Origin of the sequence: Robertmurraya siralis (assembly GCF_005502275.1) — a bacterium.
Lineage (GTDB): Bacteria > Bacillota > Bacilli > Bacillales > Cytobacillaceae > Robertmurraya > Robertmurraya siralis.
The window spans coordinates 1-44,425 of sequence record NZ_SWLZ01000032.1; the positions used below are offsets into that span (position 1 = coordinate 1).

General features: G+C 37.8%; 39 protein-coding genes, 3 pseudogenes and 2 riboswitches. Of the genes and pseudogenes, 17 read left to right on the forward strand and 25 right to left on the reverse strand.

The genetic code is table 11. The features are described from left to right. Positions 1–323: 323 nt before the first annotated feature. The 15 genes from FCJ93_RS22650 to FCJ93_RS22720 all read right to left on the reverse strand — a co-directional run bounded on the left by FCJ93_RS22650 (position 324) and on the right by FCJ93_RS22720 (position 16,290). A complete protein-coding gene (locus tag FCJ93_RS22650) occupies positions 324–1,721 on the reverse strand; it encodes an N-acetylmuramoyl-L-alanine amidase (RefSeq protein ID WP_137744761.1) in 1,398 nt (465 codons plus the stop codon). Between the two features lie 428 nt (positions 1,722–2,149). Next, the gene (locus tag FCJ93_RS22655) at positions 2,150–2,494 is read right to left on the reverse strand and encodes a DUF3969 family protein (RefSeq protein ID WP_095311414.1); all 345 of its coding nucleotides are present in this window, start codon (positions 2,492–2,494) and stop codon (positions 2,150–2,152) included. Between the two features lie 338 nt (positions 2,495–2,832). After that, a complete protein-coding gene (gene sufB / locus FCJ93_RS22660; protein ID WP_095311416.1) occupies positions 2,833–4,230 on the reverse strand; it encodes a Fe-S cluster assembly protein SufB in 1,398 nt (465 codons plus the stop codon). 60 nt (positions 4,231–4,290) lie between these two features. Next, positions 4,291–4,728 carry a Fe-S cluster assembly sulfur transfer protein SufU gene (gene sufU / locus FCJ93_RS22665; RefSeq protein ID WP_137744771.1) on the reverse strand — a complete coding sequence of 146 codons (438 nt, stop codon included), beginning with the start codon at positions 4,726–4,728 and terminating at the stop codon, positions 4,291–4,293. Then, positions 4,715–5,944 (reverse strand): cysteine desulfurase, encoded by a 1,230-nt coding sequence (locus tag FCJ93_RS22670; RefSeq protein WP_137744762.1) that lies wholly within the window; start codon positions 5,942–5,944, stop codon positions 4,715–4,717. The genes sufU and FCJ93_RS22670 overlap by 14 nt, the downstream gene beginning before the upstream one ends. Then, positions 5,944–7,254 carry a Fe-S cluster assembly protein SufD gene (gene sufD, locus FCJ93_RS22675; RefSeq protein WP_137744763.1) on the reverse strand — a complete coding sequence of 437 codons (1,311 nt, stop codon included), beginning with the start codon at positions 7,252–7,254 and terminating at the stop codon, positions 5,944–5,946. Before sufD ends, FCJ93_RS22670 begins: the two co-directional genes overlap by 1 nt. Before the next feature lie 17 nt (positions 7,255–7,271). Further along, complete coding sequence (gene sufC / locus FCJ93_RS22680; RefSeq protein WP_095311422.1) at positions 7,272–8,057, reverse strand: Fe-S cluster assembly ATPase SufC; 786 nt, start codon at positions 8,055–8,057, stop codon at positions 7,272–7,274. 776 nt (positions 8,058–8,833) lie between these two features. Continuing rightward, positions 8,834–9,019, reverse strand: coding sequence for a hypothetical protein (locus FCJ93_RS22685; protein ID WP_095311427.1), 186 nt, complete (start codon positions 9,017–9,019; stop codon positions 8,834–8,836). A gap of 572 nt (positions 9,020–9,591) precedes the next feature. Continuing rightward, positions 9,592–10,458, reverse strand: a complete 867-nt coding sequence (locus FCJ93_RS22690) for a MetQ/NlpA family ABC transporter substrate-binding protein (RefSeq protein ID WP_095311430.1) — start codon at positions 10,456–10,458, stop codon at positions 9,592–9,594. Between the two features lie 12 nt (positions 10,459–10,470). Next, positions 10,471–11,139: a methionine ABC transporter permease gene (locus FCJ93_RS22695; protein WP_137744764.1), complete on the reverse strand. Its 669-nt coding sequence runs from the start codon at positions 11,137–11,139 to the stop codon at positions 10,471–10,473. Continuing rightward, positions 11,129–12,157 carry a methionine ABC transporter ATP-binding protein gene (locus tag FCJ93_RS22700; protein WP_137744765.1) on the reverse strand — a complete coding sequence of 343 codons (1,029 nt, stop codon included), beginning with the start codon at positions 12,155–12,157 and terminating at the stop codon, positions 11,129–11,131. The genes FCJ93_RS22695 and FCJ93_RS22700 overlap by 11 nt, the downstream gene beginning before the upstream one ends. 212 nt (positions 12,158–12,369) lie before the next feature. After that, a riboswitch (SAM riboswitch) is annotated at positions 12,370–12,473 on the reverse strand. A gap of 130 nt (positions 12,474–12,603) precedes the next feature. After that, positions 12,604–12,960, reverse strand: a complete 357-nt coding sequence (locus tag FCJ93_RS22705) for an SCP2 sterol-binding domain-containing protein (RefSeq protein ID WP_170211389.1) — start codon at positions 12,958–12,960, stop codon at positions 12,604–12,606. 181 nt (positions 12,961–13,141) lie between these two features. After that, on the reverse strand, positions 13,142–14,410 hold the full coding sequence (locus tag FCJ93_RS22710; RefSeq protein WP_137744766.1) for an MFS transporter: 1,269 nt from the start codon (positions 14,408–14,410) through the stop codon (positions 13,142–13,144). A 143-nt stretch (positions 14,411–14,553) separates the two neighbouring features. Next, positions 14,554–14,862, reverse strand: coding sequence for a thioredoxin family protein (locus FCJ93_RS22715; protein WP_095311440.1), 309 nt, complete (start codon positions 14,860–14,862; stop codon positions 14,554–14,556). A 189-nt stretch (positions 14,863–15,051) separates the two neighbouring features. Next, positions 15,052–16,290, reverse strand: a complete 1,239-nt coding sequence (locus FCJ93_RS22720; protein ID WP_095311443.1) for a dicarboxylate/amino acid:cation symporter — start codon at positions 16,288–16,290, stop codon at positions 15,052–15,054. Between the two features lie 195 nt (positions 16,291–16,485). Then, positions 16,486–16,634, reverse strand: a riboswitch (cyclic di-AMP (ydaO/yuaA leader). Between the two features lie 387 nt (positions 16,635–17,021). On the opposite strand from FCJ93_RS22720, the gene FCJ93_RS22725 reads away from it, so the two are divergent. Genes FCJ93_RS22725 through phoU form a run of 5 tightly spaced genes read left to right on the forward strand, consistent with a single transcriptional unit; the run spans position 17,022 to position 21,145 of the window. Beyond that, positions 17,022–17,855: a phosphate ABC transporter substrate-binding protein gene (locus FCJ93_RS22725; protein WP_235879574.1), complete on the forward strand. Its 834-nt coding sequence runs from the start codon at positions 17,022–17,024 to the stop codon at positions 17,853–17,855. Between the two features lie 41 nt (positions 17,856–17,896). Continuing rightward, a complete protein-coding gene (gene pstC / locus FCJ93_RS22730) occupies positions 17,897–18,811 on the forward strand; it encodes a phosphate ABC transporter permease subunit PstC (protein ID WP_095311447.1) in 915 nt (304 codons plus the stop codon). Position 18,812: 1 nt separating this feature from the next. Further along, positions 18,813–19,637, forward strand: coding sequence for a phosphate ABC transporter permease PstA (pstA, locus tag FCJ93_RS22735; protein WP_095311450.1), 825 nt, complete (start codon positions 18,813–18,815; stop codon positions 19,635–19,637). Between the two features lie 57 nt (positions 19,638–19,694). Further along, positions 19,695–20,474 (forward strand): phosphate ABC transporter ATP-binding protein PstB, encoded by a 780-nt coding sequence (gene pstB / locus FCJ93_RS22740; RefSeq protein ID WP_095311501.1) that lies wholly within the window; start codon positions 19,695–19,697, stop codon positions 20,472–20,474. A 14-nt stretch (positions 20,475–20,488) separates the two neighbouring features. Beyond that, entirely contained in the window at positions 20,489–21,145 is a 657-nt protein-coding gene (gene phoU / locus FCJ93_RS22745) for a phosphate signaling complex protein PhoU (protein WP_095311452.1), read from the forward strand. A 275-nt stretch (positions 21,146–21,420) separates the two neighbouring features. On the opposite strand, the gene FCJ93_RS22750 is transcribed toward phoU, so the two are convergent. The 3 genes from FCJ93_RS22750 to FCJ93_RS22760 all read right to left on the reverse strand — a co-directional run bounded on the left by FCJ93_RS22750 (position 21,421) and on the right by FCJ93_RS22760 (position 23,184). Continuing rightward, positions 21,421–21,774 (reverse strand): toprim domain-containing protein, encoded by a 354-nt coding sequence (locus tag FCJ93_RS22750; protein WP_095311454.1) that lies wholly within the window; start codon positions 21,772–21,774, stop codon positions 21,421–21,423. 174 nt (positions 21,775–21,948) lie between these two features. Beyond that, positions 21,949–22,332 carry a glycine cleavage system protein GcvH gene (gene gcvH, locus FCJ93_RS22755; RefSeq protein ID WP_137744767.1) on the reverse strand — a complete coding sequence of 128 codons (384 nt, stop codon included), beginning with the start codon at positions 22,330–22,332 and terminating at the stop codon, positions 21,949–21,951. A gap of 498 nt (positions 22,333–22,830) precedes the next feature. Next, positions 22,831–23,184 carry an arsenate reductase family protein gene (locus FCJ93_RS22760; RefSeq protein WP_095311459.1) on the reverse strand — a complete coding sequence of 118 codons (354 nt, stop codon included), beginning with the start codon at positions 23,182–23,184 and terminating at the stop codon, positions 22,831–22,833. 340 nt (positions 23,185–23,524) lie between these two features. Here FCJ93_RS22760 and FCJ93_RS26005 point away from each other — a divergent pair. From FCJ93_RS26005 to FCJ93_RS22775, 3 pseudogenes are all read left to right on the forward strand, one after another. Continuing rightward, positions 23,525–23,686, forward strand: a pseudogene (locus FCJ93_RS26005) (transposase); the annotation flags it as partial. 146 nt (positions 23,687–23,832) lie between these two features. After that, positions 23,833–24,246: pseudogene (locus tag FCJ93_RS22770) on the forward strand (IS21 family transposase); the annotation flags it as partial. A gap of 37 nt (positions 24,247–24,283) precedes the next feature. After that, positions 24,284–24,430: pseudogene (locus FCJ93_RS22775) on the forward strand (ATP-binding protein); the annotation flags it as partial. Between the two features lie 565 nt (positions 24,431–24,995). Here FCJ93_RS22775 and FCJ93_RS22780 read toward each other — a convergent pair. The 3 genes from FCJ93_RS22780 to FCJ93_RS22790 all read right to left on the reverse strand — a co-directional run bounded on the left by FCJ93_RS22780 (position 24,996) and on the right by FCJ93_RS22790 (position 30,676). Further along, positions 24,996–26,780, reverse strand: coding sequence for an acyl-CoA dehydrogenase family protein (locus tag FCJ93_RS22780; protein WP_095311462.1), 1,785 nt, complete (start codon positions 26,778–26,780; stop codon positions 24,996–24,998). A 61-nt stretch (positions 26,781–26,841) separates the two neighbouring features. Continuing rightward, on the reverse strand, positions 26,842–28,017 hold the full coding sequence (locus FCJ93_RS22785; RefSeq protein ID WP_095311465.1) for an acetyl-CoA C-acetyltransferase: 1,176 nt from the start codon (positions 28,015–28,017) through the stop codon (positions 26,842–26,844). A 277-nt stretch (positions 28,018–28,294) separates the two neighbouring features. Then, complete coding sequence (locus FCJ93_RS22790) at positions 28,295–30,676, reverse strand: 3-hydroxyacyl-CoA dehydrogenase/enoyl-CoA hydratase family protein (RefSeq protein ID WP_095311504.1); 2,382 nt, start codon at positions 30,674–30,676, stop codon at positions 28,295–28,297. A 331-nt stretch (positions 30,677–31,007) separates the two neighbouring features. Here FCJ93_RS22790 and FCJ93_RS22795 point away from each other — a divergent pair, with 331 nt between their 5' ends. From FCJ93_RS22795 to FCJ93_RS22810, 4 genes are all read left to right on the forward strand, one after another. Then, positions 31,008–31,139 carry a YuzL family protein gene (locus FCJ93_RS22795; protein WP_095311467.1) on the forward strand — a complete coding sequence of 44 codons (132 nt, stop codon included), beginning with the start codon at positions 31,008–31,010 and terminating at the stop codon, positions 31,137–31,139. 744 nt (positions 31,140–31,883) lie between these two features. After that, the gene (locus tag FCJ93_RS22800; protein WP_095311473.1) at positions 31,884–33,365 is read left to right on the forward strand and encodes a spore germination protein; all 1,482 of its coding nucleotides are present in this window, start codon (positions 31,884–31,886) and stop codon (positions 33,363–33,365) included. A gap of 11 nt (positions 33,366–33,376) precedes the next feature. Continuing rightward, positions 33,377–34,465 carry a GerAB/ArcD/ProY family transporter gene (locus tag FCJ93_RS22805; RefSeq protein WP_095311475.1) on the forward strand — a complete coding sequence of 363 codons (1,089 nt, stop codon included), beginning with the start codon at positions 33,377–33,379 and terminating at the stop codon, positions 34,463–34,465. Continuing rightward, a complete protein-coding gene (locus tag FCJ93_RS22810) occupies positions 34,462–35,550 on the forward strand; it encodes a Ger(x)C family spore germination protein (RefSeq protein WP_095311477.1) in 1,089 nt (362 codons plus the stop codon). The genes FCJ93_RS22805 and FCJ93_RS22810 overlap by 4 nt, the downstream gene beginning before the upstream one ends. Before the next feature lie 63 nt (positions 35,551–35,613). Here the strand turns inward: FCJ93_RS22810 and rodA are convergent, their stop codons facing one another. Both rodA and FCJ93_RS22820 read right to left on the reverse strand, forming a co-directional pair. Further along, entirely contained in the window at positions 35,614–36,780 is a 1,167-nt protein-coding gene (gene rodA, locus FCJ93_RS22815; protein WP_095311479.1) for a rod shape-determining protein RodA, read from the reverse strand. Positions 36,781–37,287: 507 nt separating this feature from the next. Further along, positions 37,288–38,061 (reverse strand): DUF4931 domain-containing protein, encoded by a 774-nt coding sequence (locus tag FCJ93_RS22820; RefSeq protein ID WP_137744769.1) that lies wholly within the window; start codon positions 38,059–38,061, stop codon positions 37,288–37,290. Positions 38,062–38,500: 439 nt separating this feature from the next. On the opposite strand from FCJ93_RS22820, the gene FCJ93_RS22825 reads away from it, so the two are divergent. From FCJ93_RS22825 to FCJ93_RS22840, 4 genes are all read left to right on the forward strand, one after another. After that, complete coding sequence (locus tag FCJ93_RS22825) at positions 38,501–39,415, forward strand: substrate-binding domain-containing protein (protein ID WP_235879575.1); 915 nt, start codon at positions 38,501–38,503, stop codon at positions 39,413–39,415. Then, on the forward strand, positions 39,415–40,305 hold the full coding sequence (locus FCJ93_RS22830) for a substrate-binding domain-containing protein (RefSeq protein ID WP_095311483.1): 891 nt from the start codon (positions 39,415–39,417) through the stop codon (positions 40,303–40,305). Before FCJ93_RS22825 ends, FCJ93_RS22830 begins: the two co-directional genes overlap by 1 nt. Before the next feature lie 281 nt (positions 40,306–40,586). After that, positions 40,587–41,285, forward strand: coding sequence for an ABC transporter permease (locus tag FCJ93_RS22835; protein WP_095311485.1), 699 nt, complete (start codon positions 40,587–40,589; stop codon positions 41,283–41,285). Continuing rightward, a complete protein-coding gene (locus tag FCJ93_RS22840) occupies positions 41,282–42,016 on the forward strand; it encodes an ATP-binding cassette domain-containing protein (protein ID WP_137744770.1) in 735 nt (244 codons plus the stop codon). The genes FCJ93_RS22835 and FCJ93_RS22840 overlap by 4 nt, the downstream gene beginning before the upstream one ends. A 308-nt stretch (positions 42,017–42,324) precedes the next feature. Here the strand turns inward: FCJ93_RS22840 and FCJ93_RS22845 are convergent, their stop codons facing one another. After that, positions 42,325–42,879, reverse strand: a complete 555-nt coding sequence (locus FCJ93_RS22845; protein ID WP_095311488.1) for a spore coat protein — start codon at positions 42,877–42,879, stop codon at positions 42,325–42,327. A gap of 20 nt (positions 42,880–42,899) precedes the next feature. Then, entirely contained in the window at positions 42,900–43,178 is a 279-nt protein-coding gene (locus tag FCJ93_RS22850) for a hypothetical protein (protein WP_095311490.1), read from the reverse strand. Between the two features lie 498 nt (positions 43,179–43,676). On the opposite strand from FCJ93_RS22850, the gene FCJ93_RS25155 reads away from it, so the two are divergent. Next, a complete protein-coding gene (locus FCJ93_RS25155) occupies positions 43,677–43,850 on the forward strand; it encodes a hypothetical protein (protein ID WP_170211390.1) in 174 nt (57 codons plus the stop codon). Positions 43,851–44,425: the final 575 nt, after the last annotated feature.

A 44,425-nucleotide genomic window follows, 5' to 3' on the forward strand; every position in this document is an offset into this window, starting at 1 on the left:
ATCCTAGTTTGCCCCTTAGATATTCCATTACAATTTTTAATTTAAATTCTTCACTATACTTCGCCATACAAAAACACCCCAGAGGTTAGATTTTTAACTCTAACTTCTGGGGTGCAGTACCGTTGCACTTAGCTTTTTTATCACTGGCCCATGAAGTTTATTAAGCCTCGACTACTTAGGACAGGCGTAGATACACTATCAAAAGCCTTATACGCAACTACAAAGTCTATAATTTCCTAAAAAAATCAAAAAGGCATGGTCCGGTACATTACCGAGCCATGCCTAACCTCAAGTTGATTTTTCCTGTTCCTGTTTTCATTCAATCATTTTATACTATAATAAGAAGTTACATTAAAACCTTTTTCTTTATAGAAATCCAAAATCCCGTAGAAAATCGCCTCTGCTGCTTTTTGCCGCCATTCTGGTGATTTTAATTTTTCAACATCTTTTTCATTATCAATAAAACCCATTTCTACTAAAACAGCAGGCATATTATTTTCACGAATAACATGGAAATTTCCTTTCTTAACGTCTCTGTTTCTCAAATTCCATGCAGCCAGCAATCGGTTTTGAATCTTAGTTGCCAATAGCTTACTATCAGCTACGTAAGGATTAGTAGCAGCCGAATAATAATAGGTTTCAGTGCCATTGGCAGCACCATTAAACTTATTTGCGTGTATACTCACAAAGATATTCCCTTTTGCCGCCTTTGCAATTTCTACACGTTTGGCTAATGTAGGATATACATCGGTTTCCCGCGTCATCGTGAGTTTGAAAGGAGTCTTATCTAATAAGGCTTTTACCTTCAAACTTGTGTCTAAAACTACATCTTTTTCTTTAAGCCCAAAACCTGAAGCACCTGGGTCATGTCCGCCGTGTCCAGGATCAATCACGATCATTTGTGAGGCTACTGATTGACCATTATTCTCTCCTGGCTTAGGTGTATCCGTACCACTTAAATAACTGCTATTAACGAAACCTTCTAACTTGGAAGAACGAATATACATCCATTCTCCTACAATATAAGAACCTTGCACCTTTGTTCCTTTTGGAATACTACCAACAGCTCCATAAGCGGTTGATGGACCTGTTCGCACATTCAAAGAACTAGCTGTTACTTCCGTTTCTATATTAAAGCTTACTTGTGGCGATATCCTCAGTTTATAGTTGATTGACCGAGCTAAGAAAACGGCAAAATCAGCACGTTTTATGTTATATGTATAACCAAAATCAGTCTGTGTAATTCCTTGTGCTATTCCTCTCTTCATTAATGCTTCAGCAGCACTGGCAGTATTCGTTGCATTGTAATGAAAAGCTCTACTTATAAGTAACGCCATTTCTCCTCTTGTAACTGGATTGTTCGGTTTAAAGCTGCCATCTACGTATCCAGAAATAATTTTTGCGTCAACTGCAGATTGAATATATCCCGATGCAAAGGACTGACTGCCAACGTCATGAAAACGTGTATTTCTTTTTGTACCATCTAGTCCAACGGCTCTTCCAATCATGGTTGCTGCTTCTGCTCTTGTAACCGTTTTATCCGGTAAAAAATGGCCGTTACCGTTACCTGAGACAATTCCTCCTTCCGCCAAATAATTGATTGATACCAGAGCACGGTGTGTTGAACCTACATCCTTAAAAGGCTGCGCTGCCTGGATATTACTAACCGTCAATGGCCAAATAACAAAAACTAGCAAAATAACGAAAACTGTTTTTCTCAAGCTCTACCCTTCCTTCTTGACATTCTACCATGTGTTAATCATTTTGAGTCATTCATTTGGATAATTGGAAACATGCAAAAAATGTCTATATTTTTGATTCAATTCTCATATCGACAAATAAGTGAAAAATTTTAACTGCTTTAATTATTGATGTCGATTGCGGAGGTTTTTGTGGGAGTTTTGGATATGATTGCGAGGATTTGATGATTCATTGCGAGAATTTTGAGGACTATTGCAAGTGTGTAAACTAAATTTCCTCTATATTTTATTCTATGAAACATTTAACAATGGGCGATGGTCATGAATCAACTATTTAGTTCACGACCACCTGAAGAAACGTGTGAAAAAATATCTAGAATAACTACACACGTTACTTGACAAGCCCAAAGACTTTTTTACTGGCTTCCTCAAAAGTAAGAGAAACCGTATTATTTAGTATTGCAAATTATCTTATTCTCAATTTTGTATACGCTTTGTTTTGCTAATATTTTAATACTTTTATCTTTAATTTCTTTTAAACTTTCAGATAACTTATCAGGTATCAAACTTTGCACATCTTCCAATTCAGTACCCAAATGAATAATGTCTATTATTTCTTTTGAGATTCCCTTAGAATCAACTAAATCTATTGTGTAAGGACTAAATAATAATTTTTCAGCTTCATCAATAGTTACTAGTTCACTTTCTAAACCGTCTACTACACCTATAATATACAAAATCAATAGTTTTTCCAATTCATGTTTATTTGTCGCATTAATTAGTAATTGATACATAATTTACCATTTGGCACTCCATCCACTTTTTACTTTAACATCATAGACTAAACCTAATTTACTTTGAAAATAATGGATTGAAACCTTTTTGCCATTTTTATCATAACCATATGAATATATTTACAAATCAATACTCAGTTATTTACTTAATTGGCTGTAATCACCAATTCATAAGTTGCTCAATTATGCACAACAATAGTAAGTCATTATCTAAGAAAATAGCTAAGGACTTCTGCACTGTAGATGCTATTCAGTAAAAGTTAAAGAAATTAAGTACTGAGATTCAATACAGCGCAAACAAAAAGAAAAACCCTTGATAAACAAGGGTTAATCGTTCATTATCCGATAGAACCTTCCATCTCAAATTTGATTAAACGGTTCATTTCAACAGCATATTCCATTGGAAGTTCTTTCGTAAATGGTTCAATGAAGCCCATTACGATCATTTCAGTTGCTTCTTCCTCAGAAATACCACGACTCATGAGGTAGAATAACTGCTCTTCAGAAACCTTTGATACCTTCGCTTCATGCTCTAATGAAATGTTATCATTTAAGATTTCGTTGTACGGAATGGTATCTGAAGTAGATTTGTTGTCAAGGATTAACGTATCACACTCAATATTAGAGCGTGCACCGTCAGCCTTACGTCCAAAATGGACAATTCCGCGATACGTTACTTTACCGCCTTGTTTTGAAATGGATTTTGATACGATCGTTGAAGATGTATTTGGTGCTAAGTGCATCATTTTAGCACCAGCATCTTGGTGCTGACCTTTACCTGCAATCGCGATAGATAAAGTCATTCCACGAGCACCTTCACCTTTCAAAATAACAGCCGGATATTTCATTGTGAGTTTAGAACCAATGTTTCCATCAATCCATTCCATCGTTGCGTTTTCTTCACATACGGCACGCTTTGTAACCAAGTTGTAAACGTTGTTTGCCCAGTTTTGGATTGTTGTGTAACGGCAATAAGCGTCTTTTTTAATGATGATTTCAACAACAGCACTATGGAGTGAGTTGGTTGTATAAACAGGAGCCGTACACCCTTCTACATAATGAACATGTGCCCCTTCATCAACGATAATCAATGTACGCTCAAATTGTCCCATATTTTCAGAGTTAATACGGAAATAAGCTTGTAACGGAGTTTCCACTTTTACTCCCTTTGGTACATAAATGAATGAACCACCAGACCAAACCGCCGAATTTAATGCAGCAAATTTATTGTCTGTTGGTGGGATTACTTTCGCCCAATGCTCACGGAAAATATCTTCATTTTCTTTTAAAGCAGAGTCAGTATCTTTGAAGACAATTCCTAGCGCTTCAAGATCTTCTTGCATATTGTGGTAAACAACCTCTGACTCATACTGTGCTGAAACCCCAGCCAAATACTTTTGCTCTGCTTCAGGAATACCAAGCTTATCAAACGTTTGCTTAATTTCTTCAGGTACCTCATCCCAAGAGCGTTCTGTTTTTTCCGATGGTTTTACGTAGTACGTAATCTCATCAAAGTTTAAAGAATTTAAATCTCCACCCCATTGAGGCATTGGCATGCTGTAAAAGTGGTCTAGAGATTTTAAACGGAAATCGAGCATCCATTGAGGCTCTTCCTTCATTTTTGAAATTTCTTCAACAATCTCACGTGTAAGACCACGTTTTGATCGGAAGATGGAGACATCTTTGTCGGCAAAGCCGTATTTATAATCACCGATCTCAGGCGCTTTTTTAGCCATCGAAAGTCTTCCTCCTTTTATAAAGTGGAAAGGACCAAATTGCGCCCTTTCACACTTCCTTTATTGTTCATCTTCCTTGAGTCCTTTTTCCATCGCCTTCCAAGCCAATGTTGCACACTTGATTCGCGCTGGAAATTTAGCCACTCCTTGAAGTGCTTCGATATCGCCTAAATCGATATCTTCATCATATTCATTCCCTAACATCATATCCGAAAAAATCTTTGAGAGCTTTAAGGCATCCTCAATCGATTTCCCTCTTATAGCCTGTGTCATCATCGAAGCAGATGACATCGAAATCGAACAGCCCTCTCCTTCAAACTTTGCATCAATCACTTTGTCATCATTAACCTTTAAAGTTAATTGGATGCGATCGCCACATGTAGGGTTATTCATGTTAATTGTTAAGCTATCATCCTCTAAGACACCTTTATTACGAGGATTTTTATAATGATCCATAATGACTTGTCGGTAGAGTTGATCAAGATTAGAAGACATCAGAAAAATACTCCTTTGTTTTGATAAGCCCCGCAACAAGCTTATCAATATCTTCTTCTGTGTTATACAGATAGAAGCTGGCACGGGCAGTTGCTGATGCTTTAAGCCATTTCATCAGTGGTTGCGCACAATGATGGCCTGCGCGAACAGCAATCCCTTCCGCATCTAAAACGGTAGCTACATCGTGCGGATGCACATCTGCAATATTAAAGGTTACAAGACCTGCACGCTTATTCGGGTCTAACGGTCCGTAAATTGTCATTCCTTCTACTGCAGACATTTTTTCTAAAGCATAGGCTGCCAAGCGATGCTCGTGGGCTTGAATATTCTCCAATCCAATCTCTGTTAGAAAATCAATCGCAGCGCCTAAGCCAATCGCTCCAGCAATAATCGGTGTTCCTCCTTCAAACTTCCAAGGAAGCTCCTTCCAGGTAGAGTCATACAGGTCAACGAAATCGATCATTTCCCCACCGAATTCGATTGGCTCCATATTTTCTAATAAATGCTTCTTCCCATAAAGTACCCCAATTCCAGTCGGACCACACATTTTATGAGCTGAGAAACCTAAGAAATCGCAATCTAAATCTTGAACATCTATTTTCATATGTGGTGCTGCTTGAGCACCATCGACTACCATAACTGCTCCATGTTCATGGGCAATTTTCGCAATCTCCTTAATCGGATTCATAACTCCCAAAACATTCGATACCATTGTGACAGAAACAATTTTCGTCTTGGAATTAACAATTTCTGATACATCCGCAAGTAAAATCGTTCCATCCTCTTGTAATGGCAAATATTTCAACGTAGCTCCTGTTGCTTTTGCAAGCTGTTGCCAAGGAATGATATTACTATGATGCTCCATGTACGTGATGACAATCTCATCCCCCGGCTGTACATTCGCTTTACCAAAGCTTGCTGCCACTGTATTTAACGCTGTTGTCGTTCCCCTAGTAAAAATAACTTCTTGAGTAGATTTAGCATTAATAAATTTTCTGACCTTTTCCCTTGCACCTTCATACCCATCTGTTGCTCTCGTTCCTAATGTATGCACACCACGATGAACATTCGAATTATATTCGCAATAATAGGTTTCAAGTGCCTCCATGACCTGAACAGGTTTTTGGGAAGTAGCTGCACTGTCTAAGTAAACAAGGGGGTTCCCATTGACTTCCTGGTTGAGAATCGGAAAATATGAACGAACATCCGCGACATTCATTACTTTACTTTCCTTTCAATCACGGCACGAAGTTGATTTTTAACCCCTTCGATTGGTAATTCATTTACAACTGGTGCTAAAAATCCATGAATGATTAATCTTTCAGCTTCCATCTTAGAGATTCCACGGCTCATTAAGTAATAAAGCTGAAGAGGATCAACACGGCCAACTGATGCAGCATGTCCTGCTGTTACATCATCTTCGTCAATAAGTAGAATTGGGTTCGCATCCCCACGAGCCCCTTCACTTAACATGAGAACACGTGATTCTTGCTCTGCATTCGACTTTGTAGCACCATGCTCAATTTTACCGATTCCGTTAAAAATAGAGCTTGCTTTATCCTTCATAACGCCGTGCTTTAAAATATATCCTTCAGAATGTTTTCCAAAGTGAACAACTTTAGTTGTAAAGTTTTGAACCTGTTCCCCACGTCCAACAACAACCGTTTTTGTATCACCAAAGGAACCATCACCAATAAGATTTGTAACATTCTCAGAAATCGTGTTACCGTCATTCATTAAGCCAAGCGCCCACTCGATTCGAGCATCTCTTCCTGCAACACCACGACGATTTACGTACGTGGTTGTTCCTTTTGCTAATGTATCAACTGCTCCATACTGTACTTTAGCATTTGTTCCAGCAATCACTTCAGTCACAATATTGAAGATTCCTTCTGCTGAATCTACTGTTGAAATATAATTTTCAACATAAGTAATTGAGCTATTATCTTCTGCAACTACTAATACGTGGTTGAACATATTCGCTTCTTTTTCATCATGAATGAACACAGATTGAATGGGTGAAGTAAGTTCAACATTTTTCGGAACATATAAAAATGCTCCACCATTTAAGAACGCTGCATGAAGCGCGGTTAATTTATGTTCATCAACCTTGACTCCATCGTTCATGAAATACTGCTGTAAAAGGTCTCCATGCTCTCTAGCAGCAGTAAAGATATCAACAAAAATTACGCCTTTTTCTTGCAGTTCCTTCGATACAGAAAGAATGGAAGGACGATTATTTCGTTGAATGTATAAATTCTGATCTCCTGACTCAATGTCAACTAGTACTCGCACATCTTCTGGAAGATCATTTAATGAAGCGAAATCATCACTTTTCACAATATGTTTTTCAAATTGTGTAAAGTTCCATTTATCAATTTTTGTTTTATCAGGTCTAGGGAGAGGAAGTGCATCCACTTTCTCAAGTGCCTCTAGACGAAGAGTCGTTAACCAAGCTGGTTCTCCCATTTCCCGAGAGAAAGAGCTAACATACTCTTTATCAAATGGTAATTTTATTTCAGTAGTCATTGCGATCCTCCTAACACTTATGCTTCTTGCCCAACAGTTTCGTCTTCAATGCCAAGTTCTTTTTTGATCCAGTCATATCCCTCTGCTTCTAAACGCTGTGCAAGCTCAGGACCACCAGATTTAACAACGCGACCTTGCATCATTACATGGACATGGTCAGGAGTAATGTAGTTCAATAGACGTTGATAGTGAGTGATAATTAAGCAGCCAAAATCAGGGTTGCGCATTTCGTTGATTCCTTTTGAAACAACTTTTAATGCATCGATATCAAGACCTGAGTCAATTTCGTCAAGAATCGCGATTTTTGGCTCAATCATCATTAATTGGAGAATTTCATTGCGCTTTTTCTCCCCGCCAGAGAAGCCTTCGTTTAAATAACGCTGAGCCATATCTGGGTCCATTTCAAGGAATTCCATTTGTGAATCCATTTTGCGAATAAATTTCATTAACGAAATTTCATCGCCTTCTTCACGGCGAGCGTTAATAGCTGAACGCAAGAAGTCTGCATTTGTAACACCACTAATTTCACTTGGGTATTGCATTGCGAGGAAAAGACCAGCTTTAGCACGCTCATCTACTTCCATTTCTAATACATCTTCCCCATCTAATGTGATGCTGCCTTGAGTTACTTCATACTTTGGATGACCCATAATCGCAGATGATAAAGTAGATTTACCAGTCCCGTTTGGTCCCATGATTGCGTGGATTTCTCCACCCTTCACTTCAAGGTTTACTCCTTTTAATATCTCTTTACCCTCAATTGAAACATGAAGGTCTTTAATTGTTAAAGTAGATCCTGCCATAATAATACCTCCGTAATATAAAAAAAGATTTTATCCTCGCTGGCCAAGGCCAATCGTTGATTCTCATTTTATTCTCATTACAATCTTATAACAAATGAAAAGTGTTAGCAACTCTTTAGCAGTGTTAAAACATAGCAAAATATATCATAAAAATTTTTATCTAGTTCCCACATAGACACAGCACAGTCTCCATAATAAGGATTTATGTTTAACGGTTGTTATAAAATTTGTTCAATATATTTTTTTCCGTAACCTTCCCATGTATGTATTGATGTTCTAAGTGAGAATGAACATCATTTTTAATTAGGTTAGAAAGGGAATATTTGTTTTAATTTGTGCAAACGATTTAGGCATATTTGCGACACCTTTATTGAGGCTGCTGTCTGGCAATTCGGACTAATTTGTATTGTATAATGGCCGCGAATAGTATGTGGGACAGAGCTGTCTTCTTTTTGATGTTCTTTGTCCTCATGAACCCTCTATGAGGACACACTTGGCCCTTTTTTCTGTTCTTTGTCTGCATGAACTCCTAATCAGGAATATCCTCCTCTCATGCACAGCGTTTATCTTCATGGCAGGACTTTTGAATCATCCGGAAACCATTTCGCCGGGATGCTTAACCTTATTTTGCTTCCAATAAGCTCAAGATAAGCTGCTTGTCCATATGACAGTTCGGCAAAACCAATGCATATGACAAAAACCAGTGTAGCTAAAACACTGGTTTTTTGTTTTTCTTCCTTATTATATACTTGCTTCAAATCGTGCTGAGCTATAAATTACCTTAATTGATTTCTAGTTAAATCTGCTACAAGACGCTGACTTTGAATGTATTCCTGTTCACGCCGTCTTTCAACCCGCATTCTCACTTCATGCTTTCGGCAATAGGTAGCATAGCAAACATTGTGGGCTCCGTGCATCGCTTTTTCCATTTCACTCGTATAATTCATCTGAAGTACCATCATTTTGGTTTCGCCCCCTTTTTCAGGGAGATACGAAAATAACTAATAATATCCTTCCTTTCGTGTTTTGTCACATAAGGCAAGCGATTTACTACGTGTTTAATGTTAGCACCACTCAGGTTATAACTCAAAATGGAAATTCAAGCATATTTCCCTTTGAATAGCAATATTCAGGAATAAGCGTCGAAACTTGTTAACTTTTCTTACAATTCAACCAGTATCCTTTAAAATAAACGATATCTTCACACCATTCTAATTGTAGACTTTACTCACCACATCAATGATAAAAACAACATAGTTTTGCAGGCTTGCTTGCTCGACATAGGATGATGATCGCTCAATCCCCAAAAATCAACAGCTGGAGATTTTCGGAACATCGAAAACAGTTTGTTCCTAGGATTCATACTCACTTCCGCACAAACAATTAAGTTGCAAAAATCCAATTACCAATATTTTTTAGATTTTACTGCATACGCTAAGCGTAGATGCACCCATTAAATAGTTATCCACAATAAATAAACTTAGTAGACGACATTGAAAAACCAGCTCCAAAAATGGAACTGGTTTTCTCATGATTATTCAGACACTGGAACAACTGCACCTTCATATTGTTCTAAAATAAAGTTTTGGATCTCTTCTGAACGAAGTACTTCAACAAGCTTTTTAATCGCTTCTTTATTTTCATCTCCACTACGAACAGCAATAACATTCACATATGGTGAATCACTTTCTTCAATTGCAATAGAATCTTCAAGTGGATTTAATCCAGCATCGATTGCATAGTTGGAATTTATAAGAACAGCGTCACCTTCATCGTTATTATAAATTTGTGGCAAAAGAGATGCTTCATATTCTGTATCAAATTGTAAGTTCTTCGGATTATCGACAATATCATCAATGGTTGCTGCTGTTTTTTCAATACCTTCTTTAAGAGTAATCAAGCCTTCTTTTTCAAGAAGTGATAAAATACGACCATGATCTGGGACAGAACTACTAATAATAATATGTGCTTCATCAGGTAAAGCATCTAAGCTATCATATTTCTTTGAATACACACCGATAGGTTCGATATGAATTCCACCTGCATTAACGAAATCATAGCCATGCTCTTCAATTTGCGCATTCAAATACGGAATATGTTGGAAGTAATTCGCATCTAAGTCCCCACCCGCTAATGCTTGGTTGGGAAGAACATAATCTTGGAACGTTTCGATTTGAAGTTCAATTCCTTCTTCCGCTAAAATTGGCTTCGCTTTTTCTAAAATTTCAGCATGTGGAACATTTGATGCTCCTACAACAAGGGTAGTCGTTTCTTCAGTTTCAGTTTCAGCTCCTTCTCCATCTGCATTGCCGCCATCTTCAGCATCATTATTCGTGCTTCCGCATGCAGCTAAAAATAAAATTAGTGCAAAAGATGCAAAAATAGTTAACCATTTTTTCATAGTAAACACTCCTTATCGTTTATCTAATTTATTTGTTATGACATCTCCAATAAATTGGATGACAAATACAATGATTAAAATAATAATCGTTGCCATTAACGTAACATCACTTCTTGAACGTTGGAATCCTTCCAAGTAAGCAAGGTTTCCGAGTCCACCAGCTCCGATAACTCCAGCCATTGCTGTATAGCCGACTAGAGCAATCGCAGTCACCGTAATACCGGAAACGAGCGCTGGCATTGATTCAGGCAGCAATACCTTCCAAATAATCGTGCTTGTTTTAGCCCCCATCGATCGAGCCGCTTCAATAACCCCTTTATCAATTTCCCTTAAGCCAATTTCAACCATTCTTGCGTAAAAGGGAGCAGCTCCAACAATTAATGCTGGCAAGGCAGCATTTTCCCCAATCATTGTACCAAGCAAGAATTTCGTAATGGGGATAAGGAGAACAATCAGAATAATAAAAGGAATCGATCTAAATACATTAACAAAAGCACTAATAATTTTATTCACAAATGCATTTTCCCAAATATTTCCCTTAGCTGTTAAAAAGAGTAATAAACCTAGTATAATGCCGATAATAAAGGTTGCAACTACCGAAATCCCTGTCATATAAAGCGTTTCTACTGTTGCTTCCCACATTTTATCCCATTTCACATTTGGAAAGAGCTCATTTATCATGTTTTATCACCTCTACTCCAACCTGCTGGGACGTAATAAAATCAATTGCTTTTGAAGTTTCTGAAGCCTCTCCGTCAATATGGATAAACAATGTACCATATGAGCCGTTTTGCGTTTGAGAAATCTTGCCTTGCAAAATATTAACGGTCACTTCGAAATTACGAATAAGATTTGTAATTAATGGCTGTTCTGCAGACTCACCAACAAACCCTAATTGGATCACCGTACCTTGAGGGTAACGTTCAAGTAAATGCTCAATCGTTTCTTTCGTTTCTTCTGGCTCTGTCACCTGCGAAACAAACCGCTTCGTAATTTTCTGCTGCGGGTTTTTGAATACTTCTAACACCTTCCCGGTCTCAACCACTTTCCCATCTTCCATAACAGCAACCCGATGACAAATCTTGCGAATCACATGCATTTCATGAGTAATGAGAACAATCGTTAAACCTAGACGTTTATTAATATCGACCAAGAGCTCTAAAATGGAATCTGTTGTTTGTGGATCGAGTGCAGAAGTCGCTTCGTCACAAAGCAGCACTTTAGGATTGTTCGCCAATGCACGTGCAATTCCCACCCTTTGCTTTTGACCACCACTTAGCTGTGAGGGATAAGCATCCTCTCGACCTTCAAGACCAACAAGCTTAATCAATTCATCCACTCTTTTAAGTCTGATATTCTTTGGAATACCGGCAATTTCCAATGGGAAAGCAATATTCTCGCGAACTGTTCTAGACCAAAGTAAATTAAAATGCTGGAAAATCATGCTGATTTCTTGGCGAGCCTTGCGCAGTTCTTGACCTTTAATTTGCGACACTTGTTTATCAGCAACAGTGACAGAGCCCGCCGTTGGAATTTCCAAACCGTTAAGCATTCTTATCAGTGTACTTTTTCCCGCACCGCTATAACCAATTACGCCAAAAATTTCACCTGCATTTATTTCCATGCTGACATCATCGACAGCTACAACTTTTCCTTTGAGAGAAGAGTACACTTTTTTCACATTTTGTATGGAAATCAAATATTATTCACCTACTTTTAAATCCTATTATTCTTATGAGATAACCAAGTTTTATAAACACTGGCAACTATGCCATTCATAGCTTTAGCTCACAAGCGTTTTTCATTCATAAGAACATGCTGTTCCAACATAGAAATAATTTTCGTCTCCAAACTACATAAAAATGCCTTCCTGCAGACAAGCAGAAAGGCATGCGTTATAAAATGTCCTTTCTCTCATCTATCAAAGCAATGCTTTGTGTGAATTGGCACCATTTCAATCACTTGACGGTTGCCGGGCTTCATCGGGCACATCCCTCCACCTCTCTTGATAAGAGCACACTATTAAATTCCATGTTGAATATGGGTGTTATCATAACATGTAATAACGAACATGTCAATGAAAATATTAAACACTCGAATGGATTCCCCAATCCTCTAAGAAGTGTTAACAGTTAAGTCAATTGATTATTTGAAAGCCTTTGGTCTCTTTTCGATATAGTTTGGAATTGCTAGACGAAATAAAGATTCTAATAATAAAGCGGTTCTCAAACTCCCCTGCCAATCTACTTCTTGGGCTGCAATTGCTTTTCTCAATTTCAAATTTCCCGTTATAATTGCTTCCATAACTTGTTTTTTACCCATTATAAAAACGTTAGCGGCATTCCTTTCGTCCTCATAAATCCGCAGCACTCCATCTTCAATTTGTAAAATCGCTTGTTCTTCATCAGCAATCAATTGAACAGATATTGTTTTATGTAATAAAGGGGTTAAGTGACTTCTTTCATTTACTTCATCAACCAATATACGAAGCAATTCCAGCAATGGTAGCCCTCCTATATGAAAATAATTTCATTTCTTTTACTTGAACTATTTCGATTCAAGAAGAAAAACCCCTTTAAAATTGATTCGACAAATACCAGCATACACCTCACATCAATCAATTTAAGTGACTGTACTGAAAATACAACGTTTTTATGTAAAAATTTCCCGAGAAATATGTTGGTTATTGTGATTGAGCCGATTTTGCTGTCGAAGCACCAGCTGGACGATTTATGCTTTTAAAGACAGTAAGGAAATAAATAGAGCCAATTAAATAAAGAGACGCTGTGATCGTAAAGACTATTGCATACCCCCAATACGCTCCATACATGATCACAATTCCAGTTGAGACGGGTCCCATCACGGCCCACCCAAGATTGAAAACCATTTGATTTATCGAATTCGCTAAGCCTTTTACAGAATCATTAACCTTCGACATCATCAGCGACGTTTGAATCGGATTTCCCGCATTCATCAACGCCTGCCGAAACAGAAAACCAATTGCTGCTAATGTTAAATTTTCAGTGTATGCTGTAAGTAAAAGAAAAGGTAAAGATGATAATTGAAGAATAACAACTGCTTTTACCTCTCCAAACTTTTTAACCATCAGTGGTCCTATGATCATCGCGACTGCTGTAGCAGCTTGGCCTAATGAAATAATTATCCCGATGATTGAGTTTGAAGCCATAAATCTATCTGCAAAATACAAGTTCAAATAAGGGATAACAAGCCCTGCTCCAATTCCTATAATTAATTGTGCTATCGCGAATAGGAGGATGATTTTGAACCCTTCTCGTTGCTGCTGTATTTTCTCCTTTAATGGCAGCTTTTTCTCTTTTTTGACCACTCGATTCTCTTGAAATTTCAATATTGGGATAAATGAAGAGAAATAAAATAGACCTGCAATAATTAACGTTACTCTTATACTCATAAGCGGTGAAAGAAACAGTGAAAAGACATCAGTAAAGATTCCACCAAACAGGTTTCCAATCACACTCGCACCTGTCATAACGGCTGAATAAATACTGAAAAGATGGACTCGTTGAAAGGACTTTGAATTTTCAGCAAGCCAAGGTATGGATGAAACCTGAATAAAAGCCATCGTTAACCCTGTAATGAACGCTAATATAAGTAAAAGTGTTTGAGCTTCAAAAACACCCCTTAAAACAAAAACAATTCCTGTTAAAATACTGCCCATTAGCATCACTTTTTTTCGACCAAAACGATCACTTATCATTCCTGCCGGCACAAGAATCAATGCAGTTGCTAACGATGTCAGGGAAATAACTTGACCATTTACCTGTTCAGCATAACCAAGCTCCCTAATATAAAAATTGTAAATAACCATGAAGATTCCAAACCCAATTTGAGCAAAAACATTCGCTAAAATAGAAAGTTTAATATTTTGATTGTAGCTTTTAATTTGTGAAGACCATTCCTGAAAAAAAGGCATGTGATGGTTCTCCTTTGTTTATTTCGCATTCCTAAATATCATAATCCCAGAACAATTAAAAGTAAACAAAAAATTGCAAAATTAAAAAACAGTGTGTCAAAAGGGAGCCAACTTTTCGTCACACTGTTTTTAAGCCACTGACTTTAAACCGTTTCTTTAATTATTTCATATAAATAAGGGACTGAATGAAAAGCATAAACCTTCTTCATAATGTGCGACCCATTAAAGAGCAATAAGCATGGTACACTTTCAATTTCCCACTCTAAAGCGAAATTTGGAATATAATTCAAATCACATTTTCCCCAAGTTTCATTTGGAAATAGTTTCTCCACGATTTCAAGCATTTTTCCTGCCACCTGACAGGTACCACATAGAGGTGTATATAAATAAAGGAAAAAAACGTCCTCTTGTTCCATTAAATTGAGTATATCTTGTGCGCTCAAGTCTTTCATATTTCGCTTGCTCCCTCACATGTTTAGTTGCCCTAATAAAATATAATCATTCCTATTTATATAATAACACGAGAAGAGACTCTTCTCGAAAGTTGTAATAGAAGAGCCTCAAAGGAAACTTAATCTCCACACCTTATCCTAAAGTAGGATCATGATTGTGTAAGAAGATTGAGTTTGTTTATTTAATTTCTACACATTAGGGTCTAAATGCTTCTTTTCTGTTTCTGCAATATATACTGCGCACGCTGCATCGCCTGTTATATTGACAGCTGTACGTGTCATATCTAACAAGCGATCAATGCCGATAATAAGGGCAATACCTTCTGCAGGTAATCCAACAGAGCTTAGGACCATAGCAAGCATGATGAGACCGACACCAGGCACACCTGCAGTTCCAACACTTGCTAGAACTGCTGTCAAAATAACTGTAATAATTTGCACAACGGTTAGTTCTACCCCATATACCTGTGCAATAAATATGGTGGCAACCCCTTGCATGATGGCTGTTCCATCCATATTGATTGTCGCTCCTAACGGTTGAACAAAGCTGCTAATTGATTCAGGAACTTTTAGGTTTTTTTGAGCAGTTTCCATTGAAACAGGCAATGTAGCATTACTGCTTGATGTACTGAAGCCTACCGTCATTGCGGGGAAAAAGCCTGTAAAAAATTGAACAGGGTTGCGTTTTGCTAAAAATAGCACGGTTCCCCCGTAAGTTAAAATGGAATGAAGCAAGAGCGCACCTAGTACAACGACAAAATATAACCCCATTGCTTTAAATGCCGCAAAGCCCTGGCTCCCAATCGCTGATGCAATCAACCCGAAAGTACCGTACGGAGCTGTTTTCATAACAAGATTAACAAGATACATCATGATCTCATTTCCTTGTTCCATTAGATTTAAAACGCCTCTCGTTTTATCCCCTAGAACAGTGAGCGCAAATCCTATGAATACTGAAAAGACGATAATTTGAAGCATATCTCCTTCAGCCATTGCCAATACAGGATTCGTAGGGATCATATTTAATAGAGTATCGATAAATGGTGGTGCCTCAGCATCTACAAACTGTTGACCTTCACTTTCTGTAATAGAAAGATCAAAACCTCCGCCAGCCCCAGGTTGAACAACAAGCGCTAGCATGATCCCAATTGTTAACGCAATCGCAGTCGTTAAAAGAAAGTAACTTATTGTTTTTAAGCCTATTCTTCCAAGTTTTTTTGGATCTCCTAACCCTGCTACTCCCAGGACAATTGAGAAAAAAACAATTGGTACAACAAGCATTTTAATCAAATTAATGAAGATCGTTCCTAACGGTCCAAATAAATAAGTATCGGTATACTGGAATATTTCCTGACCCAAAAAATTTACTACTAATCCAACAATAGCTCCTAAACCCAAGCCAATTAAAATTTTTTTAGTTTGAGACATAAATGACCTCCTTGAAGTAAGTTTTCTTGAACCAATCTCATTTTCCGCTTCTACGAATATATAAGTGCTATTCGTTTCATATAAAATTGATTCGAGTGTTAAAAGAAAAATTGATGCTGAAGGATATTAATGGAAGTTTTGCATTTGGAGAAAATAAAAATCACGAAAGGGGATGATTCGTGATCAAGAGCTCATCAATTCTCTCTCCTAATGCTTACGGGGTTAGCTGTCGGATTCGGATGAAGAGTAATACCCTACCTTAACTAAAAAGGATTCACCCCAAGTGCAATCTGCACAAATTGGTTCCCCCGCTTTCCTTTATGGAAACTCAGCCAAAACTAGTGTGTTCTTATTACGTACTCGTCTTTTCTAACAAGAACACTTAATTATTTTAATATAGCAAATTCAGTTTTGTAAATATATTTATATCAGGGTAATAATATCCAACTTGAATTTTAATAGAGTATACATAATCATTTGCAAGTAGGATAAGCTTAAAAACTTCACGGTGATTTTTAGTAAATCTTTATCGAAATACTTTCAATAAAAAAATTATTAAGTAAAATACATCTGTTCCTCTTTTATTTTTTGTTTTTTTAAAATTTTCACTCAATAACATTTACAAAACCTTTACAAATCATTAATGTTCAATTTACAAAGTATCGATATTCTTTACATTGGGGCAAAATAAAGGCAACTGAAAACAGATAACATTTTTTGGGGGTATAAGATTGGGATACAAAATAAAAATGGCAATGTTGATGCTCTGCTTAACCTTACTATTATCTGCATGCGGGGTAAAAAAAGAAGAAAAAAAGGGTGCCTCTGCGCACCATTCACATACATTAGCGATTTCAGGTTCTACCTCGGTCGGTCCGTTAGCTGAGAAATTAGCTGAAAAATATGAGGAAATAGATAATATTAAGATAGAAATAAATCAAATTGGTTCATCGGCTGGTATTACAAATGCCATAAATGATGTCTCAGAGATTGGTATGTCATCTCGTGAATTGAAGGAAGAGGAGAAAGCACGTTTACAAGAAACCATTATCGCTTATGATGGGATAGTTGTAGTCACCCATCCAAGTAACAAAGTGAAGGATTTGACAATGGAACAAATAAAAGACATTTTTACCGGGAAAATTACCAATTGGAAGGATCTTGGTGGAGATGACTTGGAGATTGTCGTCGTCTCCCGTGAGGATGGATCAGGCTCCCGTGATGCTTTTCAAGAAATTGTTGGCTATTCTTCAGGAGAATTAATCAGAAATGCTATAGTGGCAAGCGGAAATGGGAATATTAAAACGACGGTTGCTACCAATAAGCACGCTGTTGGATTTATCTCATTCGAGTATATAGATGAATCTGTATCTACAGTGAATGTCAATGGAGTGGAGGCAACTGCAGAAAATGTCCTTGCTCAAAAATATAGCTTAGCTCGTCCATTCCTATTTGTCCATAAAGAAGAAAGCCTTACAGAAGAAGGTCAGAGATTTATTGATTATATATTAAGTCCAGAAGGACAAGCGATTGCTGCGGAAACAGGAGCGATCCCCATAAAATAACAAATGTTCAATTTGTATAAGCAATATTGGAGGTCAAAGGGATGACAAGCCTACCGTTAAAAAAAGAAACAGAAAAGATCGGAAAGTCCAACAAAAGAAAATATAGATTAGAGAAATTCTCAGGAAATTTATTCTTGTTTTGTGCACTTCTTTCCGTCATCAGTTTATTACTGATTATTTGCTTTGTATTTTATAAAGGTGCCCATCCATTTCTAGCAGAAGGTTATCGTTTTTTGGATTTTCTATTAGGAAGTGACTGGGTTCCAAGCGAAGATAAATTCGGCATTCTCCCCATGATTATAGCTTCTTTATATGCAACCATAGGTGCTTTGATCATTGGTGTACCTATCGGGTTACTTACAGCCATCTTTTTAGCTGAAATTGCACCAAAAAGTATTGCCAAAATTATCTCACCGGCCGTACAGCTTTTAGCTGGAATCCCTTCTGTTTTATATGGTGTTTTTGGACTTGCAATCATTGTTCCTTTTTTACAAAATCATTTAGGGTTAATTAAAGGCCAAAGCTTAGTTGCCGTAATCCTTGTGTTAGCGATTATGATGCTACCTACAGTTGTTACAGTTGCAGAAACATCTATACGAGCGGTACCCAAGACTTACAGAGAAGGCTCTTTAGCTTTAGGTGCTTCCCCTATTGGGACCATCTTTAAAGTTGTTGTACCAGCAGCAAAGTCTGGCATCATGACAGCAATTGTACTAGGGATGGGTAGAGCAATAGGAGAAACAATGGCGGTTATATTAGTTGCAGGAAATAGCTTAATTATACCGACTAGTTTAACAGACAGTGTCCGCCCATTAACGACCAATATTGCTTTAGAGATGGGATATGCTTTTGGTACGCATCAAGAGATGCTATTTGCAACAGGAATTGTTTTATTCTCATTTATTCTAATCTTAAATTTTACATTGGCTAGAATTAGCTCGAAAGGTGGAAATTGAGTTGAGAAAGCTGAAGGATAACCTATTACTTACTCTGCTTTGGTTTGCAGCTTTCTTAACAGTTGCAGTACTTGTTACAATTGTCGGCTACATCTTTTATAAAGGCATGGGATTGATTAGTTTTAATTTTATATTTGGCGACTATTCCCCATCAGGTGATGGTGGAATATGGCCAATGGTTGTCACGACAATATACACAATCGCCATCTCCCTTATCATCGCTACACCTGTCGGAATCCTTGCTGCAGTTTACCTGCAGGAATATGCAAAACAAGGCAAATTAGTTCGATTAATTCGGTTTGCAACAGAAAGCTTAACGGGTATTCCATCTATTATATATGGATTATTTGGCGCTGTATTTTTTGTCACTACACTGAAATTAGGTATGTCTATTATCTCTGCATCATTAACCTTAACGATTATTGTATTACCTGTAATTATTCGGACTACAGAAGAATCATTAAAGACGGTCCCTCGAACTTACCGTGAGGGCTCACTCGCGCTAGGCACTACTAAACTTCAAACATTATACAAGGTCATTTTGCCAAGTGCTATGCCCGGTATACTCTCTGGGCTCATTCTTTCGATGGGAAGAATTATCGGAGAATCCGCTGCTATCTTCTTAACAGCAGGAACCGTTGCTGCAATGCCTTCTAGCATTTTCTCATCTGCGAGAACATTGACTGTTCACTCTTTTTTAGTGACACAAGAAGCAGGAGATATTGAGCTTGCTGCAGCAATTGGAATTGTTCTCATTGTAATCATTCTAATTCTTAATTTCTCTGCAACATTCATATCGAAGAAATTAAATAAGGCCGACTATTAAAAAGAGGTGAGGTACTTGAATACAACATTTGTGGAGAGAAAACAAATAACCGAAGAAATAACGGCAGATAACACTCAACTTAGTAAACAAACGAAAATTAGTGTAAAGGACTTAAATTTATTTTATGGGGACAAGCAAGCATTATATGATGTATCCATTAATATTAAGGAAAAAGAAGTAACCGCGTTAATCGGTCCTTCAGGATGTGGAAAATCAACGTTTTTGCGTACATTAAATCGTATGAATGACCTTATTGACAGTGTAAAGATCAACGGAGAAATCATCATTGACGGTGATGACATTTATCGCTCTAATGATGTAATTAAACTCCGTACAAAAGTTGGAATGGTTTTTCAAAAGCCTAATCTATTTCCAATGAGCATTTATGATAATGTTGCGTATGGTCCACGTATGCAAGGCATCAAAAATAAGTCGAAGTTAAATAAGATTGTTGAGGAAAGCCTGCGCGGTGCAGCGATTTGGGATGAAGTTAAGGATCGGTTGAAAAGTTCTGCACTTGGACTTTCAGGCGGTCAGCAACAAAGGGTTTGTATAGCAAGAGCCATCGCCATGAAACCAGATATCATCTTAATGGATGAACCAACATCTGCATTAGATCCTATTTCCACATTAAAAGTTGAAGAATTAATCACAACTATGAAAAATGACTATACCATTGTTATTGTTACACACAATATGCAACAGGCAGCACGTGTATCAGATAGGACTGCTTTTTTCTTAAGTGGAGAAATTATTGAGTTTGATGAAACAAGTAAGATTTTTTCAATGCCAAATGACCAAAGAACCGAGGATTATGTTACCGGTCGATTTGGATAAAGGGAGGCAAATTAATGGTCGTTCGTGAAAATTTTGAAAATAGCCTGCAGGAATTGCAAACAAAGATGACAGAAATGGGAGAATTGGCAATATCATCATTAGAAAAGGCTTTTACCGCCTTTAAAACACAAGATATCGAATTAGCTTTAAGAGTCATTGAAGAGGATAATGAAATTGATGATCTTGAAGAAGAAATTAATCAATTCGCCATTTGGCTTACCGTTAAAGAACAACCGGTGGCGAGAGATTTACGCAAAATTATTGGAGCTATAAAAATTTCCTCCGAGATAGAAAGGATTGCTGACTTTGGAGTAAATATTGCTAAGTCTGCCATCAAAATAGGCAGTGAACATTCCTTAATTTCATTGACACAACTTGAATCAATGAAGGATGCATGCATAAATATGTTGCAAAAGGCTCTGCAATCATTTATTGACGAGAATATTGTGCTAGCAAAAGAAGTTGGTGATATGGATGATGTCGTTGACGAATACAGCAATGAAACGTATAAGCAATTAACCACTTACTTAAGTGAGCACCCTGAAGAAACCAATCAGCTCGTACAATTATTATTTATCAATCGTTATCTTGAAAGAACTGCTGACCATATCACCAATATTGCTGAAAGTGCGGCATATCTTATAAAAGGCCGGAGATACGATTTGAATTAATAAATAAAGAGAGGAGACGTATATTTTTGCCCCTCTCTTATTTCAGTTTAAATATCTATAAACCGTATAACTGGTTTAGTTATTTTAATGTACACACTTCAGCTAAAAAAGGAACGGTCATTTGACTTTAGAAGGATTTCAAATTGTAAATGCAGACCTAAATGAGCTTAAGCGTAATATTATTTTTTTTAATCAGCGGTTGCAGGATATACTTGATGAAAATCGGTGATTAAAAATATTCACTCGTACTTTTAGCATCGCAGCTATTTCAAGAGTCAACGTTCCAAATACTCTGTATGCACATCTATATTCGCTGCTAAAAGAACGGTAGCTAAATGGTGCTCTGGCGCGCTTGCAACCTCCCGATACATCTTATCTATATAAAGATGCTCAACCTCCGGCAATTCGCGAATAAATTGTCTTCTTAACTTTTCTCCGGCATCATCCGCATCCACTAAAATATATACTTCTTTGCCGCTTATATAATCCACTAACTCATCAAGGCGAGAAATACTAATCGTACCATTCGTACAAATAATTTCAATTGGCTCCTTTATAATACTTTTCACCTTTCGTTTGTCAGAGGTTCCTTCAACGATGATAATCTTTTCTGTGTTCGAATCAAGCATCTTTATCACCCATCAACGAAAATTGTATTTGCCACACTATATGTATTCTAGTAGGAAAGGTTCTTCTCCTGCTTGTCATGAACCATAAACTGTAACGAACTGGATGTCCTATGCTCGATTTATCATTTTCTAGTAAAAAACGCCCCTAATTAGGAGCGCCTACTATTTTTTTGTTTAGTCTTCTTTAATTAAGCTTGCATATTCATCAGCAGACATTAGAGCATCCATATCGCTAGCATTGGCTGGCTCAATGACAATCATCCATGCTTTTTCATAGGGAGATTCATTGACAAATTCCGGACTGTCATTTAAATCTTCGTTGATTGCGACCACTTTTCCACTAATAGGTGCGTATAATTCAGAAACAGTTTTCACCGATTCTACACTCCCAAATGGTTCATTGGCAACCACCTCATCCCCGATCTCAGGAAGCTCAACAAAGACGATGTCCCCTAATTCTGATTGCGCAAAATCCGTAATTCCAATCCGTGCTGTTTCCCCTTCAAGCTTGACCCATTCATGTTCTTTTGAATAACGCAGTTCTTTTGGTGTGTTCATGCAAATCCCTCCAAAATAATTGTACTGTTACATTAACGCTGTTTTCGTTTTGATTGAAGATTTTTTGTAAACATCTTAAAACAGACATTTCAACCCCATACTTCACTACGAGGCAGATTTGATTTTTGCACGGCACTTTTCGCTACAACATCATCGTGATTTTACGAGGGGAAAAATATAGTCTTTAAAGAGTTTTTCCCATCTCTCCGATGTTTTTCGCAAAGAACCCGCATCATCATGACCGTTTTTTATCCATCAATCCCCTTGTTTTTTACGAGCAAAGGTTATTGTAACCAGAATTAAATTTTTGCAACAAATATTTATTGTCCTGAAAAAAGACTTTCATACAGAGTGTAGACAAAGTCAAAAATAAAATCAGTTCTCTTCAGGCTGAGTGAAAACGTTTGTTTTCGAGGCGCGAAGCCTTGGGAGGAGCGGAGTTACCATAATAGGTAATGAGCACCGGACAAGACGAGCAACAAAGAAAGCGAGCGTTTGTCAACAGCCTGTTTCATATTCATTTTCTTTAAATCCCAAAATGACGTTATTGCCGTCTGTCAATAACGGACGCTTAATGAGCATACCATCAGAAGCAAGAATATCAAGCAGTTCGTCCTCGGAAGCGGTCTTCATCTTGTCTTTTAAACCAAGCTCTCTGTATTTCATCCCACTTGTATTAAAAAACTTTTTCAGTTCCAATCCGCTGCTTTTATATAGGTGCTCAAGCTCTGAACGAGAAGGCGGATCTTCAACAATATGTACTTCCTTATACGAAATTTCATGGTTATCGAGCCACTTCTTAGCATTTCGGCAAGTCCCACATTTCGGATACCAATAAAAGGTTAATGCCATGTTTTCACCTACCTATGTTATGTTATCCATATTTAGATAAAGTTTGCCATCTATATTTGAATAGTACCATATGAGCCTGGTCATCACAACGATCGAGATAGACTCTTTCTTTCAACTTTAACGAATTCCCCGTCCAAACAAAACAAAAGATGGTCTCTTCCGAAAGCATGATTATGTGTAGGATCAGTATTAGGATGGTGATCGCTGCCTGCAAGTGCAGGTCTTCAAGTACACAACGACAACAAAGGAAGGAGAGCGGCAATAGCAATCAAATTCAGCGATTTGTGCAGAAGGTCCGTTCCTATCCCCGTGTACGGAAAGGTAACACCCTCCAAAACTTATACAACGTCCTAATCTTACAGAGAAGAGGCAGAACATCTATGTCACAACGATGAATGAAATCAAACAGATCTACGCGAAACGCAAGGAGACAATTGAACGTGTCCTTGCGGATGCGAAGGACAAGCAGGGGATGCGATGGACAACCTTACGAGGTCTTAAAAACAAGTTATGCAGGCAATGTACAAATGATAATTTAAATATGTACAGGATTGCTTGAATAAATATGTACAAAATTGACAACAGAATTCATACTAATCTTGGGTAATTAGTATGTACATAAAATGAAATGTAGAAACAGACTTTGAGATTAACAGTCCTTCGGAGTTACCAAAATTCAAACAAGTAATGGAGCATTTAAAAATGAAAATAAATAAAAGTCAGTTAGCTAGGGATTTGGGTGTGGATCGTAGAACAATTGATAAATATCTAAATGGTTTTATTCCAAAACGTAAGCGTGATAAGCCTTCAAAAATCGATGCTTATTATCAAATAATATCAGCACTTCTATCAGAGGATTCAAAGCAGCAGTTTTATTATCGTAGAGTGCTTTGGCAATATTTAAAGGATAATCATGGTCTTGATGGTTCAGCTTCTACATTCAAAGCTTATATTGCGAGAACACCAGAACTTAAAGCATATTTTGATGAGGACAAAATAATTACCTCTCCTAAAGGAGCAGCTCGTTTTGAAACTCCAGCTGGTAAACTAGCACAATTAGATTGAAAAGAAAGCATTCCCTTTGAAACAAAAGATGGTCATAAATTCCAAAGAGTGGGATAAAATCTTTCAAGAGACGAAGATAGCAAATGCGATTTTAGATCGCATTTTACATCACGCAACAGTCGTTTCAATTGTGGGTGATTCCTATCGGTTAAAGGATCATTTAACAAAGGAAAACGAGTGATTTTGTACATCCTTACGCAAGTGAAATTGTACATATTTGTGTTGACATTTATAAGGTGTATTCGGACAGAACAAGGAAAACAAGAAAGATATTTGTCCGAATGAGAGGTGTATTTGGACCAAACGGGAAAAGCGAGAAAGACATTTGTCCGAATGAGAGGTGTATTCGGACAGAACAACGAGTGAAACTTTTAAGGTCAAGTCCGAATAAGCTCCCAATTCGACTAACCAGAATAAATGTAGTCTGCAAGAGTCCAATATTTAAAACAATCTGCGGAACCAACGTTATTTGCGTTCTCCCTCGACAGAACAGAGGAAAGCAGTTCTAGAAATACTGCAAAAATAGACGGCTGAAAACTTTTCAAGTGGCTCAAGCGACTGCTCCGGAGGCTCACCGCCCCCCGGAAAGCAAGCGTCTGGAGAGGAAATCAACGTTTTTAGCGCAATTCCAATCCAAAAATGACAAAATCCATCGATAGGGAGCCCTTTCGATGGATTTTGTCGACAGTCTGAAGCTCCCCTCAATATGAAGGGAGCTTTACTTTAAGAAAACTTTGTCTGAACTCTTATAATACGTATCTCTCTGCATCAATTAACTTAAGGGACGCTTCGCGCTTTTTAGCAATGACATTAATCGGTGTGTGGCGAGTAAGCTTACGAAGTGTCGAAATCATCATCCGCAATGTGTCACCACTCTCAACCGCCACCAATGTTTCTTTTGCATCTGCTTCGATTTTATTAAAGGCTTCTTGACAGAAAATTTGTGTATAAAGAAGCTTTTGCTGATTCTTCTCAAGACCTGTTTTAGCAATTGCTTTTTCTGTGCGCAAAATAACAGATTCCATTGCATAAACATTCGCAATAATGTCAGCTACATTTACGAAGATTTCCTGCTCTTTATCGACATCTTTTCCGTATTTTTGAGCAGCAAGACCAGCAGCAAGCAACGAGATTTTCTTTCCATTGCCAACAAGAAGCTTCTCTTGTGCTAATGGTTCATCACCTGGTTCTTCTGGCATCAGCATCATTAACTCTTCTTGTAAGGCCATCGCTTTTTGGAAGAGCGGCAGCTCGCCCTTTAGGGCCTTCTTCAAATAAGTGCCTAAGACGAGGAGACGATTGATTTCATTTGTACCTTCAAATATTCGGTTAATACGTGAGTCCCGGTAAGCACGAGCAATTTCGTATTCTTCCATGAATCCGTAACCACCATGAAGCTGAACTCCTTCATCTACAACATAGTCAAGCACTTCTGTATTGAAAAACTTTCCTAAAGAGCATTCAATTGCGTACTCGGCAATTGAGGCAGCTACTGCCTTCCCTCCATTGACTTCTTCATCAGTAAGCTTGCTCATCCGCTCTTCGAATAATCCTACGGTGCGGTATATGGAGCTTTCTGCAGCATATAATTTCGATGCCATCGTCGCAATTTTTTCTTTTGTTAAATTGAAAGCAGATATCGGTGTTTTAAATTGCTGACGTTGATTCGTATATGGAATGGTAATCTCTAATGCCCGTTTCGCTCCCCCTAATGCACCAACGCCTAATTTATAGCGGCCAATGTTCAAAATATTAAAGGCAATAATATGGCCTCTGCCGATTTCACCTAATAAATTCTCTACTGGCACTTCCGCATCTTCAAGAATAAGCGTACGAGTTGATGAGCTTTTAATTCCCATTTTATCCTCTTCAGCACCGGTGGATACCCCAGGAAATTCTCTTTCAACAATAAAAGCTGAGAATTTATCGCCGTCTATTTTTGCATAAACGACAAATACATCCGCAAATCCAGCGTTGGTAATCCATTGTTTTTCTCCATTTAATAGATAATGTGTGCCGGCATCGTTAAGCTTTGCTACCGTTTTTGCTCCAAGTGCATCAGAACCAGAGCTAGGTTCTGTTAAAGCATAAGCGGCAATTTTTTCTCCAGTTGCCAGCTCAGGAAGATACTTTTTCTTTTGTTCTTCGTTCCCAAAAAGGACAATTGGAAGAGAACCAATACCGACGTGGGCCCCATGGGTAATTCCAAATCCACCGGCAATCGCCATTTTTTCAGCAATCAACGCAGAGCTCACCTTATCAAGCGCAAGACCTCCGTATTCTTCAGGAACGTCTGCTCCGAGGAGACCCAGCTCCCCCGCTGATTTTAACAGTTTCACAGAACGATCAAACTCATGCTTTTCAAGATACGGCACTTCAGGTAAAACCTCATTAACAACGAAATCCTCTGTTGTTTTGGCAATCATTACTTGCTCATCGGAAAAATCCTCTGGAGTAAAGACTTGTTCATAGCTCACATCTTCAATAAGAAAGCTTCCACCTTTAATTAGGTTTTCAGTTTGATTTGACATGCGAAAATTCCTCCATTCATTTTAAAGAGATGTATTATTTACACCCCAGATTTAACGTTGCTTACAGCAGCTCAAATACTCCAGCCGCACCCATTCCGCCGCCGATACACATCGTGACGACGCCAAATTGTTCATTGCGACGCTTCATTTCATGTATTAAGGACAATGTTAATTTCGCACCTGTACAGCCAAGCGGATGTCCCAGGGCAATGGCCCCTCCGTTAACATTCACCTTTTCTTCATCCAATCCAAGCTCGCGAATGACTTGAAGGGATTGTGAAGCAAATGCTTCATTCAATTCAAATAGACCAATATCAGACAGTTCTAGTCCAGCTAGTTTCAAAGCTTTCGGGATAGCCACAACCGGGCCAACACCCATAATTTCAGGCGGTACGCCACCAACGGCGAAGGATCTGAACTTGACAAGCGGCCTTAGCCCTTGTGCTTCCGCTTTTTCTCGATCCATTATCAGCACAGCAGCAGCACCATCACTCGTTTGCGAGGAGTTCCCTGCGGTAACAGAACCTGTAACTGAAAAAGCCGGTCGTAATTTAGCCAATGTTGCCACCGTCGATTCAGGACGAACCCCTTCATCTTCGCTAAAAGTAAATGTTTTTTCGACAAGTTTGTTCTTGCTGTCCACATAACGATTTATGACTTCGACCGGGACAATTTCGTCAACAAATTTCCCTTCTTGAATTGCCTTGGCAGCTCTTTGATGACTGCGTACAGCAAAAGCATCCTGATCCTCTCGTGTGATTCCGTATTTTTTTGCTACTTCCTCAGCTGTATGGCCCATGCCCATATAATATTCAGGAGCTGTTTCAGCAAGTTTGGCATTTGGACGGACGACATGCCCCATCATCGGCACCATGCTCATTGACTCTGCTCCGCCTGCTAGAACCGTATCAGCATGACCGATCATAATTTTTTCAGCTCCATAAGCAATCGTTTGCAGACCTGAGGAACAATAACGATTGACTGTTACAGCCGGAACAGTGTCAGGTAGGCCAGCCAAAGCGCCAATATTTCGCGCCATATTCAAACCTTGTTCAGCTTCAGGCATGGCACAACCAATAATTAAGTCATCGATATTTCCTTCGTACCCGCCCGCTCTTCTTAACGTTTCCTTGACAACAAGAGCACCTAAATCATCGGGCCTCATATTTGCAAGCGAACCCTTCTTTGCTTTTCCGACCGGAGTACGCGCTCCTGCAACAATTACCGCTTCTCTCATCTTATTCCCTCTCTTTCTGCTCATTTTTAGGTAAAATCTCGTTATCTACTAACCAGTTTCAAAATCTTATAGCCGATTTTATTTTGAGCCGCTTTTTGCATTTACTCACTCCAAACGTTTAATGGAATAAGAGCAATGCCTAAGGCAGAATCAACAGCAGCATATAACGACTTAAAACAAAATCTCACAAGATTAGGAGCGAATGAAAACAATGTTCACTCTAATTTCACTAATCGCATTGTATAAATCGCTCTTTTACCTCATTGCCTTCTATACTCTAGTTGCGTAACGGCTTTCCTTTAAGAAGCATATGCTGCATGCGCTGCTGGGATTTTGGTTCTGTAACAAGACTTAAGAAAGCCTCCCTTTCTAGATCCAGCAAGTACTGTTCATCAACTTCTGTACCATATGGAACCTTTCCACCTGCGATAACATAGGCAAGTTTCTTGGCAATCTTCATATCATGTTCAGAAATATAACCAGAATAGAACATATTTTGCGCACCCAGCAGCAGTGTTGCATAACCAGGCTCCCCTACAACAGGGACTTTTTTACGAATTGGAGGTGTGTAGCCTTGCTCATGAAGGGCAAGAACAACTTGCTTGGCGTCATAAATTAAGTGATCGCCATTAACACTGATGCCATCAGCTTTGTTTAAGAAATTAAGTTCACGAGCCTCTTCTCCAGAAGTTGAAACCTTTGCCATTGCAATTGTCTCAAAAACAGCGTTCGCCACTTTTTGCAAATCAAAGTCGACACCATTTGGCAAGCTGTTCAAATGCTTCAAGTAAAGCTCTTTATTTCCGCCGCCTCCCGGAATAAGACCCACTCCGGCTTCAACAAGACCCATATAGGTTTCGGAGGAAGCTTGAATATGAGCCGTAGGCAAGCAAACCTCCGCACCTCCACCGAGTGTCATTCCAAATGGAGCAGCTACAACCGGTTTGCGGCTATACTTAATTTTTAAGCTTGCCTGTTGAAAATGTCTTACGACCATATCTAATTCGAATACGTCGTCTTGTGCTTCCATCAAAATCATCGCCAGATTGGCACCGACGCAGAAATTTTTCCCTTGATTACCAATAACAAGACCTTTATAATTTTTTTCTACTTCGTCAATCGCAAAATTAATCATCTGTAAAATATCTAAACCAATTGCATTGCTTTTGGAGTGGAATTCTAGCAATGCTACCCCATCACCGATATCAATTAAGCTTGCACCGCTATTCTTTTTGATAACCCCTTTTTGTTTCTTCATTTTTGCTAGATTGATAACTTTTGGATTTTCTTCTACTAATTTATACTCACCATTTTCGTAAACATACAAATGGCCTTGTTCATCCTCTTTGTAGAATGAGGTAAACCCTTGAGCAAGCATGTCTTTTACCCAAGCTGGAACTGCTATACCCTGCTCTTCCATTTTTTGCACGGATTTTTCAACACCAATTGCATCCCATGCTTCAAATGGTCCTTGCTGCCAGCCAAAGCCCCATTTCATGGCTCGATCGATCGCCACAATGTCGTCTGCTATATGTCCCAGTAAGTCTGCGGAATAAACAAACACAGGACTAAAAATATTCCATAATAATTCTCCAGCTCGATCATCCGCAAATACAAGCGTTTTCATTTTATTGTTTAAACCTTTTGCCTGCTTCGCCATCTCAATCGAAGGTGCCTCTAGTTTTTTACGAGGTCCATACTCAAGGGAAGTAGGATCGATTTCAAGAATTTCTTTCCCTTTTTTCAAGAAAAAGCCTTGGCCTGACTTACTTCCAAGCCAGCCTTTTTCAATCATTTTCTGTAGAAATGGCGGCACCTCGAACACTTCTTTTTCCGCGTCCTCAACTTGGTCATATACATTTCGTGCCACATGAGCAAATGTATCAAGTCCAACTACATCAAGAGTTCTAAACGTGGCGCTCTTCGCTCTGCCAATAAGCGGCCCAGTAACAGAGTCCACTTCACCGACACTATAGCCACGATTTAACATTTCACGAACTGTAATAAGCAAACCATATGTTCCGATTCGATTGGCAATAAAATTTGGGGTGTCCTTTGCTTCTACTACACCTTTACCAAGAACATCCTCACCAAACGTTTTCATGAATGAAAGTACTTCTTTTTCAGTATGCTTCGTTGGAATGACTTCCAAGAGCTTTAAATAACGTGGAGGGTTGAAAAAATGGGTTCCGAGAAAATGCTTTTGAAAATCCTCCGAACGTCCTTCAGCCATCGCTTCCACCGAAATTCCCGAAGTGTTTGAACTTACAATGCTTCCCTGCTTGCGGTATTTATCAACCTTTTCAAAGATTTGCTGTTTAATGGTGAGATTCTCTACAACGACTTCAATGATCCAATCGACGTCACTCAATCGTTGTAGATCGTCCTCAAAATTCCCCGCTTCAATTAAGGCAAGATTCTTCTTGGAAGTTAGAGGTGCTGGTTTTTGCTTTAAAAGCTTTTGGAGTGCCGTTTCGCTGATGCGATTGCGCACCCTTTTATCATCTAGCGTAAAGCCTTGCGCTTTTTCTGCGTCCGTTAGTTCTCGAGGCACAATATCAAGCAATAATGTGGGGATTCCAATATTCGCTAGGTGAGCGGCAATCCCAGAACCCATCACACCAGATCCAAGAACAGCAGCTTTTTTAATTTGTTGAATCAATTCCATCTCCTCCTTCAAGTCCTTGAATGAATACTCATTCATTTTTTAACTAAAAAAAATATTGCTGAATTAAGGAAAGTGAAACTCGTATGCAAAAGCAACTATGAATTTACTTTTTTAAACGATGTTGATACTAAGAGGTATCCCTTCTGCTTTTACATAGAAATAGCCAGCATAAAGTGGTATCTGTTACTATCATCATAAAATATTTGTACTCTTTCCGCAATAATTAGATGCGTAATTTTTAAATTTTTTCGAAAGTTTGCTTTTTATAATTTTATGATTAACGGGCATGTTAACATTGAATTCTATTTGTGGAGGTGTTTATATGGCAAAACGGAAAAATAATCCATCAAAGGCCGGAGTCAGTGCAGCCAGCGTTCAAGGAAATGCAGGACCAGGCTCTGAGATGGGCGACAAGGATAAGAAGAACAGTCAAAATAATCAATTTAAAAGATAAATCGTTTGCTCAACAATTCTGTTTAACCAAGCACATGAAAAAAATTTTACTGATTTTGTTGACATTCTCTTTAAATGGCATTATTATAAAGATATAGTTGATAATGATTATCATTACCAACTGTAGGAACGGCATTGACTGTGCCTTTTCATAGCGAGTACCTTTCCTAATCATAGATGTTAGGCTCAATTTACCCCCTCAACTTAAATTGGGCCCCCCTTCGTTTAAAAAGTCCGTATTTTTACGGACTTTTTTATTTTAAAATATAGATGAAACACCAATGTGGTTAGATTTCCACTCCGGGTGGACGCTTTTTCGCGGGCGGGGTCGAGTCGTTTTATTTAAAATGGTGTTTTTATAATAATACATTTTTAGGATTCGTTGCTTAACTTTGACTCTAAATAAATTTTGAGTCAAAGTTTTAAGAATATAACTGCGGATTGGAGCGAAAGGCGCTTGACTCCTGGGGGATTAGCGGGACAGGTGAGACCCCACAGGAGCATCAGCGACGAGGAGGCTCACCGCCCGCCCCCCGGAAAGCAAGCGCCCGAAGCGGAAATCAGCCTTTTTCCCACCATTCCTAAACGAAAAAATAACAAAAGGTAACGAGAAAGGCTTCTCACTACCTTTTGTCGACAATATGAAGTCCGTATTTTTACGGACTTTTTTCATATTCTCTTCGGATAATGCTACCAAATCAGGAAACAATAACTTCATATCCTTATTCTTAGGAGAATGCATTCTATGAAAAGTCCACTTTTGAAAAAAAATCAAAAAATGCAAGAGCTTGTAAAGATTCTAAAAAAATCAAATGACTTTAAACATGTACAGTACATGAATGAGCAAACAGAAGAACATTTTTCATTAATGTTTATGTCTACAATGGTGGAGGAAAAAATCATTCATGAAAGTATTCTTCCATTTCTATTAGAAGGAAATTTTCACCGTTTAGAGGATGTTAAAAAAATAGTTCCGCTTGAAGAGATTGAGTTTTCTGAAGATCCATTAGAAATAGAAAAAAAGCTCTTTAATGGTTTTGTCGTTCTGTTACTTGAAAAAGAAAAGAATAACTACTGTTTTTTAGGAGCTCACAAAGAAGTCGGCAGAACCATTGGTGTACCGGAAGTTGAATTCAGTGTTATTGGGCCAAAAGAATCCTTTGTTGAATCGATCGAACAAAATTTGAATTTAGTAAGAAAAAGAATTCCGGTAAAGGATCTCATCATCGAGGAACAAACGATCGGCAAATACTCTAAAACAAAAGTCGCCATACTCTATTTAGAAAATATGGCGAATACGGAGAATGTTAACACCGTACGGCAGCGCCTTCAGGAAATTGAGTTTGATCAGATCACCGATAGCTCCTATATCATTCAAATAATATCGGATAATCAAAATTCACCTTTTCCGCAACTTCTAGATACGGAAAGGCCCGATCGGGTCTCATCCAGCATTATTGAAGGGAAGGTTGCCATCATCGTCGATGGATCACCACATGTACTTATTGGCCCAACTACATTAGTCGAGTTTTTCAGTTCTTTCGAAGACTATTTCCTAAACTGGCTCATTTCTTCATTCTTTCGATTGATTCGTTTTTTTGCGGTAATGTTCTCCATACTAGTAACACCGGTTTATGTTGCTACTTTAAGCTATCATTACGAATTAATTCCTAGAGATCTTTTAAATGCCCTTGTAGCTTCACGAATGGCGATTCCCTTTCCCCCCATTCTGGAAGCGCTCTTTCTTGAACTTACAATCGAATTGCTTAGAGAGGCTGGAGCCAGGCTTCCAACAAAAGTTGGCCAAACAATCGGTATTGTTGGAGGAATTGTCATTGGAACTGCAAGTGTTGAAGCGGGGCTTACAAGTAATGTGTTGCTCATCATTATTGCACTAGCTGCTTTGGCTTCCTTTACAACTCCCGTTTATCGTATTGGTAACACCATTCGTTTACTGCGCTTCCCATTTTTATTTTTTGCTGAACTATGGGGCTTTCTAGGCATCGTCCTGAGTTTTTGTATTTTATTGATTCATTTAAGCCGACTAACCTCTTTAGGCAGACCATACCTTGAACCGTTATATCCACCAAGAAGAGTTGATTTTAAAGATGCCTTAATTCGATTATCTTTTAAACACCAAACGAAAAGGCCATTGTTTTTAAATTCTAAAAAACCTGAACGCATAAGTGCGAAAAAAGCAAAAGAAAAAAAAGATATTGATGAATAGGGGGCTTCCTTATGAGCATGAGCATTCCTGAAAACAAAAAAGTGTCGCCCTTTCTCGTATTTTTTATCATTAATACTATGCAGTTCGGTATCGGGGTTCTCGGCTTTCAACGAATTATCGCCAAATATGCCGGTTACGATGGATGGATTTCCGTCATTATAACTGGCATAGGAATCCATATTTTACTTTGGATGATGTATAAAATGCTCAAAATCGTTGACGGAGATATTGTTTCTATTCACAGCTTTGTGTTTGGGAAGACAATAGGTAAAATACTGAGTGCTTTTTTTATCATTTATTTTTGTCTGCTAACTGTCATGGTTTTGAGAACATATATTGAGATTGTACAAGTATGGATGTTTCCGACATTAGAAACCTTTTGGTTTGCACTAGTATTTTTAGCAGTAGTAGTCTATGCCAATTTCGGAGGATTCAGAACGATAACAGGAATTGCCTTTTTTAGCATTGTTCTCCCTTCTTACATTCTGGCAATATTTCTGTTTACAATTCCCTATTCAGAATTCGATAATATGCTCCCTATTTTTGAGCATTCGATTAAAGATATTCTTACTGCTAGCAAAAATATGTCTTTAACTGTTATTGGTTTTGAAACACTACTTGTTTTTTACCCTTTCATAAAAGAGCCTGAAAAATCAAAAAAATGGGGTCATTTAGCCATTTTATACACTACTTTTCTTTGTCTTTATTTAACGGTTTTAACCTTTGCATACTTTCCGGAGAAGCAGCTGCAACTCAATATATGGCCAACTTTGACAATGTGGAAAATCATTGCAATGCCCTTTGTAGAACGTTTTGAATATATCGGTATTGCAAACTGGTGCTTAGTTATTCTTCCAAATGCTTGTATATCTTTATGGTGTGCTAGCCATATAGCCAAAAGATTGTTTTCATTTACTGTAAGGAAAACTGTACCAATTTTAGCGCTTCTTTGTCTAATAGGCACAAGCCTTTTATTTACGAGAACTCAAATCAATTTTCTCAGCGATCTCGTTAGTAATGTCGGTTTTTATCTTACTTTTGGTTATATTCCATTGCTTTTTATTTCCACTTTAATTGCAAAGAAGGTGAAAAAGAAATGAAGTCAATCTATACAGCAATTTCCATTTTGTGCATTTATCTTCTCCTAACAGGCTGTGTTAAAAAAGAAATATTGGATGAAATCTATTTAATAGAATCAATTGGATTTGATCACTCTAAAGAAAAATCTAATAAAGGAATGATTGTTGGAACGATTTTATATCCTATTTATCAGCCTGATCAACCACCTAAAAATAAAACATTAACTGCTGAGGCACATATTAAAAAATCAGTACTGCAAGAAATTCAGCTCCAGTCTGCCAACCCAATTGTCACAGGAAGTATGGAGATCGTCCTGTTTTCGAAAGAATTGGCAACAAATGAAGGAGTACTTGAACTAATTGATCCCTTCCAAAGAGACCCTGCGGTTGGATCTGGACTTTATTTAGCAGTAGTAGATGGTGAAGCAAAAGAACTAATGGAAGGAAATTACGGGATCAGAGGGAATGCTACCTACTTTTCAAATTTAATTGAAAATAACATAAAGAATGAAGATCTGCCAAAAACTAACCTTCACAAATTTCTCTTTTCGTACTATCAAAAAGGGCAGACCCCATTCATGCCACAACTTAAGCGTATTTCAAAAGAAAAGGTTCTCTTAAATGGGATTTGTTTTTTTAAACACGGAAAAATCGTTCACACCATCTCACCGCAGGAAATGTTCTTCTTTAGACTTCTTGTTGACAAATATAGCAACGGTTTACACAGAGTCAAAATCGATGAAGGCGAAGCAGCCATACGAAGCATTCGTTCAGTTCATCGGTTCAAATTAACGAATCGTTTTCCAAAGGAAGTCACTGTCCAAATAAAGGTGCATGGAATCATTAATGAATATACAGGGACAAAAGTAACACCAAAAGTAATTGACTCATTACAAAAAGAATTCGAAAAAGAAATTGATGAAGAATGTAAAAAATTAATAGAATCTTTTAAAGAAAATAAAATTGATCCTATCGGTTTTGGACATTTCATGAAAACACAAATACGAAACTTTGACCTAACTGATTGGACAGACAGTCAATTTCAGAATTTGATTGTTAAGTTAGAGCCTGATGTCACTATTGCTGAAGCAGGTGTCATTGAATAACAATGAAAAGTCCAATTCACAAATCATGAATTGGACTTTTCTATTTCTGTATAACCGATCCTTTTATTCGGAAAACATATACTTTTTATAGTGATAGCGAATGGAGAAAATTAAACTAAGGGCAAGCATATTCCCCATTAAGGAGCTGCCTCCATAACTTATAAATGGAAGGGGAATTCCTGTAATCGGAAGGATCCCAATCGTCATACCAATATTTTGAAAAACATGAAACGTAATCATACTTATTACACCAACACAAATATAAGTATAAAAAGGATTTTTTGTTTCCATTCCCACTCTTGTTATATGATAAATAAGGAGGAAAAATAAACTCACAAGAAGACTCGCTCCAACGAAACCATATTCCTCTCCCACTACACTAAAGATAAAGTCTGTATGACTTTCAGGCAAATATACTTCCCTTGTGCCAAAGCCTTTCCCGCTTGTTTGTCCAGACCCAATGGCAAGGAGAGACCTTGTTAATTGATAGCCAGAAGTACTGGAGTAATTATAAGGGTCAAGCCATGAATAAATACGGCCAAATTGATATTGTTTTACTCCTAAGTATTTCTCCAAAATTTCAGGTTTTACTAGAACAAAATAAAAAATGATGGAAACAAGTGAAGCACCGAAAGCAAAAATAGGCATAAGGATTTTCCAAGTGATGCCGGAAATAAAAATCATTCCTAGCATAATTGCAATTAAAACGAGGGCTGTTCCAAGGTCGGGCTGCTTCATAACAAGCAGCAAAGGCGCAGCTGTCACAATGCCGATTTTTATCAATAACCAACCATCACTTTTTATTGTTTTAAATTGATTTTTCTCATGATGATCTGAGATAAGTTTTGCTAAAGCCAAAATCAGAAATACCTTTACAAATTCAGATGGTTGTAAAGAGCCGATCCCCGGTGCCCTGAACCAACTTTTCGCTCCATTAATCACGGGTGCAATGCTGCTTGGAGCGACAAGCAGAAATCCAAGAAGAAGGAGCCCCAGTCCATAAAAGTACCAGGAAAGCTTTTTTAACTGGTCTGAATCAAAGGCAATCATCACGGCAATGATAACCGCCCCAATTCCGTACCAAACAATTTGTTTTAAGAGAAAGTTCTCTCCATATTGTCCTGTCGATTGAGCACTGTAAATCGCAATACAGCTTGCGATGAATAATAAAAATAAAATAAAAACAAGATTAAAATCAAACCTGGATGTCGAATTTTTCTCAGTCGTCATGATTATTCTCCCTTAGATATACATCAAACAAAATAGAAATACAGTAAGAACAAATGAAACTGCTCTTCTTATATATTTTATTCCTTGCAAAAGGCTTATCACTTGATTTTTCAAATGGCTTTGTTATATGTCGGTACTGATCTTTCGCTCAGTTTTTCTTTAACCTTCCAGTATAACTAAAAGGGGCGCGAAACCAAGGCTTCATACGAAAAATTGTATGATCAATCATTTGGTTTCCCAAAGCCTTTTAATAAATAAGCTGCCATTCTTCATTATATTTATCCTAAAGGAAAATCACAACTTTTCAAAGCTGCTGGATACTGTTACCTATTAAAGTTAAGTTGAATTATTAATGAGACGTTGTACAAAGATGATTGATGAACAACCATTTTTCACATGGATTGGCAAATGTCCTAAATAAAAAACAAACAGAATTAAATTCCAGAAACAATGAAACCAACCATAATTCTGCAACGTTAAAATGTTCATTTTTATTTGAAGGTGCCATTAGGAACTCGGCTTATTAATATATTTTTCGATAATATCTGCTTGAAGCTTTCTTAAATTATCCGGCACCTGTGGAATAGAATAGCCAATATACAAAGGTGTCGTTACAAATCGGGGGACAATTTTTGCATAAATTACTTCATCCATGCGATAAAAAAAGAGATTATAACTACTTGCCCTGAATGGAAACTCATTAAGTATATAATGAACGGCGATCTGGATATATGAGGCGAAGGACGGCAATTGCTGCAAATTGCTCATCCTTACATTAAATTCATAAAAGCCAACCTTTGGCTTAGTTGAAAGCGAAAAAAGGACATCACTTTCCTCTGCAATCTTCAGTCCTTCAAATATAGAAGAGGAGACATTTTCCATATAATCAATCGTCTTTAATCCGATAATTTGCATGTGTGGATGGGCAATCGATCCTCCGGATAAGGGACCATGATTTTTGAAAAATAAAACAGATTGATATTCTCCACCTTCCTCCATTGCCTGCCAATGCTTCAGCGCAAAGGTAAATAATCTCACTAAATGTTCTTTTGTGTACAATGAAAGTTCACCGGAACAATCGTCCGTTTCAATTAATACTGTTTGAAAGGCATTTTCGAGCACCGGATATTTATTTTTTAGTAAGATGATAGGACCATCTACATCGATGAGATCAGTCAGCTCTTCCCTCGCGCAAAATGGGCAGCGTGTATTTTTATTGCGAATACTCTCAGGTTTTTGAACCCCTATTTCTGTATTAAAAAACAAATGTATATCACTCATCGGTTCACCTACTTTTCCCCTTTTCATTAACTCTATTGTATTGGAATATGACTAATTTAGCGAACCTTTCACATTCAACTAAAACGACATTTATATGTAATGACACGCTTCAGCAAAATTCTCATTATGATAGATGCGGAGATAAACAATGATGAAACTTGCTAGTATTTAGTGATTGGACATATGAGATGAAATCAATTCTAATACAAGGCTGTTTAGTTTATATATGACGATTAATGCGGCATTTTTAACTATTAGTACCGTTATTATTAATTTTTACTGACCTCCCAACAAATTACATGGACCAACCACTAAATTTGTGAACAAAATATGAACGTTCCGAACAATACTTAACAATACTTAATGAAATGTAATAAAGATCACAGTTTGAACTTAACTCAATTTAGTAAGCTAAGACAAGAAATGATGAGGTTAGGTGATGGCAATGAATGATGAAACCTATACGGTCGAAGAGGTTGCTAAGCTTTTTAAAATTTCAAAGCACACTGTTTATGAGCTTATTAAACGGAGAGAGCTTCATGCTTTTAAGGTTGGAAATAAGATGCGCATTGATAAAATCGAAGTTGAGAGATTTAAGAAAGCGGACTCCTCTGCGGGGATGAATGAGCAGGCCCTATCTCTCCTACTTGCTGGCAGTCATGATTTTTTAATCGAACATTTAATTAAATATGTAACAAAGCAAGCTGATTTCTTATCCATTCAACCTACCTATATCGGAAGCCTAGAAGGGCTTATGATGCTTTATCGAGGCAACTGTGATGTTGCTGCCATTCACCTTCTAGATCCTTCTTCCGGGGAATACAATCTTCCCTTTATAAAGTTGTTCTTTGTCCATGAACCGCTCACAGTCATTCGTTTAGCCAGTCGTGAGCAAGGCTTTATTGTGGCTCAGGGGAATCCAAAAGAAATCCAAGATTTTACGGATTTAACGAGAAAAGAAATTACTTTTGTTAATCGGCAAAAGGGTTCTGGGACTAGATTTCTGTTAGATTCACATCTAGCGAAGGCAAACATTGAGCCAAGTGCAATAAAGGGCTACGGCAATGAGGAATGGAATCATCTTTCAACCGCCACATATATTAGTCGGGGAATCGCAGATGTGGGGTTAGGAATTCGTTCTGCTGCAGAACAGCTTAATTTAGATTTTATCCCGGTTGCGAATGAACAATTTGATTTAGTACTGCGCTGGAATAAAAAGAATAAAGATGCCCTTAAGCATCTGCTGGATATTATCCAATTAACTAGCTTTAAAGAGAGCATTCGTTCTCTTAAAGGATATAACACCCATGAATTCGGGAAAATCATTCATGAAAAAAATAGGGGGAAACAGTAATGAATTTAAAACGCTTTTTATCCACAACACTAATTGCATTCCTACTTGTCTTTATTGCGGCATGTGGGAATACAGAAAACGACAGGAATGAAGGAGCAACTCCAGAACAGGAGACTCCTACTAAAGAGGAAGCAGTTGATGCAACAGAGCTGATTTTAGCAACGACAACGAGTACGCAGGATAGCGGCTTATTAGATGAAGTGATCATTCCTTTATTTGAAGAGGAACACCCATACAAAGTTAAAACTATTGCTGTTGGAACTGGACAAGCTCTTGAAATGGGAGTAAATGGAGAAGCAGATGTTTTATTAACTCATGCACCGGATGCAGAGCAAGAACTCGTTGACAACGGTGATGTCCAAAACTACAAACGTATCATGTATAATGATTTTATTATTGTTGGACCTTCGGCTGATCCGGCAGGAATTAAAGGATTAGAAGTTTCAGAGGCTTTCCAAAAATTATATGACGAAAACGCCGTATTTGTTTCTCGTGGCGATGACTCTGGTACGCATAAAATGGAATTAGGACTATGGGAGGCGATCAATATCACTCCAACTGATAATTCTTCATATGTGGAAACTGGACAAGGGATGGGGAATACCCTACAAGTTGCCAATGAAAAAGAAGGCTACGTACTTACAGATAGAGCGACTTACCTAGCTCAAAAGGACAATTACTCTGATATGGATATTATTGTCGAAGGCGACGATGCTTTATTGAATATCTATCACGTTATGGAAGTAAACCCGGAAAAGAACGACTTAATTAACAATGATGGCGCGAACGCATTTGTGGAATTTTTAATTAAGCCTGAAGTTCAAGATGCGATTGAAGAATTCGGAAAAGAGGAATATGGTCAATCTCTATTCTTTAAATATACTGAATAACTCTATTACACCACTCTCTATATAGTTAAAATAAAACCCATTTAATGCTGTTCCATTTTCTAAGTGTAGACAACATCTAAAATCAGCCACCATCAGACTGATTGAAAACATTTGCCGTATCACAGTGCGAAGCCTTGGGAGGAGCGGAGTTACCATAGTAGGTAATGAGCCAGCAAACAAGGAGAGTAACGAAGAAAGCGAGCGTTTGCGGGCGGCCTGAAATACCTAGTAATCTGTACTAGGTATTTTCTTTAATCTAGAAACGAACGGATGGAATCAATATGGACTTATTAATTGATGGACTAACACGGGCGGTCGAAATGATCATTACTGGTGATCGTGAAGTTTATGAAATCACTTGGCGGACATTACGGATTTCCTTAACGGCCATTTTAATCAGCACGTTAATTGGAATTCCTCTCGGGATTTTATTAGGTTTAACAAAATTTCGCGGTAGAAAGCTATTATTGGTTTTCATTAATATTGGAATGGGGCTTCCACCTGTTGTCGCAGGACTTTGGATCACCATATTTCTATGGCGCTCTGGTCCACTCGGACATCTTTCTCTTCTCTATACTCCAACGGCGATTGTTTTAGCACAAATACTCGTCTCTTTACCTATTTTAATTGGACTTACAAGCAGCGCATTCCAACAAATTGACGAGAAAATGCTTCTGCAAATCAAAGCCCTTGGGGCAACAAAACTACAATCGCTAAAAATCCTCTTAAACGAAACAAGGATTGCGATCCTAGCAGCTATAATCGCCGGATTCGGCAGAGTAATTGCAGAAGTGGGAGCGGCCATGATGGTGGGGGGAAACATTAAAGGAGATACTAGAATCTTAACCACCTCCATTGTCATGGAAGTATCAAAGGGGAATTTCGATGTTGCTTTTGCCCTATCGTTCATTATTATGTCACTAGCATTTATGATTACCTTCTTTTTAACCTTTTTACAGCAAAGGAGTCGAAGATCATGAATACTCTTTTAAGGCTAGAAAATATGACTTACATGGCCCAGCAAAAAACCATTCTCTCGATTCCCTCTTTTTCAATTAAACAAGGAGAGATCATCGGGATAATGGGACCAAACGGAGCTGGAAAAAGTACGCTATTAAAGCTTCTTTCACTACTCGATTCTCCTAGCGAAGGACAAATCTTTTTAAAAGAGAAACCGCTCTCTGAACAAAAAATTACAATCGATCTGCGCAGGAAATTTGCGATCGCTCTTCAACAATCTTTGCTATTAAATACCTCTGTCTACCAAAATGTTGCACTTGGCCTGAAAATTCGTAAGCTTGCCAAACCTATTATAAATGACAAAGTTGAATACTGGTTAGACAAGTTTAACATCTCTCATCTTGCCAAAAAACACGCCTTTCATTTGTCTGGTGGGGAAGCGCAAAGAGTAAATTTAGCACGGGCGATGGTTCTAGAACCAGAAGTACTATTTTTAGACGAGCCTTTTTCTGCACTTGACTTTCCAACTAAGGTACAGCTTTTAAAGGAATTAAAAGAAATTTTAAATTCTACCCGGACGACAACCGTATTTGTGAGCCATGATCTTTTAGAGGTGAAATATTTAACAGACCGCCTCTCGATTCTTATGAATGGGAAAATTCAACAAACGGGGACAACTGCCGAAGTAATTGAAAAACCAAATGAAACTACTGCATCTTTCATTAATCAATGGAAAGAATTTATTCATTAAAGCACAGCAACAAGCGCACAAATTTGGAGTCATTAAATGGGTAGTACATTTCTTCTATCATCGGTGCATTCCTTTATAAAATTACAGTTAAGATTCCATTTAGATATTTGCTTGTGCTAGACTCACGTACACCAATTAAAAAGGGAGCCGCAATCGAAATGAGCCAAAAATTAATAGCGACATATACAAAGCCAAATAAAAAAAGAGAGTAGCATGTGTCCATGCTACTTTTATATTTAGGAGGTGTGGGTTGTTTGAGTTTTGTAACTGTGGGAAAGTGAAATGTGAGCCATGCCTGCCAAGTAAGATTATAAAATATCGATTTGAACAAGTAATGCAAGAAGTAATTGCAGTAATAGTTGAATTGATATTGCTACATCAGTATCAGTTGTTGTTACTTCAATATCACGAGAATTTTCGATGCAAATTGTTTGACGGTTTACTTGTTGCATTGAAGAGAACTGGAGTAAGTCTTGTGTTACTGCTTCTGCTTGCTCACTATCTGCAATCGTGATGTTAATTACAATCGCAATCGCAATTTGGATAGCCACTTGTAGAGAAACTGCTACTTGAGTATCAGTTGTTGTAACTTTAATATCGCAGCTGTCTTTAATAATAATTTTTTCGTTAGATCTTTGTTCAATATCAGATATCTGGTCGAAATTTTGGAGAACTTGATTATCATCATAATTTGAAGATGGGAAATGGCTAGTTGGATCAAGTGCGTTCCACTTTTTGAAATCTCCTCCTACTCCACATTGGCAAGTGTCATAGCCGCATTTATTACATGATTTTTTATGGTATCTGTGATCGTATCTGTCATCTCGCACATCGCGTGCATATTCTGTTCTTTCACCTAACATTTATATCTCTCCTTTACCTTTTAATTTTTCTTTCTTAATCTGTCCCTTAAAGTTGTTCGGGTTTTCTTTGGTTTTTCGCCTTTTGCCTGGACAGTATTTTCATTTGTTTCTTTCGTCTTGTTTACGAATTCATTTACTTGTTTTTCTAGGTCCTGATAAAGTTTTCTAATATGCTCTTTTTCATCATCCGAAAGCTCCCTTAACTTAAGGTCTTCCTTATTCTTCTTGAACACGTCTTTAACGTGTAATCCAAGAAGTGATTTAGAAAGTTCTTGCAAATTTTGATTCATATCTCCCAACCATCTCACCCCCTTGAGCACTTATATTACTTAATATGTTGTTGCCCTAGCTTCGTTGCGGGCTTTTCCACTAGACCTATAAGAAAAGGCGTTTGCATTAGTAGATTCGCCCTTGAAAATAAGCCCTCTTCTCATGTCATCGCCTTGACTAGAAGAGCCTGTTCATAAATGCTTTTCCTTTATTGCAAAGGAATAGGAAATTTTATATATACCTATATGCTTGTATATGCTGAATCTGTCTCATGAGTGAGCCCAAAAATCAACATCCGGGTTATAAATCTCGAAAAATTTTATTATGCATATCGGCAGCAATGCTTAACTATAATAAAATGGGCCAAAATTGTGAAAATTTTTCTTAAAGTTGAATAAAATTCCTCCGTTTGGTAACAATGAAAATACAAGTGTAATTCCCCCTTTTTTTGACCTCTTTATGAGGTCAATTTTTTTGTATATATGCATGCTAAATGAGATAGACTAGTCCAAAGAGAGGTGAGCTTCATGACGAAAAAAATGAATAAAGGAAGCAAAAATCAAAACTCCCCAGATGCAGAGTTTGCAAAAGAAATAACAAGCGGAGATAATAGCAAGGGGAACAAACGCAATAAAGCTAAGCATTCAAAAAATGACAGAACAAAATTAAACGAAGATGCATTCCGGAAAAATCGTGATTAATTCCAGAATTTTTCTGCTTAATTCCGGAAAAGGCAGATATATTTCCGGAAAAATTGCATGAATTCCGGAATTTCACCCTACAATTCCAGAAACATAAGAAAAACCAGGCAAAACCGCCCGGACTTTTTTGTTAAGTTTGTATTCTATTCCATGTACTCCTTTATCGGATTCAGGATACATTTGTCCACCACATTTTTCGCATGAAAACATAGGGGTCGTTGGATCTCCATCATCTAGTAGCTCAAAGTCCCTGACCACATTAAAACGGAAAATCCTCCTTTCCATGATGCACCAAACAAAGCCGACTTTCTGTTTGCTTTATAGGCATTTCGATGGAGTTTTTCCCATCTGTCTTGACCTTATAGTTAAACGTCACGTTTTGACCAGCATATGCTTCGATTCGATTCATTCCCATTGCGATCGACGAATACTAAATGAAGATCTTTTCTCGATATCGGTCTTTATACTGTTATTGTCCCTATATAGTAGACAGTTTTAGAAAAACAGTCACTCTCGAATTCATGATATAGTGGTTGTACAGGGTTATAGAGAGAGGAATGATTGAGATGGAGAAG

Coding starts and splice junctions, on each gene's coding strand:
- FCJ93_RS22785 (WP_095311465.1), bottom strand. CDS start 28,017: ATGAGAGAAGCGGTAATTGTTGCAGGAGCGCGTACTCCGGTCGGAAAA.
- FCJ93_RS22835 (WP_095311485.1), top strand. CDS start 40,587: ATGGACTTATTAATTGATGGACTAACACGGGCGGTCGAAATGATCATT.
- FCJ93_RS22795 (WP_095311467.1), top strand. CDS start 31,008: ATGGCAAAACGGAAAAATAATCCATCAAAGGCCGGAGTCAGTGCAGCC.
- FCJ93_RS22655 (WP_095311414.1), bottom strand. CDS start 2,494: ATGTATCAATTACTAATTAATGCGACAAATAAACATGAATTGGAAAAA.
- FCJ93_RS22780 (WP_095311462.1), bottom strand. CDS start 26,780: ATGTCAAATCAAACTGAAAACCTAATTAAAGGTGGAAGCTTTCTTATT.
- gcvH (WP_137744767.1), bottom strand. CDS start 22,332: ATGAACACACCAAAAGAACTGCGTTATTCAAAAGAACATGAATGGGTC.
- FCJ93_RS22685 (WP_095311427.1), bottom strand. CDS start 9,019: ATGATGGTACTTCAGATGAATTATACGAGTGAAATGGAAAAAGCGATG.
- FCJ93_RS22825 (WP_235879575.1), top strand. CDS start 38,501: ATGGCAATGAATGATGAAACCTATACGGTCGAAGAGGTTGCTAAGCTT.
- FCJ93_RS22830 (WP_095311483.1), top strand. CDS start 39,415: ATGAATTTAAAACGCTTTTTATCCACAACACTAATTGCATTCCTACTT.
- FCJ93_RS22695 (WP_137744764.1), bottom strand. CDS start 11,139: ATGATAAATGAGCTCTTTCCAAATGTGAAATGGGATAAAATGTGGGAA.
- sufD (WP_137744763.1), bottom strand. CDS start 7,254: ATGACTACTGAAATAAAATTACCATTTGATAAAGAGTATGTTAGCTCT.
- FCJ93_RS22845 (WP_095311488.1), bottom strand. CDS start 42,879: ATGTTAGGTGAAAGAACAGAATATGCACGCGATGTGCGAGATGACAGA.
- phoU (WP_095311452.1), top strand. CDS start 20,489: ATGGTCGTTCGTGAAAATTTTGAAAATAGCCTGCAGGAATTGCAAACA.
- FCJ93_RS22800 (WP_095311473.1), top strand. CDS start 31,884: ATGAAAAGTCCACTTTTGAAAAAAAATCAAAAAATGCAAGAGCTTGTA.
- FCJ93_RS22670 (WP_137744762.1), bottom strand. CDS start 5,944: ATGAATGTCGCGGATGTTCGTTCATATTTTCCGATTCTCAACCAGGAA.
- rodA (WP_095311479.1), bottom strand. CDS start 36,780: ATGACGACTGAGAAAAATTCGACATCCAGGTTTGATTTTAATCTTGTT.
- FCJ93_RS22715 (WP_095311440.1), bottom strand. CDS start 14,862: ATGAAAGACTTGAGCGCACAAGATATACTCAATTTAATGGAACAAGAG.
- FCJ93_RS22805 (WP_095311475.1), top strand. CDS start 33,377: ATGAGCATGAGCATTCCTGAAAACAAAAAAGTGTCGCCCTTTCTCGTA.
- sufC (WP_095311422.1), bottom strand. CDS start 8,057: ATGGCAGGATCTACTTTAACAATTAAAGACCTTCATGTTTCAATTGAG.
- FCJ93_RS22760 (WP_095311459.1), bottom strand. CDS start 23,184: ATGGCATTAACCTTTTATTGGTATCCGAAATGTGGGACTTGCCGAAAT.
- FCJ93_RS22710 (WP_137744766.1), bottom strand. CDS start 14,410: ATGCCTTTTTTTCAGGAATGGTCTTCACAAATTAAAAGCTACAATCAA.
- pstC (WP_095311447.1), top strand. CDS start 17,897: ATGACAAGCCTACCGTTAAAAAAAGAAACAGAAAAGATCGGAAAGTCC.
- FCJ93_RS22820 (WP_137744769.1), bottom strand. CDS start 38,061: ATGAGTGATATACATTTGTTTTTTAATACAGAAATAGGGGTTCAAAAA.
- FCJ93_RS22750 (WP_095311454.1), bottom strand. CDS start 21,774: ATGCTTGATTCGAACACAGAAAAGATTATCATCGTTGAAGGAACCTCT.
- FCJ93_RS22840 (WP_137744770.1), top strand. CDS start 41,282: ATGAATACTCTTTTAAGGCTAGAAAATATGACTTACATGGCCCAGCAA.
- FCJ93_RS22810 (WP_095311477.1), top strand. CDS start 34,462: ATGAAGTCAATCTATACAGCAATTTCCATTTTGTGCATTTATCTTCTC.
- FCJ93_RS22720 (WP_095311443.1), bottom strand. CDS start 16,290: ATGTCTCAAACTAAAAAAATTTTAATTGGCTTGGGTTTAGGAGCTATT.
- sufB (WP_095311416.1), bottom strand. CDS start 4,230: ATGGCTAAAAAAGCGCCTGAGATCGGTGATTATAAATACGGCTTTGCC.
- FCJ93_RS22690 (WP_095311430.1), bottom strand. CDS start 10,458: ATGAAAAAATGGTTAACTATTTTTGCATCTTTTGCACTAATTTTATTT.
- FCJ93_RS25155 (WP_170211390.1), top strand. CDS start 43,677: ATGACGAAAAAAATGAATAAAGGAAGCAAAAATCAAAACTCCCCAGAT.